A 45907-nucleotide genomic window follows, 5' to 3' on the forward strand; every position below is an offset into this window, starting at 1 on the left:
TATGTTTTGTCCGAAATGCGGCGCCAAGAACGAGGACGGCGCTAAGTTCTGCGGTGCTTGCGGCGCGCCCATCCCGCAGCCCGCGAGCGCCCCTGCGCCCGACGCGCAGCCTGCGGGTGCTCCCGCCCCCGGTCAGGTTCCCGGCCCCGTACCCGGCCCGGTTCCCGGTTCCGCGCCGACCCCCTCGCCCATCGCGAGCGGCGCCTCGCAGCTCGGCAGCCTCGCCGGCAACCTCGGCGGCATCCTGCCCCTCGCGCGCATCATCGCCGGCGCCGTGCTCGTAATCGCCTTCTTCCTGCCGTTCTACAGCATCTACGGCATCTTCGACATGAGCCCCATGCAGATGACGTTCGGCGTCGACTTCTACGGCTCGCACATCGACGGCGAGATCCGCAACCTGTACTACCTCATCCCCGGCATCGGCACCCTTATCGCCGCGTTCGTCTATAAGAACAAGCAGGGCGACATCGCCACCCTGGCCGCTGGCGTCCTTGGACTCATCTTCCTCTTCATCACGCTCGAGGATGGCGTGAGCCTTGCCTTCGGCGGATGGCTCTACGTTCTGGCGAGCATCGTCTGCATTGCCATCGGCGCGCTGCAGCTTATCGCAAACCGCAAGTAACGAATACGGCGCAGCCGCTCGCGTCCCAAGGCAGCGCGATACGCGACCCGTCCACAACACCCCATGATCGCCCTACGATCTCCTGAAGGGTCTGCTCCTGGAATTCCACGGGAGCAGGCCCCTCACCTTAACGCGCCCCCGCATACCCTGCAGCGAATCAACTCATACAGAGCCCTTTGTTCTGCTCTGTCTTCTCACGCTTCTTTTGGTGTACTCCGCCTTTGTAGAGCTGCAAACACCTCATTGATGCTTTTGAAGTTTAAGCCCATTTGATATATGATTTGGGCTTGAATTTAGCTAGAAGAGGGGCGGGCATGACACAGCGGGAGCAGCTCGAGCAGCTCATCGACGAGGGAAACGGCTATCTCTCCTGCAGGGAGGCGATGAATCGCGGAATCTCACCGCAGGCGGTCTCCCTCTATGCGCACGAGATGGGGCTCACGCGCGAGGCGCGGGGGCTCTATCGCGACCCCGCGTCCTGGGAGGACCCCCTGCATGTGTTCCAATTCCGCTATCCCAAGCTCATCTTCTCCCATGAGACCGCATTGTTCCTGCTCGGGCTCTCAGAACGAGAGCCGGCAACGGTAACCGCAACCCTCGCCACCGGCACGGGCTCAGCCGCCCTCACACACGATGGCGTGAAGGTATACAAGGTCAGACCTGATTTGCTGGAGCTCGGACTCTGCGTAGCGGAGACTCCCTTCGGCCACCTCGTACGGTGCTACGACCGCGAGCGAACCCTCGTGGACCTCCTGCGCAGCCGAACCACGGTCGACCAGCAGGAGCTGCTTTCCGCCCTCAAAGGCTACGCGCGGTCGCGCCAGCGTGACATCCCGCTCCTCATGCGCTATGCCCGGGCATTCTCGGTCGAGCGCCTGCTTGCAACCTATCTGGAGGTGCTCCTATGATCACCAGCTCGCGTCAACTTATGGACCGCATCAAGAACCTCGTCGGCAGCGATAGCGCAAAGGCTCAGACAGCCATGCGCCTGTACGCCATGGAGCGGTTCCTCGATCGCCTTGCGCGCTCGCCGTGGAGGGGTCGCTTCATCGTTAAGGGTGGGGCGCTCGTCACGGCGCTCGTCGGCGTCTCCATGCGCACAACCATGGACATCGACGCGACGGTGGAGGGCATCACGCTGAAGGAGGATGAGATCATACGGGTCGTCGAAGAAATCTGCATGATCGAGACGGACGACGGGATGGACTTCCATGTGAAGTCGGTCGACCGCATCATGGACGAACACGACTACCCGGGAATCAGACTGTCGATGGAGACCCTTCTCGACCGTGCCCGAATCCCCATGAAGCTTGATTTCTCGACCGACGACCCAATCACGCCGGGAGCAATCGAGCTCGGCTACCCACGCCTCCTCGAAGACGGCGAGATTCCCATCATGGCGTACAACCTGGAAACCCTGCTCGCAGAGAAGCTCGAGACCATAATCTCTCGCGGTGTCGCCAACACGAGAATGCGCGACTTCTACGACATCTTCGTGCTCCTCGAAGTGAAGGGCGATTCCATAGAACCGCACACCCTGAAAGCGGCGATCAGGGCAACCTTTGCCAAGCGGGGAACAAACCCGTCGCCTGAGAATGCGCGACTCATCCTAAGCGAGGTCGAAGACGACGAACGGATGAAAGAGATGTGGCTCCGCTACCAGTCGAAATCAGATTACGCGCGGGATGTCACATGGGAAGATGCCATGCGCGCGGCCTCATGTCTCTTAGATGCGCTCGAAGGTGGACGAGATGATTCCCCAAAGGATTGACCTCGCACCGGAAGCGTTTTACCTGATGGCATCTCTTTTTAGGTGCACCTCACCCATAATACTCTCTGGTAAGGACAACGGAACATCGGAAACGATATAAGACTGATCCGCGCCTAACGCGCTCGAGGGGCTACCGAGCACATCCCGGCAGCCCCTCAGTTCATGTAACAAATTGACGTTCCAGCTTCATCACGCAAGATGACGCTTGATGCAGGCAACGAGCTCCTCGGGCGTGTGCTGGGTCATGATATCGGCCACAGCGGCATCGTCCATAAACACCTTCATGAGCGCTTGGAGCATATCCACCTGGCCGCCCTCACGCACAATGCCGAGGTTGATGATGAGCTCAGCCTGCACCTCATCTCCGATACCGCCCATCGGCTGGAACACCACGGGCTTCACCGGTTTCACCACGGCGATATATGCTTTGTTCACGCAGTTGTCCGCATGCGGAATGGCCACGCCGATTGTCGGCGTCTGCAAGCCCGTGGCATAGGCCCGCTCGCGCGTAATCATCGCATCAAGCCAGTTCTCCTTGGTATAGCCCATGGGCTCAAGTCGAGCGAGCATCTTTTGAAACAGATCTTCCGTATCGTCCGCCTCGATGTCGGTAAACGCGAGCTCGGGCTTCAACAGATCGAGATCTTCTGCGTCAATCATCGCTTCCTCCTCTAGCTACGCCTTGCCGCGCGAACCGCACATCTCAATCACGTCGAAAATCTTCTCTTTAGCACGCGCCTGAGCAAAGGCGATGATGTCCTGAGTATGACGCTCGATACCCATCTCCGCAATCGCATCACGCAGGCCGGCGACATAGGTACAACGCACGTCAGTACCCACGTTCACTTTGCGGATGCCATCGCGCACCGCGCGGCGCACATCGTCCGCGGGGATACCCGAACCGCCGTGAAGCACGAGCGGCACACTCGGCAGGGCTTGGCTCACCTGCTTAAGCAAATCATAATTAAGCTTCGGCGGCTCTTTATAGAAACCGTGCTCGCTACCAATGGCAACCGCCAGGGCATCCGCTCCCGTAGCCTCGATGAGCTTGACCGCCTCGTCAACGTTCGCATCCCAAGAGGCGCCGTCGCCATGCGCGACATGGCCTACTTCAGCTTCAACGAAAACCCCGCAAGCGTGCGCATATTCAACGACGTCCTTCACGATAGCGATGTTCTCATCGAGAGGCTTATCGGAAGCATCAATCATAACCGAATTGTATCCGGCATCCACAGCCTGCTTGCAAAGCACAGGATCGGGGCAATGGTCGCAATGCAAGATAAATGGTGTCTCGCCCTCGCTGGCGAGAATGTGCGCGATGGCCGAAATCTTATCGAACCCCATTGCGCTCGTGGTCATCATCGTGCCCGCAGCAATAATGGGCGTCTGGGCCTCGCGACCCGCTTCGGCGATGGCTATCAGATCGCCGTAGTCAGAATGGTTGATGTGCGGGATAGCATAACCGCCTGAAATCGCCTTTGAGAAAATCTCAACGATCTCATCCCTCTTCGGCATATCCATTGGAAACCTCCGAATCAAATAAGCTGTTATGGAAGCAGACCGCCAAGGTAGCGAGTCCGAAAAAAATGGGGCGGGCAGGCTCATTTCGCCCCACCCGCCCCTCAAATCTCCTAGTTAAAGAAAAACGAGAGAAGCATGAGCATCACGGTACCGATGTGCTCACCCGTGTTGAAGAGCGAGTACACGCCACCGGGCTCGAGCAGGCCGACGTTGACGCCCACCTGGGTGATGAGCGGAGCCAGCCACGTGGCGGTATAGAACACGACGATGATGCAGATGATGCCGGCAATGAAGGCGCGGAACATATTGCGCTTGGTGCCGATCACGGGAGCCATCATCATGTAGCTCAGATTGGTCAGACCGATGACGGGCAGTACGGCGTTGCCGGGAAGCACGACGGCAAGCAGCAGCGAAATCGGGGTCATGATGAGGCCGAGCGAGATCATATCGGGATCGCCGACGAGCAGGGCGAAGTCCATGCCGATGCGGAGCTCACGACCAGGCATGCGCTTGGTAACGAACTTGCGGACAGCCGCAACGATGGAGGACAGGCCCTCAACCAAGATGGAAATCATGCGGGGCAGCAGCACCATGGCGGCGGCGAGGCTCATGCCCGCCGTAAGCGCCTGATCCCACGTGTACTGTGCGAGAAGCGCAAGTACAACACCGATGAGCAGGCCGAGGATGGAGGGCTCGCTCATGAACGACAAGCCCTTGGGAAGGTTGCGCAGGTTGAGATTGATGTTGCGCACACCCGGGATATGGTCGATGATCCAGTCGATGCCCTGGACGAACGGCACCAAAACCGGGAACGCCATGGTGCAGAAGGACAGACCGCGATACTGCTCGCCGCAAACCTCGCAAATGATGTCCTGGTTACGATCGGCAAGTATCAGGTTGCAGACCGAATAGGCAGCGCCGATTGCGATACCGATTGCCATGTTACCGGTGATGACCGTCGCCATCGCTCCGATGAACAGGTAGTGCCAGAAGTTCCACAGGTCAACATTGAGCGTCTTGGTCACTTTAAGCAGAATCAGAATCACGTTGACGACAAGCAGCGTGGCGATCATGCACAGTACGAAGATGCCATCCGAAAACGCCATGGCGCTCACGACGGGAACGCCCACGTCGACCGCCTCGAGTCCCAACCCCCAGAGCTCCTGGAGCTTCTGAACGAGTGGCGTCATGGTCTCGGTAATGAGGCCCGTGGTGAGCGAGATGCCCTTAAAGCCGACGCCGACGATGATACCGGCGCGTGCGGCGTCCTTGACCTTCATGCCAAAGCACAGACCCATGATGAACAGGATGACAGGCATCATGACAAAGGCGCCCAGGCCGACGATCGTCTCGACAAAGTTAAGGACGATTTCCATGTACAACCCCCTTTTCAGGCGTAACCCCTTCGGGTATAGCTACGTGCACTCGCTAGGCAGAGACGCTCTTGAGATACTCAACGATCTCGTCGAGCAGCTCGTCGGAACCGATTCCCGTCAGCAGCGGCACACCCGAAAACACCTTCGCATCGCTGGGGTTTTCGAACGAGGTGGTCGCAACGGTAGCGAGAATCACATCGGGCTGATAGCCTTCGATAGTGCCCGTTGCCTCCTGCACGCTGCAGGTCCGGATCTGTGCGGGCATTTCACGCTCCTGCATACCCACCTGGAGGGTGCGCGCCACCGTGGTCGAGGTTGAGAGCCCTGCTCCACAGACACCGAGGATTCGAAATTCCTTCATGAGTGCACGTCCTTTCTACAAGTGCGAACTCAACGACCGAAAACTACCTACTCTTTATACGGCTTGGCCCTTCAAGGCGCGACGACGCAGCTCTACGCGCGCGTCCTCGGGGAGACCCTGCATGGAACCCGCCTGATATGCGAGGTAGGCAATCTGCGCGCACTCCTCAACGGTTTCGGCACCCTTGTAAGCCATTGCAAGCGTGGGAGCGCAGGTGATCTGACCATGATTCTGCATGGTGCAAGCAAGATGATCCTCGCCAAGCGTCGCAACGACGGTTTCGGCGAGCTCCTTCGAGCCGGGAAGCTGGAAGGGCGCGCACGGCACGGGCGCAAACGCGCTCGAAGGCGGCACCATCGCTGGAATCTCCTTCTGCATGATGGACATAACCGTTGCATACATGGAATGCGTATGCACCACACCGTTCACATTCGCGCGAGCACGGAAAATAGCAGTGTGCATGGGGGTTTCAGAAGACGGCTTCAAATCGCCATCGATGACCTCGCCCCACAGCGAGACGACAGGGAGATCCTCGGGCTTCAGCGTGTCATACGGAATGCCGCTCGGCGTGATGACAACCGCCTCCTCACCGGGAACGCGCATGGAAACATTACCGGCGGTGCCGTGAATCAGACCGTGCTCGAGACACTTCACCGCGAACTTCAGAACCTCTTCCCTGGTCTCCTGATACAGCATGAGCTCTCCTTACCTCGTTCTGCTGCCAATCGCAGGCGTTTGGTGGTGGTCCTGTGTTTCAAACGCCTTGCAGTGACGAGTATAGGGCTAATTCTGTGTTTCAGACGCAAATTGTTGGATTTCAAAGAAATATATCTGTGAATGGCATATTTTTAGCGCTAAACGGTCTTACCAGTCTGTGTTTCAAACATTTATAGCTAATATGAAATGCGAGCGGAGTCCGACAGCCCGTCGAACCCCGTCCGTATGCGCTTCACTTACAGCCTCAACCGAATTACCTTCGGTATCACACAGATGGTCATCGCTTCTAATACACGAGCGTTATCTGGTGCTCCTCACAAATCGCTTTCCATGCCTCGCTCGGCTCTTCATCGGTTACCAAATAGTCTATCTTGTCGAGCGATGCCACACGCACAAACGCCGCCCGGCCGAATTTCGTATGATCCGCGAGGAGAATCACCGTTTCCGCCTGGTCAATGAACGTGCGCTTGACCTCTGTCTCCTCCGGCCTGCTGTCAAATACGGCATTCTCGTCGATGCCCATGCAGCTAAAGATAAGCGCATCCACGCGATACCGTCTGATAGCCGATTTCGTTGCTTCACCGCGTAGAGAGAGCGTACCGCGATGAAACTCACCGCCCGGAACCATAACAGACAACTTGCCATCGACAAGCTCTTGCAGGGCAGCTGTCGAATTGGTCAGCAACGTCAAATCGGAACGGTCCTTGATAAGCTTGATAGCTTCTCCTGTGGTGCTGCTCGAGTCTGCCGCGACCGTGTGCGCATGCTCGAGTAAGGGGAGCATATTCCGAGCAATCTTGCGCTTTTCATCGACGCGCTGAGCGGCACGCTTGTAGTACTGGACATCGGTCACCAAGCGGCGCTCCGGATTCGGAATGGCTCCACCGTATGTCCGTTTGAGTACGCCATCCGCTTCGAGGCGCTCCAAATCCCGCCTGATAGTCTCTTCGGTAACACCGAGCCGTTCACTCAAATCAGAGACAACGACCTTGCCTGTCTGAGACAGCTCATCTTGGATGAACTGACGCCGACTTTGGGCGACCATATTGCACCTCATTTACACCTAGCTAGCGGGACGGGCGGAGCTTGCATGGAACCCCTCCCTCTAGCGTCATTATATCCATATCTGCACTTATGCCCGGGCATGACCACCAACGGCTACATTGCCGATCTCCTCCGCCGTCATGCCACGCGTATCGAACCCGAGCCGAGCGATGACCGCCGCCGTGGACAGCGCCACGCAGGACATCATGAGAAACACCGGAACCACACCCGAAGCGCTCAGAAGAGCGGCCACGCAAAATGGCGTAACGATGCCACTCAAACGCCCTATCGAATTCGCAAGGCCGGATCCACGCATCCGAACCTCCGTCGGCCAAATCTCGGGCACATATACACCAGATGAGAAAACCACGTACATCTCTACCACAACCTGGAGCAAAAACCCCAACACGCAGATGGCAAGATGGTTTTGCTGCAGCGCGAACACCGGTCCGAGAACAGCCATGATGAGCAACAACCCGATGCCCATCACCTTTCTTGACAGGTGATCCATAAGCAGCATGCCTAAAAAGGCACCCGCAGGCGCACCTATCGCCATGACGGTATAAAGCGCGAACGAGCTGTTGAGATCGATGCCTTTGAGCAAGAGGATCGTCGGGAGCCACGTCATCAGAGTGTACGCAGTCACGTTCATGGCCACGAGCACGAACGCTCCGAGCACGACACGTCGCAGCAAGTCGCCGTGGAAAAGGCTCTTATACGGAATCTCCTCATGCGCGGACGAGGCACAATCCCCGCACGCACCGGCGTGTGCGTGAACAGGTGGCAGCGGGGCGCCGCTTTCTCGCTCGACCTCATCCTCAATGGAGTTCAATACGCGCGCAGCCTGGGCGAAGCGCCCCCGGCTTTCAAGCCATCGTGGCGATTCGGGATACTGCCGCCAAGCCCATAGCCATACCAATGTAGAGAGCACGGCGGGGATCGCGAACATGAGGCGCCAGTTCGCATCTGCGGTTACGAGTGGCGTAACAAGCGTTGCCAGAAGTGACGAAATGGGATTGCTACAGTTGCCCAGAAACGAATTTCTCCCCATCCAGGTCCCACGCGTCGCCGCGGGAACATATTCAGAAAACCCAGCGAAGATCGTCACAAGCAGCGCGCCCAATCCAAATCCCATTACCGCACGAATCACCGTAAGCAATTCGATATTCGGCGCAACAGCAGCGAGATACATGCAGAGGGTGTGGAGGCCGACAAAGAGTAAATAGCCCTTTCGTCGACCTATAGCATCACCGATGACGCCACCCAGAAGCGACCCGAAAAACATTCCCGCCATATACACTGAGGTGAACAAGGCGCTGCTGGTCGCATCAACCCAGCCGATAGCTGTTAGCTGGGCGAGCACGAGACCGCTCACATAGTTGCTCCATGCGAACAGGACGGCAAGGCCGGACATGAGAAAGATCTTCCAACGCCAGAACGTCTCCGGCAAGCGATCAATCCGGGCATCGCTGTTCGGCTCCTCCGTCTCGGGCATCCGTTTTTGTTCGTATGCCTCATCCATGTCGCCGAGCCTTGCTGTCGTCATCACGTCGCTCCCCTTTTCTTCGCACCCAAAAATGCACGTATCGGGGGGCGTGACACGCGGTACGCCCCCCTAAACCAGCCGTCTTACGCGTCGAGCAGCTCGGCCTGCTCGCGCATCCAATCGGCATCGTCTTTCGTAAGCCCGATTTGAACCGCACGAATGTTTTCCTCGACCTGCTCAGGCGTTGTCGACCCGCTCAGAATGGAGATGAAGTCACCCTGCGCGAGCACCCAAGCGAGCGCAAGCGTGGGGATGCCGCACGAGTACTTCTCGCACAGAGGCTTCCAGCTATCGAGCATGTCGATAACGCGCTCGAGGTTCCCGGGCTGCCACCACTTCTTGTTCGCGCGCGCACCAGTGGGCACATAGCCCTTCTCGATGGTTCCGGTGAGGAGACCCTGCTCAAGCGGAGAATACGCCTGGATAACGATGTTGTTCTCGCGACAAAGATCGAAAAGCTCGTCCTCGACGGCACGATCAAGCAGGCTATACTTAGCTTGAATGATATCGAGCTCTCCGCAGCGTAAATACTCTTTGATGTGATCGGTCGTGACGTTCGCAGCGCCGATTGCGCGAATCTTCCCCTGGCGCTTTAGATCAAGCAAGACCTCCATAGTCTCCTCGATAGGCGTGAAGCACGGCTCGACCGACTGCCAGTGGGTCATGTAGATGTCGATGTAGTCAGTTCCCAAGCGCTCGAGGCTCGCCTCAATCTCCTCCCGAACCGATTCAGGGGTGAGATTCTTATATAGCTGACGGTCACCCACCTTGTTAAACAGGCTTCCTGTGCGCTCCCACACGATACCGCACTTGGTCTCAAGAATAACGTCCTTGCGATTCATGCCCTTGAGCGCTTTGCCAACAATAACTTCGCTGTTGCCGAAGTTATAGCCGGGAGCGGTATCGATGAGGTTGATGCCCACCTCGCCCGCTTTGTGAATCGTATCGATGCACACCTGAGTATCGAGATCACCGTTCCAAGCCGGACCTCCGCCGATAGCCCATGTTCCTAGGCCGATTTTCGATATTTCGATGCCCGTATCGCCGAGTTTCACCATATTCATGGATGCATCAGTCCTTCCGCGTAGATGCCACCGTCGGACCACCGTCTTCACTATAGATGATTTGATTTTTGATTCAATACATATTTCTGTGTTTCACAGATTATTTTGTTTGTTTTAATCTGACAGGAGACGTGAGCTAGCGCGTTTCTACCGCATCGATAGCAAAAAGGCGACCACCCAAACGGGTGGTCGCCCTTGCATTCCGTATCTGTTCGGTCACGCCCCTGCAACGTGGTGCAGGCCGAAGCCCAGCAAGCTTCCTTAGCTAGTACAGCTTCGCGCCGGCGGGGATGCTGTCGTCCACGATGAGCACGTTCAGGCGCTCCTCGGCATCGTCGCCCTCGCCCTCGGCATGCACGGCGCTGATGATCATGCCGCAGGAATCGATGCCCATCATCTTGCGCGGCGGCAGGTTCGTGATGGCGATGAGCGTCTTGCCCACGAGCTCCTCCGGCTCGTAGTAATCGTGGATGCCGGAGAGGATCACGCGGTCGGTGCCCGTGCCGTCGTCGAGCGTGAACGCGAGCAGCTTCTTGCTCTTCTTCACGGCCTCGCACGCCTTGACCTTCACCGCGCGGAAATCGGAGCGGCTGAACGTGTCGAAGTCGACGAAGTCCTCGAAGAGCGGCTCGACCTTCACCTTGCCGTAGTCGATCGTGGGCTTCTTCGGCTCGACGAACGGGCTCGCGCCGGAAGCGGCCGCGGCCTCGGCGGCCTTCGCGGCGGCCGCGCCGTTCGCGCTCCCCTTCTCGGGGCGCATGTGCGGGAAGAGCAGCACGTCGCGGATGCTCGCGGAATCGGTGAGCAGCATGACCACGCGGTCGATGCCGATGCCGATGCCACCCGCCGGCGGCATGCCGTACTCGAGCGCGCGCACGTAGTCCTCGTCGTACTCCATGGCCTCGTCGTCGCCGCCGGCCTTCTCCTCCATCTGGCGGGCGAAGCGCTCGGCCTGGTCGACGGGGTCGTTGAGCTCGGAGAAGGCGTTGGCGTACTCATGCCCGGCGATGACGAGCTCGAAGCGGTGCGTGAGGCGCGGGTCGTCCTCGAAGCGCTTGGCGAGCGGCGAGACCTCCACGGGGTAGTCGCACACGAAGGTGGGGTTCACGATGGAATCCTCGCCGCGCTCGTCGTAGATCTCGGCGATGAGCTTGCCGGCGCCCCACTCGGGCTTGACCTCGATGCCGCACTCGGCGGCCGCCGCGCGCAGCTCCTCGATGGGCGTGTCGAGCGTGAGCTCCCGGCCCATGACCTCGGAGACGATCTCGGTCATGGGACGGCTCGGCCACGTGCCCGACAGGTCGATGGTCTGGCCCTGGTACTCGATGACCTCGGGGTTGCCGATGGCCTTGTTCGCGGCCTTGATGACGCCCTCGGCGAGCTCCTTCATGCCGTCGAGGTCGCTGTAGGCGCGGTAGGCCTCCATGGTGGTGAACTCGGGGTTGTGCGTCTGGTCCATGCCCTCGTTGCGGAAGATGCGGCCGATCTCGAACACGCGCTCGTAGCCGCCCACGAGCAGGCGCTTCAGGTGCAGCTCGGTGGCGATGCGCAGGTAGCACTCCTGGTTGAGGGCGTTGAAGTGCGTGATGAACGGCTTTGCGGTGGCGCCGCCCTGGATGGTCTGCAGGATGGGCGTCTCCACCTCCATGTAGGCGTTGTCCTCCATGTAGCGGCGGAACGCCGAGATGATGGCCGAGCGCTTGCGGAAGGTTTCGCGCACGTCGTCGTTCATGATGAGGTCCACGTAGCGCTGGCGGTAGCGGGTCTCCTTGTCGGAGAGGCCGTGGAACTTCTCGGGCAGCGGGCGCACGGCCTTGGAGAGCAGCGTGAGGCGCTTCGGCGCGATGGAGAGCTGGCCGCGCTTCGTGCGCACCACCACACCGGTCACACCCACGATGTCGCCGAGGTCGAGCTCGCCGAGAAGCTCCCAGTCCTCCGGGCGCATGTCGTTCACGCGGCAGAAGAGCTGGATCTCGCCGGAGGGGTCGCGCACGACCACGAACGCGATCTTGCCCTGGCCGCGCTTGGCCATGACGCGGCCGCCGATGCTCACCACGTCCTCGGTGTCCTCACCGGCGGCGAGGCCGGCGTAGGCCGCCTCGATATCGGCCACATGGTCCGTGACCTCGGAATGCTCGGGATACGGGTCGGCACCCGCCTCGAGCATCGCGGCGCGCTTGGCCAAGCGGTGCGCGCGCTCGTCGTTCAGCGTCGAGGCCGCCTCCGGCGCGTCGGCCGGGCGTCCCTGCTCCTGCTGCTCTGCCATCATCTCTCCTTGCTCACACGGCGCTGGTATATCGGTTTCACGGTGATAAAAAGGTGTCTGGCACCAATTTATCAGTCTGAGGGGTTCGTCAAAAAAGGCTCCCCTGGGCCGAGACCCCGGGGAGCCGGTGTGCACGAGGTGCGCTCGACCCGGGGCCTAGCGCGAGATCTTCGTGATGGTGTACGTGCGGGTCTTGCCCGAGGGGAGCTGGACCTCGACGGTCTCGTTCTCCGCGTGGTTGATGATCGCGCGGCCGATGGGCGACTCGTTGGAGATGCGGTGGCGCAGCGAGTCGGTCTCCGTGCTACCCACGATGGTGACCTCGCTCACCTCGCCGTTCTCGTCCACGAGCTCCACCACGCAGCCGAGCGAGACGGTGAAGGTGTGGCCGGTGTCCTCGGCCTCCTTCGCGTTGGCCAGGATGGCGCGGATCTCGGCGATGCGCGCGGCGTTCTTCGCCTGCTCCTCGCGGGCGTCGTCGTACTCGGAGTTCTCCGAGAGGTCGCCGAAGTCGCGCGCCGCCTTGATGCGCTCGACGATCTCCTTCGTGAGGTCGCCCTCGCGCCACGCGAGCTCATCGACGAGCTTCTGACGGCCTTCGGAGGTAAGTACAAACTCGGGTGTTTCCATTGAGCGGGCTCCTTGCATCTATCCTGGTGCTATGCGCTACACATGATAACGGCCGACGACCCCCGCGGGGTAGCCGGCCGCAAACGTTCTATAGGAAGAACAAAGCTACTCCGAGATGGGGCTATCGGATTCGCTCTCCTCTTTCTTCTTCTTGGCCTCGGCGAGCTTCGCCTCGAGCTCGCGGATCTCGCGATCCTCATCGCTCTCGGACGCGGGCGCCTCGGTCTCCTCGTCCTTGCCGGACATGCCCTCGCGCAGGTTCTTCACCGTCGAGCCGAGCGACTTGCCGAGCTGCGGAAGCGCCTTGGGTCCGAAGATGAGCAGGGCGATGATCAAAATGACGATCCACTCAAAGCCTTTAGGCATAGTATTCCTCCGTACAACTGGTACACAAGCTCGAACGAGTATACCGCGCCCAAGCCCCGCGAACAACTTCGGAACATTTTACACATGCCGCGCACGCATGCAGGGCACCGCCTGCGACCTCGGGTTTCCGGAGCATCCGGCACGCGGGGGACGCGCCCGCACGTAAACGCTTCGTAACCAATAGGTAAAGTCGCGCCCTCCTCGATGCCCTCCTAGATGAGGCTCACGACGAGCGGGATCGTGGCGATGGAACCCACCACGGAGAGGAAGGTGGCCTGCACCATGGGCTTCAGGTCCACGTCGTACTGCAGGCAGTAGAGCGTGCCGTTCGTGGCCACGGGCATGCCGATGCCGAGCGCCACCACCGCCGTGATGGCGGGGTTCACGCCGAGCGCCTGCAGCGCCACAAGGACGACCACGGGGATCGCGAGCAGGCGGAAGAACGTCGCCACGCAGGCGCGCCAGTTGCCGAACATCGCCCTGAGGTCGAAGCGGGCGAGCGACGACCCCACGATGAGCAGGGCGGCCGGCGTGGTGAGCTGCCCTACTATGTCGAAGGCGCCGCCCAGGATGCCCAGGTCGTTCACGCCGGCGAGCACGAGGACGAGCGTGGCGATGCTCGCGATGAGCGTGGGCGTCCTCAAACTCGCCGCGCACGAGGCGAGCATGCGCCGCCATCCGCCGTGCGAGCGGAACATCGAGACGCCGAGCGAGAACATGACGAGGTTCGCGGGAATGTTCGCGATGGCGAGCAACAGCACCGACTGCTGTCCCAGCACGGCCGCGGCCACGGGGAAGCCCATGAAGCCGCAGTTGCCGAACGTGATGAGGTAGCGGTACGCCGGGGCCACGTCCTCCGGCACGCGCATGGCCGCCGAGACGCCGTAGCCCATCGCGAGCGCGAAGACGTAGGCGCCGGCGGAGCAGGCAAGCACGACGGCGACGGTGCCGGCGCCCGGCAGCACCTCGACCGAGCTGATGGACGACACGATGAGGCAGGGCAGCGCGACCTCGAGCACGAGCCGCGAGAGACCGTGGTCCACCTCGTCGTTCATGATGCCCGCCTTGTGGATGGCGTACCCGAGCGCGATCGGCAGCGAGAGCATGACCATCTGCGAGGCGATATACAGGACGTCCATCGGACGCGCTTCCCTTCGGTTGGTGAGATCGGTGGAACGGGATCGAATATCGAAGGGGCGCCGACCGCCGGGCAGCGGCAGCGCCCCCTCCCCCGGGAATCGCCCCGGGCACGAGCCGGTGCGACCCGGCTACATCACGAGCATGAGCACCGTGAGGACGGCCGCCGTCACGACCGTGAGCGCGATGAAGAACTTGAGCGTGAGCTTGAGGAAGGTGGTGTAGCTCGTATGGGCGAGCTCCAGGCCGGACACGATGACGCCGTTCGTGGGCGTGATCATGGCCACGACGCCGTGCGCCGCCACGTAGATCATGATCATGATGTCGGGCGAGAAGCCGAGGCTGTCGGCGAGCGGCCCCATGATGGGCATGGAGACGGTCGCCATGCCGGAGCTCGACGGGATGAGGAACGACAGCACGAAGTACAGCGCGTAGCTCGCCGGCGCGAAGATCACCGCGGAGACGCCGCTCAGGGCGGTCGCGGCCGCGTTGAGCACGAAGACGTCGAGGCCGGTCTCGGCCATGAGCACGGAGATGGCGCGCGCCACGGCGATGACGAGCGCGGTGGAGATCATGGTGGAGCAACCGTCGACGAAGGTGTTCACGAGCTCCTTCTCGTCGAGGCCGCCCACGAGGCCGATGATGATCGAGATCACGAAGAACCAGATGCCGCACTCGGTGAAGTACCACTCGCCGAGCGGCAGGCCGGTGAGGAAGGCGCTCCACGCGGTGCTCGGGTTATCGGGCGTGGCACCCAGGGCGAAGAAGTCGATGCCGAAGCTCTCCCAGGGGATGAACGAGATGATCATGACGATGAACGACAGCGCGAAGAGCACGAGCACGAGCTTCTGCTTGCCGGTGAGCACCGCGTCCTTGAGGTTCGATGCGCTCTCTTCCTCCTCGAGCACCTTCGTCTCGTCGGCGTAGGCGGCGTCCATGCTGGCGAGCTCTTCGGGCGTCATGGCGGAGTTGGCGCGGTCGGCCTTGACCCGCTTGGCGTAGCGCATCACGAAGAAGATGCCCATGCCCTCGGAGATCACGAAGAGCAGGAAGCCCACGGCGATGAGCGTGCCCTGGTTCACCGCGATGCCCATGTCGGTGAGCGCCGAGGACGCGATGGCGATGGAGAACGGGTTGACCGTCGAGCCCAGGGTGCCCAGGCCGGCGCCCAGCAGCACGATGAGCGCGCCCACCATGGAGTCGAAGCCCATGGCGAAGGTCACGGAGGCGAGCAGGATGTAGAAGGGGATCGTCTCCTCCATCATGCCGTAGGTGGAGCCGCAGATGCCGAACGCGAGCATGAGCACGGGGATGAGCAGCGTGTCGCGGTTGCCGAGCTTGCGCACGAGCGTGGCGATGCCGGCGTCGAGGGCACCGGTCTTGTTGACGATGGCCAGGAAGCCGCCGAGCACGATGACGAACAGGCACACGTCGATGGCGTTCTTGAAGCCGGCGAACGGCGCCTGCAGCACCTGCGCGAGCGTGGCGCCGGTGACGTCGGGCGTGAACGCCGACACGATCCAGGTGCAGATGGCCACGAAGACCAGGCACCCGAACAGGATGGTGAACGAGGTGGGCATACCCCGCTTCTTCTTTTTCTTCACTGCTTCTGCCATATATTCCTCCTTGCTATCGGGGTCTCCCCCCTACCGAGGCCAGGGCTTGGGCGCCCCGGCCTTGATGCGCGATGATGAAGCGCAGCGCGCACGCTCCCCGCATGGGGCGGGCGGGGTACCCGCGCGCAGACGGTCTCCTGCGCCTGCGCCCCGGCTGCCCCGCCCGCTTCCGCCACGGGAGCCTGCCTCACTCCGCGTGACGGTCCAGATAGGTGAGCGCGCAGCCCGCGAGGAGCGCAGCGCCCTTCCAGAACACCGACTCGTCGAAGTCGACGTTGGGATGGTGCATGCCGCAGCCCTCGTGGCCGGGCAGCGTGCCCGTGCCCAGGATGAAGTAGGTGGTGGGCACCTCCTGCGAGAGGATCGCGAGGTCGTCGGTGCCCGAGAACGGCGCCTCGAGCTCCCGGACGGGCTCGCCGAAGATCTCGGCCGCATAGCCCGTGAGCTCCTCGGTGAGCGCGGGGTCGTTGTAGGTGTTGGGCACGCCGCGCAGGAAGCTCACCTCGGCGGTGCCGCCGAACGCCTGGGCGATGCCCGCGACCATGCGCTGCGCGTGCTCCTTGAAGCCCGCGCGCACCTGGGCGTCCTGCGTGCGCAGGGTACCGAGCATCGAGGCGCTGTCGGGGATCACGTTCGCGGCGCGGCCGCTCTCGATCCTGCCGAAGGTGGCCACGCAGGTCTGCGTGGGATCGACCTCGCGCGCGATGATGTTCTGGAAGCCCTGGTACACGTGGCAGGCGATGTTGATGGGGTCGATGCCCTGCTGCGGCGTGGAGCCGTGGGCGCCGCACCCGGTGATGCGCACGTCGATGTCGTCGATGGACGAGAAGATGGTGCCGGGACGCGTGAAGATGCCGCCCGCCTCGAAGTCGAGCGCCTGCACATGGAGGGCGGCGAGGGCGTCCACATGCGGGTTCTCGAGCACGCCCGCCTCGAGCACGGCGTCGCCGCCGCAGTACTCCACGGGCGCGCAGCCCTCCTCGTCGGGCTGGAAGAGCAGCTTCACGCAGCCCTTGAGCTCCGCCTCGTGGTCCTTCAGGATCTGCGCCGCGCCGAGCAGCATGGCGGTGTGGGTGTCGTGGCCGCAGGCGTGCATGTTGCCGTTCGTCGAGGCGAAGGGCAGGCCGGTCGCCTCGTCCACGGGCAGGGCGTCCATGTCGGCGCGCAGCATGAAGACCGGGCCGGCGGCGGGGTCGCCCACCTGGGTGAGCAGCGCTCCCTCGCAGGGCTCGGAGACCTCGTAGCCCATCTCCTCCAGACGGCCGCGCACGTACGCACACGTCTCCTGTAGATCGAAGCCGAGCTCGGGATGCTGGTGCAGCCAGCGGCGATCCGTCACGATCTGCTCTTGCAGCGCCTTCGCTTCCTCGGTTACCGTAGCCATATCGGTGCTCCTTACCATGGAACCGCCCGCTTGCCGGGACGGGTTTTGCCATGAGAGATACTACGCCAGGACGCGGCGCCGTGGGGGCGCGGATGTCCGGGCGGGGCGCATCGGTCGGCGATTTCACCCGCCGCTCGCGAGGGCAAGCGGTATGATTTAGACGGTAAACGGCTATCACCCCAATGGGGTGATAGGGGGTTACATGGCGGATACGCAGGGACATCTCCCCTCGCTCCCTTGGTCGGCCGCCGTGTTCCAGATCGCGCTCGTCGAGCTCGTCATGCTCATGCACAACAGCGTGATGCTCCCCGTCGTGGACGGCGTCGCCATGAACGTGAGCATCTTCATCTCAGGCCTCATCTACGTGCCCGTGGCGATTCTGGCGCGCCGGCAGCCGAGTGCGCTGTCGCTCGCCGGCTTCTCGGGCATCGCCGCCGCCTGCGCCGCGGTGGGCGCGATCCTGTGGACGAGCGTGGCCGCCAACCCAGCGGACACCACCTTGTTCCTCGTGGCGGACACCCTGTTCAACATCGGGCGCGCCTGGGGGACCATCCTCGCGGTGCTCACGCTCTCGCGCATCCCGCGCGGCGACCGCACCATGTTCGCCGCGCTGAGCGGGATCGCCATCGGGTACGCCGTGTGGCCGCTCATGCGCTCGGCCGCCGAGGCCTCGCCGCTCATGCTCGCGAGCATCATGCTCTGCACGCTCATCGCCTCCGGCTCGGCCTGCCAGCGCGACCTGTTCGCCCGCATGCGCGACGCCGCGGCGACGAGCGACCTCGCCCCCACGAACCCGTTCTCGTTCGTGCCCATCTCGAGCAAGCTCTTCGCGTGCATCGCCCTGTTCGAGACCACCTTCGGCTTCTCGACCTCGGTGCGATTCGGCGCCATCGAGAACTGGCAGTACGCGCTCATCGCCGTCGTGTTCGGCGCGCTCATGCTCGTATGGAGCCGCGCCAAGCGCATCACCTTCGACGAGGACGCCGCCTTCCACGTGAGCGCGCTCGTGGTGGTCGCGGGCTTTCTGCTCATGCCGGCGACCGCGATTTCCCAGGGCTTCACCTCGACGATCATCGAGATCGGGTCGCAGTGCTTCTACGCGCTCATGCTCTCCACCTTCGCGAGCATCGCCGCGCGCAATCCCGCGTGGTCGCTCGCGAGCATCCCGCTCGGCTTCGCAGTGTCGAGCTGCTCCTCGTCAGTGGGCTTCGCGATCGCCCAGGGCGCGCTCGCCGCGCAGGACGGGGGCCACGTCGATGCGATCCTCATCACGAGCGCCGTGCTCGTGCTCGTGCTCTTCGCGTTCGTGTGGATCGGCCTGGCGGGCTTCAGCTTCCGCGCGTTCTTCAGCGAGATCGTGCCCGCTGTGCCCACCGAGGAGCGCGAGGCGCTGCCGGGCGCCGATGCGGGGGTGCGTGCCGCCGCGGCGCTCGCGCTCTTCGCACAGGAGCGCGGCCTCACGGCGCGCGAACGCGAGATCTTCGAGCTGCTCGCGCGCGGCCATAGCGGGAAGTCCATCATGGAGCGGCTCACGATCTCCGGCAACACGGTCAAGACGCACACGCGCCACATCTACCACAAGTGCAACGTGCACAGCCAGCAGGAGCTCATCGACCTCGTGGAGGAGACCATCGGGCGGTAAGGGCGAGTGGGCAGATTTCGGGAGAGATGCGGCTCTTTTACCGTGTTCGCCCGCGTGGTGCACGTTTATCTCCCATGCACCGAAGTGAAGCGCGAGCTATGGGACCTTTCGATGGATGGCCCGCACTTCCCAAGTGCCTCCCCCGTTCGTCTCACTCGGGTATACTTCAGTTATTGTGAAAAGCCCTCGGGCTTTTAGCTGCTGCGGGTACCCGTACCTTCAGCCGCATTTTTCTTATCTTTTGGAGCCAACATGGGAGATCCCGGCACCGCGACAACAAGAGCGAGGTCGCGTAGCGGAACCGGTCGAGTCTTTTGGTCGGTGCTTGGGAACCAACTGAGTCGCGACCATCCACTGAAAATCTGAAACCCCCTATGAAGGCGGAGTAGCCCCGAATTGCTGAACCTCCGCAGCCGTGTAAAAAGAACCAGCGCAAAGCGGCACACCGTCAGGGGCAAACGCTATAGGCTTTCCCGCGATGCTCTCGGCGCGTTCTCTGGCCGACCATCCGCGTTCTCCCCACAAAGGCAGGCTGTTGTAAAGGTTCATCGCCGACCGAATAAGCACAGGCGCATAGGTGGCTTGGAAATCGTACTCTTCGCGCCGCAAGGCATCGAATGCGCCATCCAACTCACCGCATTCCACGCTGCAGGTCGCAATCTCCTCGAGCAGCTTATCCGCGAACCGATACTCATTTTCGCTATAGGGAACCAGTCCATCCAGCACGGCCTGAAGCGCTCGCCCCTCAGGGGACATACGCACCGCCTCCACGGGTCCGTATTCTAGGTAGGCGGCGTTCAACGGTTTGCGCGGCGCCTGGTCATGTGCCTCGATAAGGCGGCTCACATCGGCGGCGTTTTTGCTCTCAATCCATGTACGTATCTCTTGTCTGCGCCTCGCGCAGTATTCGCGACGGTCAAACTCCATCAAACCCGTCGTCATGCGTCGCATCGCCCCATCGTCTCGCGCCTTCGCGATGCGAGAGAAGTATGCAGATCGACACGTCGATTCATATTTGCAAATCTGTGCGACGACCGCCTGAACTTTGTCGTCCGTTAGTGAGGCATGCATGAGGTACTCCGTCTCACCCTCATGTACCAGCCTGGCCGCACCCGACTGCTCCATCGCCAATGCGCGAAACCTCTGGATGTCCTCCGGATCTTCTGCAAGCCTTGCATACTCCGCATATGCCTCTGCGAGCGGAATGATGCCGTACTGAAATACGCAAGCGTCCAGAGCAGACCGAGCCTGACGTTCTTGCCTGCGCTTCGCACGCTCACTACTCAAGCAGCGTTCAAGTCGTTCGTTGCAAAACTCCCGTGGTATAAACGCAATCAGATTATCCCCGTCTTGGTATGTGAAGCTCAGAGGGGCATGCGTTGCGGTAAAGGGGTGATCATCTGCAGGGATGCCCATGACACCGCCCGCTTCAAGCAGCTCTCCCAGCAGATCCAATTCGCTATCGAGGCAGTCTTCGACAAACGGGCTCAAGGCCTCCGCGTCTCGACTAGACAACAGGTGCGTGCAGGCCTTTTGCGCAAGGTCTGCCTTCTTCAAGACAGAGCATTTCTTCAGCTGCACAGCTCTTGCAATATCCAGCAATTCGCTCTTAGTTAAGCACGAAAACGCTGCGGAAAGCGTTGGCTCAATGGCCTGTTTGATGGGGCGCTGCCTTTTTCTACGCCACCAATCGCTGCCCAACTCGTACCCATAGTGCCCCACCTCCCTGTTCACCAGCTTCTCGCGCTCCACGCCGTCGAGGCCGTAGAGCGCACCGCGACGGAAAGCTCGAGGCTCGGGTTCCCTCCAGCAGTAATCGGCTTCGGACTCACCTGCTTCCCAGTTGTTGAACGGCTCATGCAGAACGCGCGCCACCGAGCGCAATGCCTCCGCTCCGCGAATGAGTGGTGGCTTCGCTTCAAGGAAACTTGCTATCTCGGCTTTGCTGTAAGCAGCCTTGGAAAATCCCATGACGCGAAACGGCTTCGGCAACACGATCTCTCCCGCATATGGGAGAAGCATGGCCTCTGCCGCAAAGGGCATCTGGGAGGCCCGCTCCATGAATTCGCCCGAGATGTCATCGGCTGCGAACAGCATGCCGTCATGATCCACCACGACGTAGTCGTCTGCGAATCCCAGCATGATACACGTTCCACATAGGCGGTCTTCCCATCCCAGCGCGATCGCCTCTTGATCCTCCGAGAGGCGGTGCCGGTTCATATCGACAAACCTCTCAACGATACTTGGCCTACTCAGCATGTTCTGAAAGCAGGTCTCGAGATCGTGTGTGGGATCATCGCCGGGATCCTCGGCAAACGGATAGGGACTTACCGCCGCATGACCCATCGACCGGCCGCTTGCATACCGCACAAACTGTTGGAAGACCTCGAGAAACTGCTGAGCGCACTCATCTGTCACATGCATAACGCGTCACTCCCACGTTCTTGTGGAAATTACTTTCCAGCATTTCAGTACAATGGATAGAGCATGAAAGGGGTTTGCGTGGATGATTTGATCGCTATCAGTTCGGCAGCGCAGGATGGACTTACGGATGGCCTGGGTACTTGCATGCAACTAATCCAGGGGGAACCTGCGAGCGTGGTCGAGCTTTTCGCCGGCGTGACTCAGGTCTCTGCGTTCTTCGGCTCCAAAGATTGGGACTACGAGGTTCAGGGGTCGTGCTCCACCGGTACGGTGCTTGAACTCGATGAGATCCTGCACGATTGCACCATCCTGCACGATTCCGCCGATTTGCGCAATGTTTCCGCCCCGACCGGCGTGATCCCCCTTCCCTCGCAACGCCAAAACGGCACCCGTCTAGCGGTCTGCGCGCCACCACGAAGCGTTTCGATCACGCAAGACGAGACCGACGCGCTCGAAGCGGTATACACGAGCCTCGGCATCGAAATCCCTCGTCACACCGCCTGGACGCTTGCGGGCATCGCACTGTACCTGGCTGGCGAGCAGGGTGCGGCGGCGATCCTTATGGAAAACGCACAGTTATCGCGCATGGCGTGGCGCATCGGACAGCGAAGGTTCGTCGAGCATCACTACATCTCGGCGATAATCAAGCTGCCCACACCTTTTGATGTGTCCTACGCCGACGAACAGGGCGTATCCGTAGACATCAGCTACGATGCCATCGTCCTACTACAGCGGAATTCCGAGACCATCCAGTTCGTAGCGCCATCATGCAATGACGAGCGCACGGAGGAAGGAAAGCGGTCCGCCGAACACAACGTCTCCCTGCGTCCTGAAGACGTCATCGCTAACGACTACCTGCTGATTCCAGACAGATACCTCACGCCACCGCGTCCTCCAAAGAACGCGAAGCCGTTCAGCCAGTTCTCCACCGTTGTCCGCGGAATACCAAAAAACAAGCTCTCTTCAGTTGCCCCTCTGCAGGCGACGAACTCGAAACGCGCATTCTATCCGAGTCGTACCTGCGCGCATCCTGCAATCGCCTACATCACCTCCAAGGATTTCCAGCATGGACGGAACTATCTTCTCGACGCGGACAGGGGATTTCCCTGCAGCGCTCGCTATTACAACTCCGCAGATATAACCGCCCAGAACATCAAACCGTTCTCGGGCCCACGGCTCGTTCTGTCGCGGACCGGGCATCCCTACAAAGCCTGCCTCATCGACCAAAACTCATTCGCGCAGCGTGTCGACGGTTATCTTCTTGCAGACAACCTCTTTGCAATCGAGGTGACCGAAGGGGTAGACCCGGTATTCCTGCTCGCTTTCCTTACGAGTTCCCAAGGCCAGCAGATCCTCAATCAAACCGCAAGCGGTACATCGACGCTCCGTCAGATATCGCCGCGCGACCTGCGCAACGCATCGATTCCCATCCCCGATGTGACCGTGCAGGCTGCTATAGCGAAAGCCTATACCGAACATGCCGACCGTTTGCTCGAACTCGAGCAAACCGCCCGTAGCTTAACCGCCGAACGTGAGAACTTGTTTGCATTTGATTTGATGGGCTAACGACGAAAGCGGCCGCATGAAACCGAACCTCTGCGACCACCTGCGGGCATCAGCTAAGATGGCGCAGGAGGTTTTCGGCGCAAAGCAGACAGGAATGCGATCCCACGTGTTGTTGCAACACACTATCAGTAACGCACTACTAACAACAAACTAGGAACAACTTAAACGCGTGAACCGCAACCGATGGTCTTTTCATAACCAAATAGAGGAACTTTGCGCCCGGAACGAGAGTATCGAATGCTTAGATGGTCACGGAGAATCGCTCGGTCTGATTCACCAGATCCAAGCGCAGCTGGAGCTCCGCGATACGCTCGTACAGTTCCCGGTAATCCTGCGCTGCGCGCGCAACGTCGTAGTTCGCATATTCGTACTCGACAACGACGTTTCCCCTGAACATGCTCGCAGGGCACCTTTTCTTCGCCTCATGCGAGCGAAGTCGCTCAAGGCGCGCAAGCTTGTTATTGAGCTGAGCCATCAGCACCAACGCCTCGTCGATCGTAATCCCTTCTTCGGGGATGACCGTCGTGGCATTAAAGGCATGCAAGGCATGGCGAACAGCACGCACCTTGCCGTCAATTTCATCGACTAGGGTAAACGTCTGCTCATAATCGTACTCGGGAGGAAGCCCTTCTTCGCCTTGAGACAAAACGTAGGTGGCGTTCTCACGCTCACGGGCGATGAGATGCGCTTTTTCCTGCTCTAAGCTCCGAATGTACTTTGAGGCGCTGGCTGAGGTAAAGGTCATCTCGCTCATCGATTCCTCCTTTTGCGGAATGTGATTTTGGGTATTGTACTATGGCTAATCATTTTTGTAAATTGATTTCCAAAATATTTGAGGAACACGGAGCCTACCATCGGGGGCGCATCGCAGCAAGCACGCGAAGGCGATGGCGCTCACCCTGTCGCCGCAAGTCGCGCGAACCCGACTCCTCGAGCAAGCTTGCAAGATAGCGCGGCTTCTCCGCCGCGATGTGAAATACTTTCCGCCTGGGCGCATACATCGCGCGCACACGGTACGCCACCCAGCGTGGGGTCGCACAGCTAAACGGATCGCATGGTTGGTTGGGGACGTGCTCCTTTCACCCCCCCCCAAATGGGTTGAAAGGAACACGTCCCCAACCAACCCATTCAAGCAGCCTAAAACAAAGCAGGCCAGAGCGGATAACCACTCTGGCCTGCGTCTTTGCTATGGTCGGGTTGACTGGATTTGAACCAGCGACCCCCGCGTCCCGAACGCGGTGCTCTACCAAACTGAGCCACAACCCGAAGCAAGTAGGTATAGTAGCAGAACATGCCGGACAATGCTAGCGCTCAATCACGCGCGCTCCCGACTTCTCCATCGTCGCAGCATACGCCCACCATCCGCGCTCGGCCTGTGCCGCCTGGACGATCGCGCGCGCGTCATCGAGCGACGCGCAGAGGGCGAACGAGCACGACCCCGAGCCCGACATGAGCGCTGCCCGCACGCCGGGGCGACCGCGTAGCCACGCGAGCACCTCGTCGATCTCGGGCGCGAGCGCGCACGACGCGGGCGCGAGGTTGTTCGCCACGCGCGCGGCGACCGCGTCGGCGTCATGGGCGCGCAGCGCCTCGAGGACGGGCTCGAGCGGCGGCAGCGGCTGGGGATCCTCGTCGAAGCGCGCATATGCGGCGCCCGCGCTCACGCCCTCGCCCTGCGGCCGCACGAGCACGACGGGCAGGCCGGCGAGCGGTTCGAAGCGCTCGCGCAGGCAATCCCCCGCACCGTCGAGGTACGCAAGGGCGCCATGCAGGAAGAACGGGACATCCGCCCCGATGGCGCGCGCGACCGCCTCCACGCGCTCATCGTGCACGTCGAGCCCCCACAGCGCGCAGAGGCCCATGATCGCCGCCGCAGCGTCCGCCGAGGGACCGCCGAGCCCAGCGCGGAGCGGAATGCGCTTCTCGATCGCGATGCGTGCGCGGGGCTCGAGCCCGAACGCCTGCGCGAGCGCGACCGCGGCGCGGTACGCCGTGTTCTGCTCCATGGGGAAATCCGCCGCGGGCACGGTGACGACCTCGAGGGTACCGGCGGGCTCGACCGTGACCGTGTCCGCGAGGCTGAGCGCGGCCATCACGGAGTCGACGCGATGGTAGCCGCGCCCGTCCCGTTCGGTATGGATGCCTAGATAGAGATTGACCTTGGCCGGAGCCGAGACGACGACGCGGCGCGCAGGCTCGCTAGCCCTCATCGGGCTGGTCGAACGCGGGCGTGAAGATGTGCTCGCCCGTCTCGGTGTCGAAGAGCTCGACCGTGCCCGTGAGCACATCGACGTACTGGTAGCTCTGACGCGAGGTGCGGCCGCGGCGCTCCGTGACCTCGACCACGAAGACGGCGGGGTGCACGGACTTGATGACGCCCAGGCGCTCGATGACGCGCGTCCTGCCCATGTTGGCCTTGACCTTCACCGGCCGGTTCACCATGCCGCGCAGCAGTTCCTGGATTTCCTCGACCTTATTGACTTCAGCTTCTGCCATGAAACGACGCCTCCTGCAGGCATATGGAATATGGGGAGCATGCCCCCAAGATAGTCAAACGTAAAGATTATAGCAGCCATGCAGGTAAAATGCGAATCGCCGCGCCGGGCCGGGTGCGCCGACAGGGCACAGGCGAGCGCGCCAGCCGCCCCTAGAGCGTGTCTGTATCGAGGACGATGGTGAAGGGACCGTCGTTCACGAGGCCGACCTTCATGTCCGCCGCGAACGTGCCCGTGGCGACGCGCGGCACGTCCGCGCGCGCGAGCGAGACGAAGTACTCGTAGAGCTCGTTGGCGTGCGCGGGGTCGCCCGCACCGGTGAACGACGGACGGCGCCCATGGCGGCAGTCGGCGAAGAGCGTAAACTGCGACACCACGAGCACGTCGCCGCCCACGTCGTCGATCGAGCGGTTCGTCTTGCCCGCCTCGTCCTCCATGATGCGCAGGGAGAAGATCTTCTTCCAGAGGCGCTCGGCCTCCGCCTCGGTGTCGTCGGCCGCCACGCCGAGCAGGATGAGGTAGCCCTGGCCGATGCGCGCGGCCTCCACGCCGTCGATCGTCACGTTCGCGCGCAGCACCCGCTGGACCACCGCCCTCATCGGGCACCTCCTTGCAGGTTCGCGGGGCCGGCATCGGCATCCCCGGCGTTTCCGCGCGCGCCGAGCTTCGCGCACAGGTCTTCGAGCGCATGGAAGCGGTGGCTGATGGCGTTCTTCTCCTGCGGTTCGAGCTCCGCCATGGTCTTGCCCGGCGTATCGTCCGGTAGAAACAGCGGGTCGTAGCCGAAGCCGTGCTCGCCGCGGCCGGCGCGCCCGATCATGCCCTCGCAGAAACCCTCGCCCATCGTTACCGTGCCGTCGCGCTCGATGAAGGCGATGGAGCTCACGAAGCGCGCGGTGCGCCGCGCGTCCTCCACGCCCTCGAGGTTGGCGAGCAGCTTTGCGTTGTTCGCCGCATCATCGCCATGCACCCCGGCGTAGCGCGCGGAGTACACGCCAGGCTCGCCGCCGAGCGCGTCCACCATGAGGCCGGAATCGTCGGCGACGGCGGCGAGCCCCGTCTCGGCGACCGCCGCCTCGGCCTTGATGAGGGCGTTCTCCGCGAACGTCGTGCCCGTCTCCTCGGGATCGGGGAAGTCGCCGAGCTGCCCCACGCCCACGAAGCGCGTGCCCGGCAGCGCACGGCCCAAGATCTCCGCGATCTCCACGAGCTTGTGCGCGTTCCCCGTCGCGACGACCACCGTATGCTCCGGGTCGAGCGTCGCCGGGTCGATCTTCTCCAGTGCCATGTCCGCCTCCGTAGTGCCTGTGCCCAAGGTTCATTCCAGTTGCGCGTGCTTCTCCCGCCGCAGCGGTGCGCGATCAATCCCGGAACGCCGTGACCTCGTTCTGCAGCTCGATGAGCTTCTTGATGCCCGCGTCGCCGAGGTCGAGCAGGCGCCCCAGGCGCGCGCGGTCGAACGGCGTGCGCTCGCCCGTCCCCTGGATCTCGACGATCTCGCCCGTATCGGTCGCGACGAGGTTCATGTCGATCTCTGCCCGCGAGTCCTCGCGGTAATCGAGGTCGAGCAGCTCGCAGCCGTCGACGACGCCCATCGAGACCGCCGCGACCTGCCCGGTGAGCGGCAGGCGCGCGATCTTGCCCGCCTCGACCCACGCCATGAGGGCGTCGTGCAGCGCGACCCACGCGCCGGTCACGCTCGCCGTGCGCGTGCCGCCGTCCGCCTGGATGACGTCGCAGTCGACCGTCACGGTGAACTCGCCGAGCGCCCGCAGGTTCGTGACCGTGCGCAGGCTCCGGCCGATGAGCCGCTCGATCTCCATGGAGCGGCCCTTGCGGTTGCCGCGCTCGCGCGCGGAGCGGCGGTTCGTCGCGGCGGGCAGCATGGCGTATTCCGCCGTCACCCACCCCGCACGGCTCGCCTTGCGCCACCCGGGCACGCCCTCCTCGATGCTCGCGGCGCACAGCACGCGCGTCCGGCCGAACTCCACGAGGCACGACCCGAGCGCGTTGCCCATGACCTCGCGCGTGAGCGACACCTCGCGCATCTCGTTCGCGGCGCGGCCGGCCTCGCGGTCAATCTCCATATACTCCATGATGCTCCTTGTCCAATGCGTGATGATGGGAAGAACGGTTGGATGACGTCATCGCGCCAGGTGCTCCAGCTCATCGATGCCCACGTGCTCGATGCTGCGCAGCGGGCGCCCGAAGATGAAGCTCCCCGCCGCCGCGAACTCGGCGATGTTGTCCGACGTGGTGGCGAAGCGGTGCTGCGGCACCGTCTCCTCGCCGGCGAGCTGCCCGCGGCGGCTCAGGATGTCCGTAAGCTCGCGTGTGGTCTCCTCCGCCGACGACACCACGCGCACCCCCGCCCCGAGCGCCGCGCGGATGGGACGCGCGAGCAGCGGGAAGTGCGTGCAGCCGAGCACGACGGTGTCGACGTTCGTCTCGGTGATGGGCGTGAGCGTGCGCGCCACCTCAGCGCGCACCTGGGGCGTGTCGAAGATGTCGCCGTCCTCGAGCCAGCGCTCCTGCAGGTGGGCGCCGGTGGCGAGCTCGCGCTCCACGATCTCGACGAAGCTCGGCGCCGGGCAGCCGTACACCTCGACGCCCGCGTCGAGGTTGTGGATGGCGCGCGTGTACGCGCCCGTGCGCACCGTGAGCGGCGTCGCGAGCACGCCGACCGTGCGCGTGCGCGTGGTGTTGATCGCCGCACGCGCACCCGGCGCGATGACGCCGATTACCGGAATCGCGAGCGTCTGCTGCGCGACGGTGAGCGCCGCCGCCGTCGCCGTGTTGCAGGCGATGACCATGATCTTCACGTCGTGGGCCTCGAGCCAACGCCCGGCTTGCAGCGCGAACGAGCGGACCTCGTCCTCGGTGCGCGTGCCGTAGGGGCAGCGCTTCGTGTCGCCCACGTAGTAGATCGATTCATGCGGCAGCGCGGTCGCGATGGAACGGGCGACGGTGAGGCCGCCCAGGCCCGAATCGAAGACGCCGATGGGACGGTCGTCCTCCATGAGCGCCAGCTCGTCCCCTGCGCGGGTCGCACCAAGGCTCGCCGCGCGCGTGCTCGATGCGTCTGCCATGGGCTAGCGACCCTTCGCTTCGAGCAGGCTGCGCATGCCCGCCACCCAGGCGTCGACGATGCGGCCCGGGGCGACGCGCGCCTCGGGGTGCGTCGCGAGGAACTCCTCGGCGCCCGGATCCGCCAGACCGTTCTCGACCATGATGAACGCGCCCGTGTAGTCCGCCATGAGGAAGTCCGAGGCGGCATCGCCGATGCCGAGCGTCTCCTCGCGCGGGATGCCGAGAATCTCGCAGAACCGGCCGATGCCACGCCCCTTGTTGAGCCCCTTGGGCATGACGTTGAACGCGCGGCCGCGCACGCCCTCGGGAAGCTGGAGCGTGGTGGGTGCGGAGATGTAGTTTAGGAAGCCGTTGTCCGCCCAATCGAGCGCCATACCCGAGGCGTCGAGGAGCGCGATGGCCTCCTCGTCCGGGATCTCGCCGCGCAGGCCGATCGTCACCTCGCGGTGCTTGTAGCCGGCGGACATGTCGTTGTGGTATTCGAGCATGCCCGGATAGCGCGAGATGAACGCCTCGCAGAGCCCCGTTTGCTCGATGACCTCGTGCGGGGTGAGGCCGCAGGCGGGGTCGAACGCCATCTCGGCCGTGAAGTACTCCCAGGTATCGTGCGAGAGGTCGGTCATGACGATGCCGCCCATCTCGCCGATGAAGGCGTTGAGGCCGAGCAGGCGCGTGTCCTCGCGCATCATCGCGCGGTTGCGGCCGGAGCAGGGGACGACCTGGACGCCCGCCTGGCGCAGCTCGAGGGGCGTGCGCACGAGGTCGAGGCTCGGTTCGCCCGACGCGTTCGCGAGCACCGAGGAGCCGGGCCCCATCATGGTCCCGTCAAGGTCGGTGAACACGTAGCGCACCCGGGCGAGGCGCTCGCGCAGCTCGCCGGTCGGCACCTCGGGCAAATAGGGAATATCCATGGTTCCTCCGCGTCGGTCGCTTACCTGCCCCTCCATCATACCTGCGCGATGCGGGCATGACCGGGGCGGCGTCGCGAGCGCACCGCTTTTCCGCATGGGCGGCGAGCCCTCACGGGTTCGAGTCCCCATCGGGCACGGACGAAAAAGCGGCGCCGTCGCCGACGCCGCCGCATATCCCTGGTGGGCGATGAGGGACTCGAACCCCCAGCCTTGTGCGTGTAAAGCACCTGCGCTAACCGTTGCGCCAATCGCCCGTGTGAAAGGAGTATAGCCGAAACGCCTCCGTCGGGAGACGGCAATCTCGCTCCCGGTATCAGATCACCACCGCGGCGAGGACGTCCATGAGCGCGTCCACGTCGGCCTTCGTGCAGATGAGCGGGGGCAGGAAGCGCAGCGTGTGCGCGCCCGTCGCGTTGATGACGGCGCCCGCCTCGAGCGCGCGGGCCACGATGTCGTGCGCGTCGCCCGCCGCCTCGTCCACGTCGCAGCCGCGCATGAGCCCCGCGCCGCGCACCTCGAGCACATGCGGGAGCTCCGCGAGCCGTTCGGCCAGATACGCGCCCACCTCGCGGGCGCGCTCGGCGTACCCTCCCAGCACGAGCTCGCAGAGCACCGCCTCGGCCGCCGCGACGGCGAGGCAGCTGCCGCCGAACGTCGTCCCGTGGTCGCCCGGGCGGAACACCTGGGCCACCTCCGCCCGCGCGACGCACGCGCCCATGGGCACGCCGCCGGCGATACCCTTCGCGAGGCTCATGATGTCCGGCGTGGCGCCCGAAAGCTGGATGGCGAAGGGCGCCCCGCAGCGGAAGACGCCGGCCTGCACCTCGTCGGAGATGAGGACGCCGCTCACGCCGTGCACGAGCTCCGCGGCCGCCTGCACGAAGGCGGCGTCGAGCGGGTGCACCCCGCTCTCACCCTGGATGGGCTCGATCATGACGGCGCAGACCTCGCTGCCCAGGCGCCCGAAGATCGCATGCAGCTCATCCACATCATTCGGCGTGCAGGCGACGAACCCGCCGGGCAGCGGGCGGAAGGCGTCCTGCAGGCGGTCCTGCATCGTCGCAGCGAGCGTCTCGAGCGTGCGGCCGTGGAAGCCGCCCCGCAGGCAGACGATGGTGTTCCCACCGTTACCCGCGCGCTTGGCGTAGAGCCGCGCGAGCTTCATGGAGCACTCGTTCGCCTCCGCGCCGGAGTTCGCGAAAAACGTCTGCCACACCTGCTCGCCCTCCGCGGGCGCTGCCGCGGTGCGCACAACCTGCTCGTCGCCCGAGCGCACCGCCTCCGCGAGCTCGCGCGCGCCGGCGGCGTCCCCGTTCGCGAGCTTGGAGAGCAGCGCCGCCACCGCCCCGCGGTGCTCGACGTAGAAGTAGTTCGACACGTGCAGGAGCTTTTTCGCCTGCTCCTCGAGGGCGCGCGTGAGCACCGGGTGCCCGTGACCGAGCGAGCACACCCCGATCCCCGCGAGGAAGTCGAGGTACTCCCTCCCCGCGCTGTCGGTGAGCGTCATACCCGCGCCGCTCACGAACTCCACCGGGCTCCTCCCGAACGTCGGCATCACGTACGCCGCGTCGAGCTCATGCTCCATCTCAAACGACATCTCGTCCCCCTACCCTATCGTCTCCCTGCGAAACGGCCATCTCGAATCCCGCCCGGCTACCACTCCTCGGTCTCCACCAGGCGCGAGGCGAACGCGCCCACCGGATGCGGATGCTGGTCGAACTCGTAGGATTCGAGCGTCGAGTGCATCACGGTGCCCACGCCCGTCGAGGTGAAGAGCTCCACGAGCAGCGAATGCGGCGTCGTCCCGTTGATGATGTGCGCGCGGTACACGCCGCCCTTAAGCGCCGTCACGCACGCCTCGAGCTTGGGGATCATCCCCTTCGAGACCTCCCCCGCGCGCAGCAGCCCCTCGGTCTCGTCGAGCGTGAGGTTCGAGATGAGCGAGGTCTTGTCCGCGAAATCCGCGTACAGCCCGTCGACGTCCGTGAGGAAGATCGCCTTGTGGGCGTGGATGGCGGCGGCGATGTGCCCGGCGGCAAGGTCCGCGTTGATGTTGAAGAACCCGCCATCGGTGCCCTGCGCGACCGTCGCGACCACGGGGATGTAGTCGTTTTCGAGGAGCGTCTCGAGGTAGTCGGTGTTCACCTGGCACACCTTGCCCACGCGCCCGAGCTCCGGGTCGAGCTGCTCGGCCAGGATCGTGCCGCCGTCGCTGCCCGAGACGCCCACCGCCACGGCCCCGTGCTTGTTGAGCGCGGCGACGAGCTCCTGGTTCACCTTGCCCACGAGCACCTCGCGCACGATCTCCATGGCCTCGGGCGTCGTCACGCGCTGGCCGCCCTTAAACTCGACCGGCAGGTCATAGTGACCGAGCGCCTCGTTGATGGCCGCGCCGCCGCCGTGCACGATCACCACGCGGGCGCCGATGATCTTGAGCAGCAGGATGTCCCCCATGACCTTCTCGCGCAGGTCCGCATCGACCATGGCCGCGCCGCCGTACTTGATGACGACGGTCTTGCCGGTGATGCTCTTGACCCACGGCAACGTCTCGTAAAGCTGCTCGCCCAACTGCTCGTTCGTGAGCGCGGGCGCGAGGTCGCGCGCGTACTTCATCTCATTCCTCCCAAAGGTCGCAAACAGGCAGAACGCGTGGCAGGCGCCGCCCGGCAGCGGAGTGCGCGGGGCGGCTGCGCCGATCGCGCGCTACGAACGGTAATCCGCGTTGATCGAGATGTACTCGTGCGTGAGGTCGCACGTCCAGACCGTCGTGGAGCACGCGCCGGCGCCCAGATTGACCGAGATGACGATCTCGGGCGCCTCGAAGCGGCGGAGCGCCTCGTCCTCGTCGAAGGGCACCGTGAGGCCGGCGCGGCACACGGGCAGCCCCATGATGTCGATGTCGACTTTGCGCTGGTCGAACGGCACGCCGCACTTCCCGAGCGCGGCGGCGATGCGGCCCCAGTTGCAGTCGCGCCCCGCGATGGCGGTCTTCACGAGCGGCGAGTTCGCCACGGCGCGGGCGCAGGCGTCCGCGTCCTCCGGCGTCGCCGCCCCGCCCACGTTCACGGTCACGAGCTTCGATGATCCCTCGCCGTCCGCGGCGATGGCACGCGCGAGCGACTCGCACACCACGAAGAGCGCGTACCCGAGCTCCTCGTACGCCTCGCTGCCCGGGACGATGGGCGCCGCGCCGCGCGCCGCCGCACCCGAGGCGAGCACGATGCAGGTATCGTTCGTCGACGTGTCGGAGTCGACCGTCACCTTGTTGAACGTCCGCGCCACGGCATCCGAGAGCAGCGCGTGCAGCGCCTCGGGAGCTACGGGGGCATCGGTGGTGATGAGAGCGATCATCGTGGCCATGTTCGGCATGATCATGCCCGAGCCCTTCACGCAGCCGCCCACCGTGAACGTGCAGCCCACGTACTCGAGGTCGCGCGACTCGTAGGTCACGGCGTACTCCTTGGGGTGCGTGTCGGTGGTCATGATCGCGCGTGCCGCTGCCGCCCCGCCGCTGCGGGACAGGGCGTCGATCGCGAGGGGCAGGCCCGTCTCGAAGCACGCGGTGCCCAGCGGCACGCCGATAACCCCCGTCGACGCCACGAGCACCTGCTCCGCCTCGCAGCCCAGCAGCTGGGATGCAATCTCGCAGGTCTCCCGCGCCGCCGCGAGGCCGGGCTCGCCGGTGGCCGCGTTCGCGTTGCCGGAGTTCACCACCACGGCGCGCACCATGCCCGCGCCCGCGCCGCCCAGGTGCTCGCGCGACACCGTGACGGGCGCGGCGCAGAAGCGGTTCTGGGTGAACGTGCCGGCCGCAGGGCACGGCTCATCGGCCACCAGCAGCGCAAGGTCGCTGCGCTCGGGGTTCTTGCGGAAACCGGCATGCACGCCGGAAGCGCTGAAGCCGGCCGCGCTCGTCACGCCGCCGTTCGGGACGGCACGGAGCTGCTCGTCGAATGCCTCGTAATCCATATCGGTCATCTTCCAATCCGTAGGGGTGAATCGTGTGATGCGAAGGCGCGCCGGACGCAGGCAAGACGTCCGACGCGCCCGATCGCGGAAGCCAGGTTGCGTGACTAGATGGGCAACGCGACCTGGGGCAGGCCTCGTCGCTCATCGAGGCCGAACACGATGTTCGCGCATTGCACCGCCTGGCCGGCAGCGCCCTTGCACAGGTTGTCGATGGCGCCGATCGCGATGAGCGCGCCCGCCTCCGCGTTCACGGCGAGGCCGATCTGGCAGGTGTTGCTGCCGACGACGGACGCGGTCTTCGGCGTCTGCCCGGCGTCGAGCACACGAACGAACGAGCGGCCGGCGTACGCATCGCGATAGCACGCCACCGCGTCCTCGGCCGTGAGGCCGCGCGCGCCCGGGGCAAGCGGCAGGGTCACCGTCGAGAGCAGGCCGCGGCGCAGCGGAGCGAGGTGCGGCGTGAACACCACGCGGCCGGAGGCACCCAGGATCTGCTCGATCTCGGGCGTGTGGCGGTGGCGGCACACGTTGTATGCCTCGAGGTTCTCGTCGGCGCTGCAGAAATGCGTCCGCGCGGAGGGCGTCTTGCCGGCGCCCGTGACGCCCGAGATGGCGTCCACGACCACGGGTCCCTCGGCCGCGACCCAGCCCAGGCGCATCGCGGGCGCCGCGGCGAGCGAGGTCGCCGTGGGGAAGCAGCCCGCACAGGCGACGAGCACGGCATCTCCCGCAGCATGGCGCTCGGCCAGGCGGGCGAGGTCATCGGCGAAGAGCTCCGGCAGGCCGAAGGCGCGCTCGGCGATAAGCTCGGGCGAGGTGTGCGCGACGCCGTACCAGCGCTCGTAGACCGCCGGGTCGTCCAGGCGGTAATCGGCCGAGAGGTCCACGACCGTGACGCCGGAGGCGAGCAGCTGCGGCGCGACGGCGAGCGCGGCGGTATGCGGCACCGCCAGGAACACGACGTCGCACTCGGCGAGCGCCGGGTCGTCATGGGTCGTGAACACGAGGTCACTCACGCCCGCGAAGGCCGGGTAGACGCTCGCGAGCACCTGCCCCGCATCCGTGTTCGACGTGATGGCGCGCAGCTCGAAATCCGGATGCGCCAAAAGCAGGCGCACGAGCTCGACGCCCGCGTACCCCGCCGCCCCGACAACTCCCGCTGCATACGCCATGTGCCTCGTCCCCTCACGTGGTTCTCTTCGGCGGCGCGCCCGGAAGCTACCGCCGGCGCGCCGCTCGCATTGCCCTGCAAGGGTAGCACAGCTACACGCCGAATCGAATTTTCAGTGCTCGTTCATTCAGTTTTTTGCAGAATGGTTACATCGAGCACATCGGGTGCGCATGGGGCTATCCGAGGAACGCGGCGATCTCGTCGAGGTGCCGCTCGGCCTCCTGCCTGCCCTCGATGTAGAGCTCGAGGAGCTTCGGGGCGCTGCGCTCGACATGCCCCACCTCCACCGGACGGGGCGGCGCGATGACGAGCGCCTTGCCCGCGCGCTCGGCTTCCCAGATGCGCTCGCGCTGCGCGTTGTAGCGGTCGTGCCGCGTCTCGAGGGCGTCGAGCAGGTACGGGTAGGCGGTGTAGCGCGCACGCGCCGCGGCCATGAACTCGGGCGGGTACGGCTCCTTCTTGTAGGAGCGGTCCTGCGTGAGCACCACGAGCGCCCGGTCGAAGCCCTCGTCGCCCAGCACGTGCTCGATGGGCACGGAATCGGCCACGCCGCCGTCGACGTACTTGCTGCCCGCGATCTCGACCGGCTGCGTCACGAGGGGCAGCGACGTCGACGCGCGCACGATGTCGATATCGAGCGAAGCGTCGCGCACCTCGAGGTATTCCGCCGTGCCGAACGTCATGTTGGTCACCGTGGCGATGAGGCGCATGGGGTTCTCGTTGAACGCCCGCGTGTCGAAGGGGTCGATGCGATCCTGTACCTCGTTGAGCATGAAATCGTAGCCGATCATGCTGCCCGTCGTGGCGAGCGAGCGCGTGGAGATGTAGCGCGGGTCGTCGCAGAAGGCGAGGTTCACGCGGTTCGCGCGACCGATCTGGCGCGATTTGAAGCTGAGGGCACAGAGTACGCCCGCCGAGACCCCGAAGCACGCGGGCACCTCGATGCCGCGCTCGAGCATGACGTCGAGCACGCCCGCCGTGAATTCCGAGCGGAAGCTGCCGCCCTCGAGGATGAGGGCGGGACGCCCCACGTTCTCCGCGCGCTTGGCGCCTTCCGTGCCCGCCGTTCCGCTCCATGCATCCCGCATGCGTATCCCCTTCCACGCCATATCCCGACCGTCCTTGCGGCCGGGCGCTTTTCGGCTCATTCTACCCACGGCGAGCGGTTCGTTGCGCCCGTGTCCCGCCGTGATAAAAAGGTGTCAGTCACTTTTTTATCACCCAGTCACGCATACGCGCGCGAGGTATCTTCGTGGTGATAAAAAGGTGACTGACACCTTTTTATCACGGAAGCCTACGCCGTGCGCTTGAGCAGCGGTTCATGCCGTGCTATGCTGGAGTATCGCCTTCGGGCACCGTTCTTTGACAGGTCGAGTTCGGCGGATGAGATGCACCCTGCCGACCCAGACCCCCTTTCGGGGCCGACTGGTTTCGACACGATAGCTTTGAGAGAGGAAGCAGGCCGTGGTCTCCTCGCCACGTTAATCAGGGGTACCGTCAAATTGAATTGACAAGAATTCTTCTTACGAGCCTCAGCTGGCTCTTGCCGCTTAATTTATAGCGACACGCCAATCCCGGATGTTCCCCGCTCCGGGTGCGGTGTCATGCTAGGGGAATGCTCCCGCGCACGTGATCGGTATGGCGCGGGCTAAGACCGAACCGATTGGGGCGCTGCGAGCGTGTCGCTGCGCGCACAGCGCCCGAGACCAAACCAGCGACTGAGCCTGGAGATGCCGATCAGGAGGCTACCGTGGACCGGAGTTCGATTCTCCGCGGCTCCACCACCATATCCCATGCGGGCGATGGCGTTTTCTGCCATCGCCCGCATGTCGTTTTGCGGCGCGGAGAATCGAACTCCGTGCGGGGCGCGAAGCTGTGCAAAGCGCGCGAGCGTCTTTGCCAGCGCAGCGCGCAAGGCGGCGCAAGCCGCCGCAGCGGATGCGTATTCGCGCAGCGAATACGCGGATTCTCCGCGGCTCCACCACACAACAAGGGCGAGCCCCCTCGGGAGCTCGCCCTTTCTCGTATACAACGCTCAGCTGTAACGCCTGCGCCTTACGGCGTCACCACGGGATCCGCGTTCACCAGGTCGCTCCCCCGGCCATAGCTCGGGCGGGCGGCGTCGTACTGGATCTCGCGCGCGACCTCGTGCGCCCGCTCGGGCAGCACGTTGTCGTAGCGGTGGCACGCGCACATGTGATCGGGCAGCACCTCGCGCTGGTTGGGCGCGGCCACGTCGCAGGCGGCGACCTTCGCGAAGCAGCGGCTCGCGAAGCGGCAGCCCGCCGGCGGGTCGATGGGGCTCGGAACGTCGCCCTCGAGGATGATGCGCTTGCGCTGCAGCTTGGGATCCGGGCTCGGGATCGCCGAAAGCAGGGCCTGCGTGTACGGGCACAGCGGCTCGTGGTACAGGGAGTTCTTCGGCGCGACCTCCATGAGGCGGCCGAGGTACATCACGCCCACGCGGTCGGAGATGTGCTTGACCACGTTCAGGCCGTGCGCGATGAACAGATACGTGAGGCCGAACTGCTCCTTCAGATCGTCGAGCAGGTTGAGCACCTGCGCCTGGATGGACACGTCGAGCGCCGAGACCGGCTCGTCGCAGACGATGAGCTTCGGGTTCACCGCGAGCGCACGAGCGATGCCCACGCGCTGGCGCTGGCCGCCGGAGAACTCATGCGGGTAGCGGTTCTTCATGTACGAGGCGAGACCCACGCGCTCGAGCAGCTCGTCGACGCGGTCGTCAATCTTGTCCTTCGGCAGGATGTTGTTCACGATCATGGGCTCGGCGACGATCTGCCCGACGGTCATGCGCGGGTTCAGGCTCGCGTAGGGGTCCTGGAAGATGAGCTGGATGTCGCTGCAGAGCTTGCGGCGGTCGCGCTGGTTCAGGGCGGTGATGTCCTCGCCCTCGAACAGGATCTTGCCGCTCGTGGGCTTGAGCAGGCCCACGATCATCTTGCCGATCGTGGTCTTGCCGCAGCCGGACTCGCCCACGAGGCCGAACGCCTCGCCGCGGCGGATCGAGAAGCTCACGTCGTCGACCGCGCGCACGAAGGACGTCGGCTTGCCGAAGAAGCTCGACCCGGCGACGAAGCTCTTCGTGAGGTGCTGCACCTCGATGAGGGTATCCGTCTTATCGATAGCCATGTGCTAGCGCACCTCCTCTTCCTCTTCGATCTCCACCGTCACCTCGGCGCCGCCGCTCATCTTGCGCGCGCGCTCGATGCGCTCGCGCTCCTCGGCCTCGAGCTTCGCCTTGACCACGTGCGCCTTCTCCGTGGCCTCCACGGCATGGGCGACCTCCGCCTCGTCGTCGTAGAGAAAGCAGCGCACGCGGCGCGTGGTGCCCGGAACCTCCTTGAGCTCGGGGCGCTCCCTGCGGCACCGCTCGGTCACGCGCTCGCAGCGGTCGGAGAACGGGCAGCCGCTCGGCATGTCGAGCGGGTTGGGCACGGAGCCCTTGATCATGTACAGGCGCTCGGACGCCTCGTCCTCGAGGCGCGGGATGGAGCGCAGGAGGCCCAGCGTGTAGGGGTGAAGCGGGTACTCGAACAGCTCGAACTTCTCGCCCTCCTCGACCACCTGGCCGCAGTACATGACCACCACGCGGTCGGCCACCTCGGACACGACGCCCAGGTCGTGCGTGATGAGCAGCACCGCCATGTTGAACTCGTTGCGCAGCTTGTAGATGAGCTCCAGGATCTGCGCCTGGATGGTCACGTCGAGCGCCGTGGTGGGCTCGTCGGCGATGAGCAGCTTCGGGTCGCAGGAGAGCGCCATGGCGATCATGACGCGCTGGCGCATGCCGCCCGACATCTGGTGCGGGAAGTCGCGCGCCCGCTCCTCGGGGCTCGGGATGCCCACCACGCGCAGCATCTCGACCGCGCGCGCCCAGGCGTCCTTCTTGCTCATGTCCGAGTGCGTGCGGATGGCCTCGACGATCTGGTCGCCCACGCGGTACACGGGGTTCAGACTCGTCATGGGCTCCTGGAAGATCATCGAGATCTGCGCGCCGCGGATCTGCTCCATCTCGGATTCCGTCGCGGCGAGCAGGTCCTTGCCGTCGAACGTGATGGAACCCCCCGCCACATGGCCGGGATCCTGGAGGAGCCGCATGATGGACAGCGAGGTCACGCTCTTGCCCGATCCGGACTCGCCCACCACGGCGAGGATCTCGCCGGGCTCGACGTCGAACGAGACGCCGTTCACGGCGCGGACGACGCCCTTGCGCGTGGGGAACTCGGTGACGAGGTCGTGCACTTCAAGCAATGCCACAGGTATCACCTCTTCCTGGCTTTGGGGTCGAAGGCGTCGCGGATGCCGTCGCCGAGCAGGTTGAACGCGAGCACGGTGATGGTGATGGCGAGGCCGGGGAAGATCATGGCGTAGGGCGCCGCGAAGATGTAGTTGCGGCCGCGGCCGAGCATGTCGCCCCACTCCGCCGCCGGCGGCTGCACCCCCAGGCCGAGGAAGCCGAGGGCGGCCGCGTCGAGGATGGCGCTCGAGATGCCGAGCGTCGCGCGGACGATGATGGACGGCATGACGTTGGGCAGCACGTGCTTGAAGATGATCACCGCGTCGGAATCGCCGATGACGCGCGCGGCCGCCACGTAATCCGATTGCTTGACCGCGAGCACCTGACTTCGCACGATGCGCGCGTATTCGGGGATCGACACGAAGCCGATGGCGATGATGGCCTTGTCGATGCCGCGGCCGAGCGCCGCCATAAAGGCGATGGCGAGCAGGATGGATGGGGTGGCGAGCATCATGTCCATGATGCGCATGATGATGGTGTCGACGATGCCGCCCTTATAGCCCGCGACGGCACCGAGCACCACGCCGATCACGAGCGAGATGGCCACGGAGAGCAGGCCGACGGTGAGCGAGATCTGGCTGCCGATGAGCACGCGGCTGAAGATGTCGCGGCCCTGCTGGTCCGTGCCGAACCAGTGCGCCGCGCTGGGCGGCTGGAACGACGCGGAGAGGTCCTGCGCGTACGGGTCGTACGGGAGCACCTGCGGCCAGAAGTAGGTGACGATCGCCACGATGGCGAGCAGCAGGATGACGAAAAGGCTCACCATGGCGGGGATGTTCTGGCGCAGCGAGTACCAGACGTCCTTCCACAGCGATTCGGTCTTCTCCGCCTGCTTGGGCGCGCTCTCGGGATCGGGCTGCGCCTGCTTCTGGGGCTCGTTCGCTTGAAGCGTTGCCTCTGCCATGTCGATCACCCCTCTTCCTTGCTATAGGAGATGCGCGGATCGAGGTATGCGTAGATCACGTCGACCACGAGGTTGATGATGATGAAGATCGTGCCGATGAGCAGCACCGCGCCCTGCACGACGGGGAAGTCGGACTTCAGGATGCTGTCGACCACGAACTTGCCGATGCCCGGCCAGGCGAAGACCGTCTCGGTGAGCATCGCGCCGCCGAGGAGGCTGCCCAGCTGCAGGCCGATGACCGTGGTGACGGGCAGCATCGCGTTGCGCAGCGCATGATGGATGTCCACGCGACGCTTCTTCAGGCCCTTGGCACGCGCCGTGCGCACGTAGTCCTCGCCGAGCGTCTCGAGCATGCTCGAGCGGGTCATGCGCGTGATGACCGCGAGCGAGTACATGGAGAGCGCGAGCGCCGGCAGGGTGATGTGCGCCACGGCATCCGAGAACGCCTCGAAGTCACCCATGAGCAGGGTGTCGAGCAGGTAGAAACCCGTACCGCCCACCGGCTGGAGCAACGGGTCCATGCGACCCGAGCTGGGCAGCACATGCAGGTAGCCCGCGAAGAAGATGATGAGCAGCACGCCGAGCCAGAAGATGGGCATCGAGACGCCCACGAGCGCGATGATCGTGGACAGGCCGTCGATCACCGAGTTCTTGTGCGTCGCCGAGAGCACGCCGAGCGCCACGCCCACCACGGAGGCGATGATGATCGCCACGAGGGCGAGCTCGATGGTCGCCGGGAAGCGCGACAGCAGCTCCTGCGTGACGGGTGTGTGGGTGTAGTAGCTCTCCCCCAGGTTGCCCGTGAGGGCACCTCCCAGGAAATTGAAATACTGCACGATGAGCGGGTCGTTCAGCCCGTTCGCCTCGCGCCAGGCCTCCATGGCCTGCTCAGTAGCATGCTGTCCGAGCACGACGGGCGCCGGATCAGCGGAGAACACGCGCATGATGAGGAACACGATGATGGAGACGCCCAGCAGAACCGGGATCGCCAGCAAGATGCGCTTGAGAACGTATTTCAGCATGCTACCCCCTCCTTCCATTCATAGCGGCGCGACCCTGCGCGCCCTGCCTGCAACGACAACGCGGGCCGAGCAAGCCCGGCCCGCGTTATGTTAGCAAAACCGCGTCGTGAGCATGGGAGCGTTACGCCGTCTTGGTGACGAGCTCCATGTGGACGACTCCCGTCGGGTGATAGTAGAAGTTGTTGATGCTCGGCGCGTAGGCGGCGAGGTTCTTGGCGTGGCTGATGAGCATCCACGGCATCTCGTCGGCGACCATCTGCTCGCACTGCTTGTAGATGGCGTCGCGCTCGTCGCCGTCGGGCGTGCTGAGGCCCTGCTGGATGAGCTGGTTGTACGCATCGCTGCGATAGCGGCCGACGTTCATGGAGACGTTCTCATCGGCGAGCAGGTTCATGAAGTTGTCCGGGTCGCCGTTGTCGCCCACCCAGCCGTAGAGGCAGCAGTCGAAGGCGTCCGTGTCGACCTTGGTCTGGTAGGTCGTCCAGTCGTAGGAGACGATGTCCATGTCGACGCCGGCATCGGCCAGGTAGCCCTGGATGGCCTCGGCGAGGGGCTGGCCGCCGATGGAGTTGTACGGACGGGGGTTCGTGTAGGTGAGCATGGTGCAGCTCGTGATGCCCAGGTCGGCGAAGGCGGCCTTCGCGGCCTCCGGGTCGTAGGCGGTCTGCTTGATGTCCTCGTCGTACGGGGCCATCCACAGCGGCATGACGGAGGTGGCCACGCCCGCGTAATCGCCATAGAGGCTCTGGACCATTTCCTCGACGTTCACAGCCTGGCAGAAGGCGCGACGCGCCTCGACGGTGGAGAAGGCACCCGTGTCGTTGCGGAACGCGAGGTAGTTGATGTTCATGCCGTCCTCGCTGAACAGCTCGTTGCCGGCATCGGTGATGGTGGGCACCACGGAGGCGTCGATGCCGTCGATGATGTCGACCTCGCCGTTGTTGAGGGCGGTCACGCGGCTCGAGTTCTCGGTGATGAAGCGGAAGATGACGTTCTTGGTCTGGGGCTTGCGCTCCTCATCCCAGTAATCCTCGTTGGCCTCGAGCACGATGTTCTCGCCCTTGGACCAGGAGACGAACTTGTAGGGGCCGGAGCCGACGGGGTTCTCGTTGGAGTCGCCGGCCTCGATGGCGGACGGCGCCACGATGGGGGCGGCGAGCGTCATGGCCATGTTCTTGATGAACGGCGTGGAGGGCGAGCGGAGGGTGATGACGAGCGTCGTGGCGTCGGGCGCCTCGATGGACGCGATGCCGGTGTTCGCCTCCTCGGAACCGAACACGAAGGACGCGTAGGGCATGTCCTCGGTGCGGTTGGGCTCGAGCTGACGGGTGATGGAGGTCACGATGGCGTCGGCATCGCAGTCGGTGCCGTCGTGGAACTTCACGCCCTCGCGGATCTTGAAGGTGTAGGTGAGGCCGTCATCGGAGATCTCGGGCATCTCGCCGAGGCACGGGAGCACCTCGGTGGACTCGACGTCGAAGCGGAGCACCGTGTCGTAGATGTTGGACATGACCTTGGCGGACTCGCCGTCGTCGACGTAGGCGGGGTCGAGGCCGCGCGGATCGGCGCCCTGCGCGAAGGTGATGGTGTCGGCGATGCCGCCCTCACCCGCAGAGGAACCGGTGTCGCTGGCGCGCTGGGCACCGCAGCCGGTAAGACCCACAAGACCGATCGTGGAGACCGCGCCCATCGCCTCGATGAACCGACGGCGCGAGATATCTGCCATGGACATAGATGAAACTCCTTCCGTATATTTTGGGTAGGGAAACTATAGCTTCCATCGGGGTGCGAATTGATACAAAACTGATAGGAAACTTTATCGAAATAAAGTATCCACGATTTGAAACTGCATAGCGCGGCGGCGGCACCGGGCGCGCCGTGCATACGCGCATGCAAAACGAGCGGGCGGGCGCGCCTGAAAGCGTACCCGCCCACCGGCGTTTCTATGCCTCGAGCGCCGCGCGCAGCAGCTCGTTGAAGCGCTTGGGGTTGCCGCTGCCGCGGCTCGCCTTCATGCACTGGCCCACGAGGAAGCCGAGCACCTTCTGGTTGCCGTCGCGGTACTGCTGGGCCTGCTCCGCGCAGCGCTCGAGCACCTCATCCACGATGGGCTGGAGCGCGCCGGCATCGCTCACCTGGCGCATGCCGCGCGCGTCGACGATCCGCTCGGGGTCGTCGCCCGAGGCGGCCATGGCCTCGAAGACCTCGTGGCCCTGGTTGGAGCTGATGGCATCCGAGGCGAGGAGCTTCGCCAGGCCCGCGACCTGCTCGGGGCGCAGCGCGCTCTCGGCAAGCGCGACACTCGCGCCGCGCAGGTAGGCGGGCAGCTCGTTCACCACGAGGTTCGCGACGGTCTGCGCCTCCTTGCCGGCAAGGCCGCCCACCGCCTCCTCGAAGAAGGCCGCGACCTCCGGGTCGCCCGCGATCTGCTCCGCGTCGGCGCGCTTGATGCCCAGCTCGCGCACGTAGCGGTCGCGGCGCTCGTCCGGCAGCTCCGGCAGCTCCGCACGGCAGTGCTCGATGAACTCGTCCGTGAGGTCGAACGGCGCGAGGTCGGGGTCGGGGAAGAAGCGGTAATCGTCCGCCGTCTCCTTCACGCGCATGACGACCGTGCGCTTGCGGCTCGGCTCCCAGTGGCGCGTCTCCTGGTAGATCTCGCCGCCCGCCTCGAGCACCTCGGCCTGGCGGCAGATCTCGTACGCGAGGCCGTCGTGCAGCGCCTTGAAGGAGTTGAGGTTCTTGAGCTCGGTCTTGGTGCCCAGGCGCGCGTCGCCGCGGCGGCGCAGGCTCACGTTGCCGTCGCAGCGCATGGAGCCCTTCTCCATGGAGCAGTCGGAGATGCCGAGCGCCAGGAAGATGCGGCGGAGCTTCTCCATGAACAGGCGCGCCTCCTCGGGCGTGCGCAGGTCGGGCTCGGTCACGAGCTCGATGAGCGGGGTGCCGCAGCGGTTGTAGTCGATGAGGCTCTCGGCCGCGCCGCCGATGCGCCCCTCGTCGCCGCCCACGTGCACCATCTTCGCCGCGTCCTCCTCCATGTGGATGCGCAGGATCCGGATGGGCACCGTGTACGAGCCGTCTTCGCGGCGCTCGGGCACGGCGAGCGAGGCGGTGTCGTAGCCCGAGAGGCCCGCGAGCGCGCCCCCCTGCTCGGGAAGGTCGCGCGCCATGCTCGCGGAGAGGCCGACCGCGCCCGCCGAGGCGCTCGCCAGGCTCTCGGCCTCCGCCGCGCCGAACGCGCACTCCGGGCGCTCGGCGGCGCCGCGGCCCGTGACCTCGAGGTCGAGCCTGCCGTGCATGGCGAACGCCACCGGACCCTGCGTGGTCTGGAAGTTCTTCGCCATGTCGGGATAGAAGTAGTGCTTGCGGTAGAACATCGAGTGCTTCTGGATCTCGCAGTTCGTGGCGAGGCCCGCCTTCACGATGTACTCGATCGCGCGCTTGTTCGGCACCGGCAGCGCGCCCGGGAGCCCCAGGCACACGGGGCACACGTTCGTGTTCGGCTCATCGTCGTGGCTGAGCTTGCAGCCGCAGAACATCTTTGTCTCGAGCGTCGTGAGCTCGGTATGGATCTCGAGGCCGATCACGGCCTCCCAATCGCGCAGCACCTCGTTGAGCTCCTTCATGCGAGCTCACCCCCCTTCCCGGCGAACGCGGGCGCGACGGGGGCGCCGAAGCGCGCACCCTCCCCCGCGGCAGCGGCGCCGCGCACGGCATCCCATGCGCCGGCGCACGCCCGCTCGAGCGCCGCGCCGAACGCGATGAGCCGCTCGTCGGCGAAGGCGGGCGCCACGAGCTGCGCGCCCACGGGCAGCCCGCTCTCCTCGCCCAGCCCGACGGGCACGGTGATGCCGCCGTTGCCCGCGATGTTGAGCGAGATGGTGTACATGTCCGAGAGGTACATCTGCGTGGGGTCGCTGATCTCGCCGTGCTTGAACGCCGTGCGCGGCGCGGCGGGCATGAGCAGCACGTCGGCGCGGTCGAACGCACGGGCGTAGTCCTCCGTGATGAGCGTGCGCGCCTTCTGCGCGGCGTAGTAGTACTTGTCGTACACGCCCGAGGAGAGCAGGTACGCGCCGAGCATCTGACGGCGCTTCGCCTCCGCGCCGAACCCGTGCGCGCGCGACAGCGAGCTCTGGGCGGCGAGCGTGGCGCAGTCGGGCTCCCGGTAGCCGTAGCGGATGCCGTCGAAGCGCGCGAGGTTGCTGAACGCCTCCGCCGGGCCGATCACGTAGTACGCGGCGATGGCGGCGTCGAGGTGCGGCAGCTCGACCTCCACGAGCTCGGCTCCCGCCGCCTCGAGCGAGTGCGCGGCGCCCTCCACGGCGCGGCGCACCTCCGGGGTGAGACCGTCTGCGTCCATGAACGCCGGGATGACGCCCACGCGCATGCCCGCGATGTCCGTGTCCACGGCATCGGCGAAGCGCGGGGGCACATCCTGCGAGGTCGAATCATACGGGTCGCGGCCGCCCGCCACGAGGGCGTCCATGGCGAGCGCGACGTCCTCGACCGTGCGGCCGAAAGGCCCCACCTGGTCGAGCGAGCTGCCGAAGGCCACCACGCCGTAGCGCGACACGGCGCCGTAGGTGGGCTTCATGCCCACGACGCCACTGAACGACGCCGGCTGGCGGATGGAGCCGCCCGTGTCCGAGCCGAGCGCGAGCGCCACCTCGCCCGCCGCGACCGCTGCCGCCGAGCCGCCTGACGAGCCGCCAGGCACGCGCGCGGTGTCCCAGGGGTTGTTCGTGGGGTGGAAGGCGGAGGAATCCGTCGAGGAGCCGAACGCGAACTCGTCCATGTTCGCCTTGCCCACCGGCACGCAGCCCGCATCGAGCATGCGCGCGACGCACGTAGCGGTGTAGGGGCTCTCGTAGTGCTCGAGCATGCGGGAGGCGCAGGTGGTGCGCGTGCCCGCGAGGTTCATGTTGTCCTTCACCGCGAGCGGCACGCCCGCGAGCGGCGGCAGGGGCTCGCCCG

Annotated in this window: 40 protein-coding genes, 2 tRNA genes and 1 other RNA gene; 6 read left to right on the plus strand and 37 right to left on the minus strand. The window is 64.4% G+C overall.

All coding sequences use genetic code 11. The features are described from left to right. The 3 genes from BN423_RS04620 to BN423_RS04630 form a co-directional block, all read left to right on the plus strand. The coding region (locus tag BN423_RS04620) for a zinc ribbon domain-containing protein (protein ID WP_019239098.1) at positions 1 to 622 on the plus strand (622 nt) is incomplete at its 5' end. A 314-nt stretch (positions 623 to 936) separates the two neighbouring features. Then, on the plus strand, positions 937 to 1530 hold the full coding sequence (locus BN423_RS04625; protein WP_019239099.1) for a type IV toxin-antitoxin system AbiEi family antitoxin domain-containing protein: 594 nt from the start codon (positions 937 to 939) through the stop codon (positions 1528 to 1530). Further along, positions 1527 to 2393, plus strand: coding sequence for a nucleotidyl transferase AbiEii/AbiGii toxin family protein (locus BN423_RS04630; RefSeq protein ID WP_019239100.1), 867 nt, complete (start codon positions 1527 to 1529; stop codon positions 2391 to 2393). The genes BN423_RS04625 and BN423_RS04630 overlap by 4 nt, the downstream gene beginning before the upstream one ends. A gap of 189 nt (positions 2394 to 2582) precedes the next feature. Here BN423_RS04630 and BN423_RS04635 read toward each other — a convergent pair whose 3' ends face one another. The 14 genes from BN423_RS04635 to BN423_RS04700 all read right to left on the minus strand — a co-directional run bounded on the left by BN423_RS04635 (position 2583) and on the right by BN423_RS04700 (position 17421). Next, complete coding sequence (locus BN423_RS04635) at positions 2583 to 3053, minus strand: PTS sugar transporter subunit IIA (protein WP_019239101.1); 471 nt, start codon at positions 3051 to 3053, stop codon at positions 2583 to 2585. A 15-nt stretch (positions 3054 to 3068) separates the two neighbouring features. Then, the gene (locus BN423_RS04640; protein WP_019239102.1) at positions 3069 to 3914 is read right to left on the minus strand and encodes a class II fructose-bisphosphate aldolase; all 846 of its coding nucleotides are present in this window, start codon (positions 3912 to 3914) and stop codon (positions 3069 to 3071) included. A 110-nt stretch (positions 3915 to 4024) separates the two neighbouring features. Continuing rightward, on the minus strand, positions 4025 to 5290 hold the full coding sequence (locus BN423_RS04645; RefSeq protein ID WP_019239103.1) for a PTS transporter subunit IIC: 1266 nt from the start codon (positions 5288 to 5290) through the stop codon (positions 4025 to 4027). 52 nt (positions 5291 to 5342) lie between these two features. Next, complete coding sequence (locus BN423_RS04650) at positions 5343 to 5651, minus strand: PTS sugar transporter subunit IIB (protein ID WP_019239104.1); 309 nt, start codon at positions 5649 to 5651, stop codon at positions 5343 to 5345. Between the two features lie 54 nt (positions 5652 to 5705). Then, on the minus strand, positions 5706 to 6347 hold the full coding sequence (locus tag BN423_RS04655; RefSeq protein ID WP_019239105.1) for a class II aldolase/adducin family protein: 642 nt from the start codon (positions 6345 to 6347) through the stop codon (positions 5706 to 5708). A gap of 307 nt (positions 6348 to 6654) precedes the next feature. Further along, positions 6655 to 7413, minus strand: a complete 759-nt coding sequence (locus tag BN423_RS04660; RefSeq protein WP_019239106.1) for a DeoR/GlpR family DNA-binding transcription regulator — start codon at positions 7411 to 7413, stop codon at positions 6655 to 6657. A gap of 87 nt (positions 7414 to 7500) precedes the next feature. Continuing rightward, complete coding sequence (locus BN423_RS04665; protein ID WP_019239107.1) at positions 7501 to 8958, minus strand: MFS transporter; 1458 nt, start codon at positions 8956 to 8958, stop codon at positions 7501 to 7503. Positions 8959 to 9041: 83 nt separating this feature from the next. Further along, positions 9042 to 10022, minus strand: a complete 981-nt coding sequence (gene ydjG, locus BN423_RS04670) for an NADH-dependent methylglyoxal reductase (RefSeq protein WP_019239108.1) — start codon at positions 10020 to 10022, stop codon at positions 9042 to 9044. Between the two features lie 265 nt (positions 10023 to 10287). After that, the gene (gene lysS / locus BN423_RS04675) at positions 10288 to 12288 is read right to left on the minus strand and encodes a lysine--tRNA ligase (protein ID WP_019239109.1); all 2001 of its coding nucleotides are present in this window, start codon (positions 12286 to 12288) and stop codon (positions 10288 to 10290) included. 156 nt (positions 12289 to 12444) lie between these two features. After that, positions 12445 to 12918 (minus strand): GreA/GreB family elongation factor, encoded by a 474-nt coding sequence (locus BN423_RS04680; protein ID WP_019239110.1) that lies wholly within the window; start codon positions 12916 to 12918, stop codon positions 12445 to 12447. A 105-nt stretch (positions 12919 to 13023) separates the two neighbouring features. Continuing rightward, positions 13024 to 13284: a twin-arginine translocase TatA/TatE family subunit gene (gene tatA, locus BN423_RS04685; RefSeq protein WP_019239111.1), complete on the minus strand. Its 261-nt coding sequence runs from the start codon at positions 13282 to 13284 to the stop codon at positions 13024 to 13026. A gap of 212 nt (positions 13285 to 13496) precedes the next feature. Continuing rightward, positions 13497 to 14423, minus strand: coding sequence for an AEC family transporter (locus tag BN423_RS04690; RefSeq protein ID WP_019239112.1), 927 nt, complete (start codon positions 14421 to 14423; stop codon positions 13497 to 13499). A 129-nt stretch (positions 14424 to 14552) separates the two neighbouring features. After that, complete coding sequence (locus BN423_RS04695) at positions 14553 to 16037, minus strand: YfcC family protein (protein ID WP_019239113.1); 1485 nt, start codon at positions 16035 to 16037, stop codon at positions 14553 to 14555. A 187-nt stretch (positions 16038 to 16224) separates the two neighbouring features. Then, on the minus strand, positions 16225 to 17421 hold the full coding sequence (locus tag BN423_RS04700) for a M20 metallopeptidase family protein (protein ID WP_019239114.1): 1197 nt from the start codon (positions 17419 to 17421) through the stop codon (positions 16225 to 16227). Between the two features lie 202 nt (positions 17422 to 17623). Between BN423_RS04700 and BN423_RS04705 the strand changes: the two genes are divergently transcribed. After that, positions 17624 to 19063: a helix-turn-helix transcriptional regulator gene (locus tag BN423_RS04705; RefSeq protein ID WP_019239115.1), complete on the plus strand. Its 1440-nt coding sequence runs from the start codon at positions 17624 to 17626 to the stop codon at positions 19061 to 19063. Between the two features lie 372 nt (positions 19064 to 19435). Here the strand turns inward: BN423_RS04705 and BN423_RS04710 are convergent, their stop codons facing one another. Then, positions 19436 to 21487, minus strand: a complete 2052-nt coding sequence (locus BN423_RS04710) for a hypothetical protein (protein WP_019239116.1) — start codon at positions 21485 to 21487, stop codon at positions 19436 to 19438. Between the two features lie 78 nt (positions 21488 to 21565). Between BN423_RS04710 and BN423_RS04715 the strand changes: the two genes are divergently transcribed. Further along, positions 21566 to 23053: a restriction endonuclease subunit S gene (locus tag BN423_RS04715; RefSeq protein ID WP_019239117.1), complete on the plus strand. Its 1488-nt coding sequence runs from the start codon at positions 21566 to 21568 to the stop codon at positions 23051 to 23053. 241 nt (positions 23054 to 23294) lie between these two features. On the opposite strand, the gene BN423_RS04720 is transcribed toward BN423_RS04715, so the two are convergent. From BN423_RS04720 to BN423_RS04790, 15 genes are all read right to left on the minus strand, one after another. Then, entirely contained in the window at positions 23295 to 23807 is a 513-nt protein-coding gene (locus tag BN423_RS04720; RefSeq protein ID WP_019239118.1) for a hypothetical protein, read from the minus strand. A gap of 435 nt (positions 23808 to 24242) precedes the next feature. Next, positions 24243 to 24319 (minus strand) — tRNA-Pro (locus BN423_RS04725). A 38-nt stretch (positions 24320 to 24357) separates the two neighbouring features. Next, positions 24358 to 25263: a 4-(cytidine 5'-diphospho)-2-C-methyl-D-erythritol kinase gene (ispE, locus tag BN423_RS04730; RefSeq protein ID WP_071784284.1), complete on the minus strand. Its 906-nt coding sequence runs from the start codon at positions 25261 to 25263 to the stop codon at positions 24358 to 24360. Beyond that, on the minus strand, positions 25253 to 25549 hold the full coding sequence (locus BN423_RS04735) for a Veg family protein (protein ID WP_019239120.1): 297 nt from the start codon (positions 25547 to 25549) through the stop codon (positions 25253 to 25255). Before BN423_RS04735 ends, ispE begins: the two co-directional genes overlap by 11 nt. A 151-nt stretch (positions 25550 to 25700) precedes the next feature. Then, the gene (gene dtd / locus BN423_RS04740) at positions 25701 to 26147 is read right to left on the minus strand and encodes a D-aminoacyl-tRNA deacylase (RefSeq protein WP_019239121.1); all 447 of its coding nucleotides are present in this window, start codon (positions 26145 to 26147) and stop codon (positions 25701 to 25703) included. Further along, a complete protein-coding gene (rdgB, locus tag BN423_RS04745) occupies positions 26144 to 26836 on the minus strand; it encodes an RdgB/HAM1 family non-canonical purine NTP pyrophosphatase (RefSeq protein ID WP_019239122.1) in 693 nt (230 codons plus the stop codon). The genes dtd and rdgB overlap by 4 nt, the downstream gene beginning before the upstream one ends. A 73-nt stretch (positions 26837 to 26909) precedes the next feature. After that, positions 26910 to 27644, minus strand: a complete 735-nt coding sequence (gene rph, locus BN423_RS04750; protein WP_019239123.1) for a ribonuclease PH — start codon at positions 27642 to 27644, stop codon at positions 26910 to 26912. Between the two features lie 48 nt (positions 27645 to 27692). Beyond that, positions 27693 to 28637, minus strand: coding sequence for a glutamate racemase (gene murI / locus BN423_RS04755; RefSeq protein WP_019239124.1), 945 nt, complete (start codon positions 28635 to 28637; stop codon positions 27693 to 27695). Positions 28638 to 28640: 3 nt separating this feature from the next. Beyond that, the gene (locus BN423_RS04760) at positions 28641 to 29549 is read right to left on the minus strand and encodes an HAD family hydrolase (protein WP_019239125.1); all 909 of its coding nucleotides are present in this window, start codon (positions 29547 to 29549) and stop codon (positions 28641 to 28643) included. 178 nt (positions 29550 to 29727) lie between these two features. Continuing rightward, a tRNA-Val gene (locus BN423_RS04765) sits at positions 29728 to 29803 on the minus strand. 59 nt (positions 29804 to 29862) lie between these two features. Next, positions 29863 to 31146, minus strand: coding sequence for an aminotransferase class III-fold pyridoxal phosphate-dependent enzyme (locus BN423_RS04770; RefSeq protein ID WP_019239126.1), 1284 nt, complete (start codon positions 31144 to 31146; stop codon positions 29863 to 29865). A gap of 56 nt (positions 31147 to 31202) precedes the next feature. Further along, positions 31203 to 32162 carry an acetylglutamate kinase gene (gene argB / locus BN423_RS04775; RefSeq protein ID WP_019239127.1) on the minus strand — a complete coding sequence of 320 codons (960 nt, stop codon included), beginning with the start codon at positions 32160 to 32162 and terminating at the stop codon, positions 31203 to 31205. Between the two features lie 90 nt (positions 32163 to 32252). Next, positions 32253 to 33527 carry a bifunctional glutamate N-acetyltransferase/amino-acid acetyltransferase ArgJ gene (argJ, locus tag BN423_RS04780; protein WP_019239128.1) on the minus strand — a complete coding sequence of 425 codons (1275 nt, stop codon included), beginning with the start codon at positions 33525 to 33527 and terminating at the stop codon, positions 32253 to 32255. 95 nt (positions 33528 to 33622) lie between these two features. Further along, positions 33623 to 34690: an N-acetyl-gamma-glutamyl-phosphate reductase gene (gene argC, locus BN423_RS04785; protein ID WP_019239129.1), complete on the minus strand. Its 1068-nt coding sequence runs from the start codon at positions 34688 to 34690 to the stop codon at positions 33623 to 33625. Between the two features lie 175 nt (positions 34691 to 34865). Further along, positions 34866 to 35777, minus strand: a complete 912-nt coding sequence (locus BN423_RS04790) for a patatin-like phospholipase family protein (RefSeq protein ID WP_019239130.1) — start codon at positions 35775 to 35777, stop codon at positions 34866 to 34868. Positions 35778 to 36106: 329 nt separating this feature from the next. Here BN423_RS04790 and ssrA point away from each other — a divergent pair. Next, positions 36107 to 36473, plus strand: a transfer-messenger RNA (tmRNA) gene (gene ssrA / locus BN423_RS11190). A 271-nt stretch (positions 36474 to 36744) separates the two neighbouring features. On the opposite strand, the gene BN423_RS04795 is transcribed toward ssrA, so the two are convergent. The 7 genes from BN423_RS04795 to gatA form a co-directional block, all read right to left on the minus strand. Then, entirely contained in the window at positions 36745 to 37839 is a 1095-nt protein-coding gene (locus BN423_RS04795; RefSeq protein WP_019239131.1) for an ABC transporter ATP-binding protein, read from the minus strand. 3 nt (positions 37840 to 37842) lie between these two features. After that, the gene (locus BN423_RS04800) at positions 37843 to 38967 is read right to left on the minus strand and encodes an ABC transporter ATP-binding protein (protein WP_269719528.1); all 1125 of its coding nucleotides are present in this window, start codon (positions 38965 to 38967) and stop codon (positions 37843 to 37845) included. A gap of 5 nt (positions 38968 to 38972) precedes the next feature. After that, positions 38973 to 39911 (minus strand): nickel transporter permease, encoded by a 939-nt coding sequence (gene nikC / locus BN423_RS04805; protein WP_232385504.1) that lies wholly within the window; start codon positions 39909 to 39911, stop codon positions 38973 to 38975. A gap of 5 nt (positions 39912 to 39916) precedes the next feature. After that, positions 39917 to 40933, minus strand: a complete 1017-nt coding sequence (locus BN423_RS04810) for an ABC transporter permease (RefSeq protein ID WP_019239134.1) — start codon at positions 40931 to 40933, stop codon at positions 39917 to 39919. Positions 40934 to 41054: 121 nt separating this feature from the next. Continuing rightward, a complete protein-coding gene (locus tag BN423_RS04815; RefSeq protein WP_019239135.1) occupies positions 41055 to 42665 on the minus strand; it encodes an ABC transporter substrate-binding protein in 1611 nt (536 codons plus the stop codon). Positions 42666 to 42876: 211 nt separating this feature from the next. After that, entirely contained in the window at positions 42877 to 44556 is a 1680-nt protein-coding gene (gatB, locus tag BN423_RS04820; protein WP_019239136.1) for an Asp-tRNA(Asn)/Glu-tRNA(Gln) amidotransferase subunit GatB, read from the minus strand. Next, positions 44553 to 45907, minus strand: a 1355-nt coding sequence (gatA, locus tag BN423_RS10735) for an Asp-tRNA(Asn)/Glu-tRNA(Gln) amidotransferase subunit GatA (protein ID WP_019239137.1), incomplete at its 5' end; no start/stop codon positions are given. The genes gatA and gatB, both read right to left, overlap by 4 nt.

Source organism: Enorma timonensis, assembly GCF_000321165.1.
Taxonomy (GTDB): Bacteria; Actinomycetota; Coriobacteriia; order Coriobacteriales; family Coriobacteriaceae; genus Enorma.

What these genes read in the sequence shown, in the direction of transcription:
- BN423_RS04625 (WP_019239099.1), top strand. Translation starts at nt 937, where the DNA reads ATGACACAGCGGGAGCAGCTCGAGCAGCTCATCGACGAGGGAAACGGC.
- BN423_RS04630 (WP_019239100.1), top strand. Translation starts at nt 1,527, where the DNA reads ATGATCACCAGCTCGCGTCAACTTATGGACCGCATCAAGAACCTCGTC.
- BN423_RS04635 (WP_019239101.1), bottom strand. Translation starts at nt 3,053, where the DNA reads ATGATTGACGCAGAAGATCTCGATCTGTTGAAGCCCGAGCTCGCGTTT.
- BN423_RS04640 (WP_019239102.1), bottom strand. Translation starts at nt 3,914, where the DNA reads ATGGATATGCCGAAGAGGGATGAGATCGTTGAGATTTTCTCAAAGGCG.
- BN423_RS04645 (WP_019239103.1), bottom strand. Translation starts at nt 5,290, where the DNA reads ATGGAAATCGTCCTTAACTTTGTCGAGACGATCGTCGGCCTGGGCGCC.
- BN423_RS04650 (WP_019239104.1), bottom strand. Translation starts at nt 5,651, where the DNA reads ATGAAGGAATTTCGAATCCTCGGTGTCTGTGGAGCAGGGCTCTCAACC.
- BN423_RS04655 (WP_019239105.1), bottom strand. Translation starts at nt 6,347, where the DNA reads ATGCTGTATCAGGAGACCAGGGAAGAGGTTCTGAAGTTCGCGGTGAAG.
- BN423_RS04660 (WP_019239106.1), bottom strand. Translation starts at nt 7,413, where the DNA reads ATGGTCGCCCAAAGTCGGCGTCAGTTCATCCAAGATGAGCTGTCTCAG.
- BN423_RS04665 (WP_019239107.1), bottom strand. Translation starts at nt 8,958, where the DNA reads ATGACGACAGCAAGGCTCGGCGACATGGATGAGGCATACGAACAAAAA.
- ydjG (WP_019239108.1), bottom strand. Translation starts at nt 10,022, where the DNA reads ATGAATATGGTGAAACTCGGCGATACGGGCATCGAAATATCGAAAATC.
- lysS (WP_019239109.1), bottom strand. Translation starts at nt 12,288, where the DNA reads ATGGCAGAGCAGCAGGAGCAGGGACGCCCGGCCGACGCGCCGGAGGCG.
- BN423_RS04680 (WP_019239110.1), bottom strand. Translation starts at nt 12,918, where the DNA reads ATGGAAACACCCGAGTTTGTACTTACCTCCGAAGGCCGTCAGAAGCTC.
- tatA (WP_019239111.1), bottom strand. Translation starts at nt 13,284, where the DNA reads ATGCCTAAAGGCTTTGAGTGGATCGTCATTTTGATCATCGCCCTGCTC.
- BN423_RS04690 (WP_019239112.1), bottom strand. Translation starts at nt 14,423, where the DNA reads ATGGACGTCCTGTATATCGCCTCGCAGATGGTCATGCTCTCGCTGCCG.
- BN423_RS04695 (WP_019239113.1), bottom strand. Translation starts at nt 16,037, where the DNA reads ATGGCAGAAGCAGTGAAGAAAAAGAAGAAGCGGGGTATGCCCACCTCG.
- BN423_RS04700 (WP_019239114.1), bottom strand. Translation starts at nt 17,421, where the DNA reads ATGGCTACGGTAACCGAGGAAGCGAAGGCGCTGCAAGAGCAGATCGTG.
- BN423_RS04705 (WP_019239115.1), top strand. Translation starts at nt 17,624, where the DNA reads ATGGCGGATACGCAGGGACATCTCCCCTCGCTCCCTTGGTCGGCCGCC.
- BN423_RS04710 (WP_019239116.1), bottom strand. Translation starts at nt 21,487, where the DNA reads ATGCATGTGACAGATGAGTGCGCTCAGCAGTTTCTCGAGGTCTTCCAA.
- BN423_RS04720 (WP_019239118.1), bottom strand. Translation starts at nt 23,807, where the DNA reads ATGAGCGAGATGACCTTTACCTCAGCCAGCGCCTCAAAGTACATTCGG.
- ispE (WP_071784284.1), bottom strand. Translation starts at nt 25,263, where the DNA reads ATGAGGGCTAGCGAGCCTGCGCGCCGCGTCGTCGTCTCGGCTCCGGCC.
- BN423_RS04735 (WP_019239120.1), bottom strand. Translation starts at nt 25,549, where the DNA reads ATGGCAGAAGCTGAAGTCAATAAGGTCGAGGAAATCCAGGAACTGCTG.
- dtd (WP_019239121.1), bottom strand. Translation starts at nt 26,147, where the DNA reads ATGAGGGCGGTGGTCCAGCGGGTGCTGCGCGCGAACGTGACGATCGAC.
- rdgB (WP_019239122.1), bottom strand. Translation starts at nt 26,836, where the DNA reads ATGGCACTGGAGAAGATCGACCCGGCGACGCTCGACCCGGAGCATACG.
- rph (WP_019239123.1), bottom strand. Translation starts at nt 27,644, where the DNA reads ATGGAGTATATGGAGATTGACCGCGAGGCCGGCCGCGCCGCGAACGAG.
- murI (WP_019239124.1), bottom strand. Translation starts at nt 28,637, where the DNA reads ATGGCAGACGCATCGAGCACGCGCGCGGCGAGCCTTGGTGCGACCCGC.
- BN423_RS04760 (WP_019239125.1), bottom strand. Translation starts at nt 29,549, where the DNA reads ATGGATATTCCCTATTTGCCCGAGGTGCCGACCGGCGAGCTGCGCGAG.
- BN423_RS04770 (WP_019239126.1), bottom strand. Translation starts at nt 31,146, where the DNA reads ATGTCGTTTGAGATGGAGCATGAGCTCGACGCGGCGTACGTGATGCCG.
- argB (WP_019239127.1), bottom strand. Translation starts at nt 32,162, where the DNA reads ATGAAGTACGCGCGCGACCTCGCGCCCGCGCTCACGAACGAGCAGTTG.
- argJ (WP_019239128.1), bottom strand. Translation starts at nt 33,527, where the DNA reads ATGACCGATATGGATTACGAGGCATTCGACGAGCAGCTCCGTGCCGTC.
- argC (WP_019239129.1), bottom strand. Translation starts at nt 34,690, where the DNA reads ATGGCGTATGCAGCGGGAGTTGTCGGGGCGGCGGGGTACGCGGGCGTC.
- BN423_RS04790 (WP_019239130.1), bottom strand. Translation starts at nt 35,777, where the DNA reads ATGCGGGATGCATGGAGCGGAACGGCGGGCACGGAAGGCGCCAAGCGC.
- BN423_RS04795 (WP_019239131.1), bottom strand. Translation starts at nt 37,839, where the DNA reads ATGGCTATCGATAAGACGGATACCCTCATCGAGGTGCAGCACCTCACG.
- nikC (WP_232385504.1), bottom strand. Translation starts at nt 39,911, where the DNA reads ATGGCAGAGGCAACGCTTCAAGCGAACGAGCCCCAGAAGCAGGCGCAG.
- BN423_RS04810 (WP_019239134.1), bottom strand. Translation starts at nt 40,933, where the DNA reads ATGCTGAAATACGTTCTCAAGCGCATCTTGCTGGCGATCCCGGTTCTG.
- BN423_RS04815 (WP_019239135.1), bottom strand. Translation starts at nt 42,665, where the DNA reads ATGTCCATGGCAGATATCTCGCGCCGTCGGTTCATCGAGGCGATGGGC.
- gatB (WP_019239136.1), bottom strand. Translation starts at nt 44,556, where the DNA reads ATGAAGGAGCTCAACGAGGTGCTGCGCGATTGGGAGGCCGTGATCGGC.